Source organism: Paenibacillus sp. SAFN-054 (assembly GCF_051966755.1).
Taxonomy (GTDB): domain Bacteria; phylum Bacillota; class Bacilli; order Paenibacillales; family Paenibacillaceae; genus Paenibacillus_AQ.
The window spans coordinates 230686-288356 of sequence record NZ_JBQCKS010000002.1; the positions used below are offsets into that span (position 1 = coordinate 230686).

A 57671-nucleotide genomic window follows, 5' to 3' on the forward strand; every position below is an offset into this window, starting at 1 on the left:
ACGGCCTGCAGCGGCGTCTTGACTTCCACGTTCTTCGGAACGTAGAGGAAGATGCCTCCGTTCCATAATGCCGCATGCAATGCGGCTACCGAATGCTCATCCGCGGATACAGCAGTGTGCAGGTGCGCTTGCACCAGCTCTGCGTGTTCTTTCACTGCGGTTTGCAAATCGGTGAAAATGACGCCTTGGGCCGCCAGCTCAGGAGCCAGCTTGGTGTACACGACTCCGGAGTTGCGCTGGATAATCAGGCTTCCGGATTCCTGATCTTTAACCAGCTCTTGGATGGAAGCAGGCACTTCGGCCAAGGAAGCGATGCTGCCGCTATCCTTGCTGCTTCCGTAATTTTGGATATCCCAACGCTCGATGCGCATTTTTTCAAGCTTAGGCAGCTCAAGCGTTGCTGCGAGTTCCAATGCTTTGAGGCGATTTTCCGTAAGCCAGGTTGGTTCTTGTCTTTGCTCCGACAATTGACGCAAGCCTTCAGCGTTAACCGGAAGAATGGTTTGTGTTGTCATTTGGGTTTCCTCCTTCCGTTTTTTTACGCTTCTTGACCTACTGTCTCGTCTTCAATTCCCAGCTCTTCCTTCACCCAATCATAACCTTCGGCTTCCAGACGCTCTGCAAGCTCAGGACCGCCGGATTTCACGATGCGGCCTTGCATCATGACATGGACGAAGTCCGGTTTCACATAGTTAAGCAGACGCTGGTAGTGGGTAATGATAAGGAAACCGCGATCTTCGCTGCGCATTGCGTTCACGCCGCTGGCAACGATTTTCAGGGCATCGATGTCTAGACCGGAGTCGATTTCGTCCAATACGACGATGTTTGGTTCAATCATCATCATTTGCAGGATTTCATTACGTTTCTTCTCGCCGCCGGAGAATCCCTCGTTCAAATACCGGTGTGCAAATTCAGGGTTCATGTCGAGTTCTTTCATTTTTCCTTCCAATTGACGGATAAAACGGATCAAGGAGATTTCTTGACCTTCTTCGCGGCGGGCGTTTATGGCACTGCGCAAAAAGTCGGAATTCGTCACGCCCGTAATTTCGCTCGGATACTGCATGGCAAGGAACAGACCTGCGCGTGCACGCTCGTCGACAGCCATGTCGAGCACGTCTTCCCCGTTCAGCGTTACGCTGCCTTCGGTTACTTCATATTTAGGGTGACCCATGAGCGCAGAAGCCAGAGTACTTTTACCGGTACCGTTAGGTCCCATGATGGCGTGGATTTCCCCGCCTTTCATCTCCAGGTTGATCCCTTTGAGAATTTCTTTGCCTTCAATCTCCGCTTTGAGTCCTTCAATGGTAAAGTGAGTAGCCATATACGTTATTCCCTCCGTTATTTGGTTTTACCGAAATCAGAAAGTCTATTTAAACAGGGATGACCTCCCCTGATTTCAAGCAATTATAATTATCAATTTAAAATAAATCTAAATTGATTCTCATTGATTATCACTAATTCTATAATAAAGTCGGAATCATATCAACCGCCTCGGCCCGGAAGAATTGAAATAATGCCAGAAAGCAGGCTCAGCTTACGAAAAGCCGTGCCTGCTTTCATATTTGAGTACTCTTACTCCTGTAACTGTCATGCTTGCTGAAACCTGCACCTTTTTGCGGATATTCACGCATCATCCGGCACCGGCATTCATTTGCTCGTCACCAGATGGCTTATTCCGATCCGCTCGCGTGCCTAAATATTGCCTCTTGCAATGGACCATATAAAGGAAGTGAAATCACCTTATTTTTACACAGCAACCATGAAGCGGATCCTTTCATAACCGGCGGAGGCGCTCGGCATCCGGAATGAACTCTCTAAAGCTCAAGTCCGTTATAGAGGTTGTTGATGAGGAACGGATCCGTGTTCCTGCTTCCCCTAAGCGATGCCGATTCTTGCCCCTTTCTTCATGAACGAAGCGCCGATGGAGGACAGAATGTCAGGCGCCAAAAGGACGCTCCGGCGAAAAAGACCGGCGCGCCCCTCGGCGTTCCTTTTTCAGCTGTCCGGTATGTTAATTAAGAGCGGCTTCTTATCCGAGATAAGAACGCAGCATCCACATATGTTTTTCAAGATCGTTCTTGATTTTGATGAGCAGGTCGCCTGTCGGATGATCCCCGGCTTCCTCGGCCATATGAATGCCTTCATGCATTTCCTCAGAGACCGTAGCGAAATCCTCGATCAGGGTTTGCACCATTTTACGTGCATCTTCTTTGCCGGAAGCCTCTTGAACCGTTGCCAGCTCCAGATATTCCTTCATCGTAGCCGCAGGGCTGCCCTTAATGGTAAGGAGACGTTCTGCAACCTCGTCCATTTTCAAAGTGATATCATTGTAAAGCTCTTCGAATTTTACATGCAGGGTGAAGAAATGCTCCCCTTTCACGTACCAATGGAAATTATGGATTTTGACATACAGAACATTCAGGTTTGCAACTTGTTGATTCAGAATTTGCTCTAATGTTGTTGTTTTGGATTTGGAAGTTGTTTTGGCCATGGTTTGATCCCGTCCTTTTCTGTAATGATTAAAAATTGATAAAAATCGATCTTCTGCAGACCGCTTTTGAAATTATCTGTCCTCGCTTCAATCAGCGGCCTTGACCGCCTCAGTGGCTCTGTTTATATGTTACCCTCCACACCTGGATACGAAACAAAATAACGGCATGATCTTCATGGAAATCCATACATGCGGCGTTACGATGAACACTCGTCAAAAGGAATTCCAGCGGAGGAAAACCGGTGCCGCATGGAATACAAAAAACGGCAGTCTAAATGTAGTATTTCATAGGCCAAGTTCTGGCGGCTGTGATAAAAGTATCATGATCAAACGATGCAGGGCTTATGCAATCAAAAAAAACCAATCCCCGCGGGACTGGTTTTTGGAATCTGTTCTTAAGCGGGTTCAAAAAACGCTTACCGAAACCTGCTACAGCATTTTAAGAAGCGCTTCATGCCCCGGCATGCCAGGGATAATTCCAAGGGCGGCTGCTTCCTTCGTCACGGACTCGAGCGGCGCCTCCAGCAATTGGTTCAGCGTCTTCACGCCAACCGCCCTGCCTGCAATGATTTTGCGGTCGCCCAGACGGTCGTTCAAAAGTCCTACATCCAGCGCCCCGCACATAATGTAGCCGCGCGAAGTGCTGATCGTTAACAGCGTGGTCTTGGGAAGCTTCACCTCCACGCCTACCAACGTGTGCTCCCCAACTGAAATGGGCTCCATCGTAACCATGGGCTCACACCTCCCTCTTGGATAAAGTGTTCAAATTATGTGTATTCCCGGGGGAGGTCCAGTGTGTATGCCACAGAGGATAAAAACACATTTCTTCTAAAATCACATGAAATGATATAGGAATAAAGATATGCCCTACCCCGACATTAGGACTATCCAGGTTTACGTGTTCATGATATGATTTAAACAGTTCAAGACTTATTTTTTTTGCACATGGTATAGGCTGGGGGATTTATGGAAAACAAACAAAACAATGAAGATTCAGGATACTTGTTCAATGTCGACATTCTGTTGAAAAGCCGATCGAATGCACTCGCGCTGCAGGCTTTAATCGAAATGTTAAATAGTAATGAAATGATCGCGGATTTTCGGATTAAATCCGGGATGGAACTCGGCCAGCTGATCGAATCCATGCTGCAGGATAAACGTAAATCATTAATCAACAAATCGGGTTCCGCCGCAACGAAGACGCCTCTGCCGGACAAAAGTCCAAAACCGAAGGCGAAGAACGAACTGCCGGCCAAAAGCCCCGACGCCCCCGCTGATTCAAAGGTTAACGCCACACAATACAGCTCCCAGCTGCACGAATGGATTACCGAATGCATCCACGATAATCGCCTGATCCGGCTGACGGTAACCCGCAGCGGACAGCCATTCAGCATGCCTTGCCGCATCCTTAATTTCGAGGAAGCTGTTGAGCTGCTAAACGTATATCACGTGGACGAAAAACAGGTTTACTCTTTCAAGCTTAATGAAATCATCGAAGTCGTCTAATAACGATCAAAGCCCTTGTCATCCGTTCATGCGGACAGGCAAGGGCTTTTTTAGGCTTGCTACTTCTTGCGGGAAATGGCTTCGGCCATCAGGCAAATCCAGCCGGCGATGAAAGCCACGCCGCCAAACGGGGTGATAATGCCCAGAGGCTTGACTCCCGTGATCGTCAAAGCATACAGACTGCCGGAGAACAGGATGATGCCTGCGAACAGCAGCCAACCAGCCCAAGCCAGTCTGCGCGAGTCTCCCCAAATTCCGGCTATGATCGCAATCAGCAGAATTCCAAGCGCGTGTATCATATGGTATTGTACACCGGTTTCATACACCTTTATCGACGATTCCCCGACGATAGGCTCCAGCAAATGAGCTCCAAAGGCTCCGATCGCCACCGACAGCATGGCCATCAAAGCACCGATCATCATAAATTTGCGCTGCAAGGCTTTACCACTCCTTATCTATTCATCTCGTGAAATGCATTCTGTCCACCATATTACCCTATACAGTATATCATTTTCCACTGTGAACGCTCTGTGAACGCTTGGTGAAGCATCCATCCGGCTTGATTTTTAATTCATAATATGGAAGAGTAATAATCATACATATTTTATATTGTTAAGGAGAGACAAAACCATGGAACCTAAGCAGCCTCCCCAGCATCCGCCGCAATTCATACGGCACTCGGGACCCGGGATTGCTTCATTTATCATCAGTCTCGTTTCGATGCTGGCGTATATCGTCAGTGTCGCCGCAATGGGAGCTATATTTTCATCCAGCCTGAACGGAGACGGCCTTTCCTGGTCTGACAGCTCCACGACAGGCGTCACGGTTATTACCATCCTTCTGATCGGATTGTTCGCGGCCAACATTATCGGCGTAATCCTGGGCATTATCGGTCTGGTTCTCCGCAACCGCAAGAAGATCTTCGCGATTCTGGGTCTGTCCTTGAATACGATCATTATTCTAAGCTTTGGCCTCATGTTTGTCATTTTGATGCTGCGTGTTGGAAGGGGATAACGATGACAAAAGTTAAGATTTTTGCCGACAGCACCTGTGACCTGCCGCAGGAGTGGATGCAGAAATACGATATCGGCCTTGTCCCTCTCTATGTCACGTTCGGAGACCAGACATTCAAGGATGGCGTCGATATCACGACCCCACAGCTTTATGCGAAGGTGAGCGAAACGGGCAATCTTCCCAAAACAGCCGCGCCTTCACCGGCAGACTTCATTGCCGCTTTCTCCCCTGTGATTGAAGACGGCCGGGAGATCGTGTACATCAGCCTTTCATCAGAGCTGTCGTCCACTTACCAGAATGCGCTGATCGCAGCAGGCGAATTTCCGGATGGCAAGGTCACGGTCATCGATTCGCAGAACCTGTCCACTGGAATCGGGCTTCAAGTGATGAAGGCCGTCCAAGCCGCAGAGCAGGGGAAATCCCCTGCCGAAATTGCCGATATGGTGGAGAAGGTCAAGCCGCTAGTCGAGACAGAATTCGTCATCGATTCCCTTGAGTACCTCTACAAAGGCGGACGCTGCTCCGGCATGCAAAACCTCGTCGGCAGCCTCCTCAAAATCCGTCCGGTCATCAAAGTAATCGACGGGAAAATGACGCCTGCCTACAAGGTCCGCGGCAAAAGGGAGAAAGCGCTGGAACAGCTGCTGAATAACGCCCTGGACAAGCGTGAGCAGATGGACAACGATTTGATCTTTGTCACCCATTCCCTTGCAGCAGAGGATGCCCGTGAGCTCAAGCGCCTTCTTGAAGAAAAGACCGGCGCCCGCGAGGTAGCCGTCTCGGATGCCGGATGCGTCATCTCTTCCCACTGCGGGGCAAAAACGATTGGCATCCTGTACGTGAAGAAGGCTTAATAGCACTTAATAAATAACTGATAGTACACAGCAGCCTGCATGGAGACCGCGCACCCCGCTCGGAGTCTTTATGCAGGCTGTTTGCCCCTTCCGCATCTCTTCGGCTTTTCCCGCTTGTCAGAAAACTAAATATCCTATAAAGTAATATCCAATCAGAATTCATCGATTCTGGAAGCATTTTTTAAGGGAGATGTTCATGCCAAATCTTAAAATTTTTACGGACAGCACCAGCGACCTGCCAGGGGCATGGGTCGAACAGTATGACATCGGAATTATACCGCTGTACGTCGTGTTCGGGGACGAGCAGCTGCGGGACGGAGTAGATATCAAGCCAGCCGAGCTGTATGAGCGAGTATCCCGGCACGGCAGCCTCCCGAAGACGGCTGCCCCTTCACCTGCGGATTTCATGGCAGCATTCGAGCCATTTGTCCATCAGGGCGATTCTATTCTGTATATCAGCCTGTCCTCCGAGCTATCCGCGACCTATCAGAACGCGCTTATTGCCGCTGCGGAATTTCCGGATGCTTCGATTCGCGTCGTCGATTCCCGCAATCTGTCGAGCGCCATCGGCCTGCTCGTAATGAAGGCCGTCCGTGCCGCTAGAGCCGGGGAGAGCGTGGATGCGATCGTCAGCCTGCTTGAGGCTGTCAGACCCCAGGTTGAAACGGAATTCGTCATCGATACACTCGAGTACTTGTATAAAGGCGGACGCTGCTCTGGGGTTCAGAATTTGCTCGGCAGCTTGCTTAATATCCGTCCCGTCATCAAGGTGATTGACGGAAAAATGACCCCGGCCTATAAAGTGAGGGGCAAAAAGGAAAAGGCAATGGATCAAATGCTTCAAAATGCGCTGCAGAAGCTCGATCTGATGGATGATGACCTCATCATCGTCGTTCACTCCTTCGCGGAGGACGAAGCGCAATATTTGCAGAAGGTGCTTCAGGAAAAAACCACTGCCCGCGAGGTGGCGATATCGACTGCCGGGTGCGTCATTTCCAGTCACTGCGGACCCAAGACAATCGGGATCATGTACACGAAAAAAGCCTAACGCTCTTCTATTCTTCATATTCTTCATATTCTTCATTTCGTCGGATTCAGCTTCTGTAAGGAGCTCCACATAGAAGCTTCACACAAAAAGGACAGCCTCGCGGCTGTCCTTTTCCTTTACTTCTTCTTGCCCGGATCGATATCCTTCGGATTCAGCCCGGCCCAAATGTTCGGGATGTCGGCATCTTCCGGATGCTCGAACACGAGAAATGCCGTCGGCAGATAGCGTTCGCCGTATTCGGAGGAAGGTTTATTCACGATTTCGTTGTCCTTCACCAGCACCGTCGAAGATCCTCCGTCCAGATTGGCAGCAATCACGGCCCCATGCTTCAGCATGATCTGCTGCACGTCGTACAGATTCGCTCCGATGCTGTACGTCGGCTGGCGGCCGTCAATAATCACGAAGAGGATGGCCCCGTCCGCACGTTGGCCCATCGCCGTCCGCGGAGCGATTCCCCAGCCCTCGCGGGCATTTTTGATCAGCCCTTTGCCATTGACGATAATGCGCGGCTGGAACGTAACAGCTTCCTTGACGCCCATACGGTCCAGTTCCTTCAAGGAATAGTGCCCTGCAATCATTTTACCGTTCGCATCAATGCCGACGACCTGCGTCGACGAGTTATTCCCCAGGCCATTGTAATACAGCTTGCCCTGCGAGATGACGATGCCGATCGGCTTAAAGCCATTTCCTTTCCAATTCGGATCGGCAAAACCGCCGGCATTGACTCCGGCAATAGCCCCGGTCCGCTTCACCATGCTGGAGACCTTCTCTCCCTTGCCGCGGCTCTTCGGGACCCCGAGACGTATCTTCGTCGGATCATTCACCGTCATGACGTATCCATGGTAGCCTTTTCCCGATATCTCTTCTACTTCTACTAGAGGCTTCTTGACGACCTCCGTGTTGTCGGCTGATGTCTGCTGGGGTACCGGAAGCTGAATCTGATGGGTATCCTTTTCCTCCCCCATGGATGCGAACCTTTTGTTGTACTCCGCTACCCTCCGGTCAAGCTCGGCCTGCCCGATAATATACTTTGCCAAATACCGATGCTGCGTCGTAATCAACGTATCCGCTGCAAGGAAACGGTACTGATTGCCGGAAGGCGTCAAGAAAAGCCACCCCGCGCCGAGCATCAGCGCGATGACCATGACCCCGAACAGCCTAGCCATGAATCTGACAAAACCATTCCTGCGCTTCTTGCGTTTCTTGGTTTTAACGGTATGAGACCTTTTTTGATTCCTTACGTTCGAACGCTTTGGCAGTGAAGCTTGCTCCATCGTTTGCTATCCCCCATAATTCGCAAAATCCATTCACGGACTACTCTCGTAAAATAGACGCTTTACAGGAAATAAATGTTTCATATTCTCTCATGAAAAGGAAGAAAATAGTCGATTATCATGCTTACGATTTGCGCCAAATGCGGAATTCCACGCTTTCATACAGATTGATGGCTCCGGCAAGCATCTTTCGCGGCCATTCGAGCTTCGTGAACAGTTGATAGACAACGATGGAAGCCAATATGCCAAGAATCGCGCCGCTCAGCACGTCGGTTGGATAGTGGACTCCGTTCCAGATCCGTGAAAAAGCGATCAGAACAGCGAGCAGCAGCCAAACGATGCCATCCTTTTTGCGGAATAGAAAAATAGAGAACGCAATGACGAACGAACCGATGGAATGGTCACTCGGAAACGAAGCGTTGGCCGCATGCTCAATCATCTGGTGGACATGATGCGCCACAAACGGACGGTCCCGGTAGAACAGATGGCTGAGAATAGTTCCAATCACAAAGGCAAGACAAGCGGAGGCGAGTGCCTGCACGACCATCTTCCGATTCTCCCTCTTCCGGGTAAACCAATACACGATCACGGCCAGATAAAACAAATATTCCGCATCCTCGGACAAAAAACGCATGATGGCGTCCATGGCCGGATGATTGCCCGCTGCGTTATTGATCCAGCTGAACAATGAATAATCCCATGAGATAAAAGAAATAACAACCTTCCCCTTTCCTGCTGAACTTGCTCATACGTTGTATATGTTCATACCAGATGCCCATGGTACGTTGTTCAGTATAATAGATTTGTGGCGGCTCATTCAAATCCAGCCCTGCCACAAAATATAAAAATGCCCGCCCTATAAGGGCGGACAGCTATGCGGAGGCTTCACCAGCCTGCTCGGTTGTTAATCTTTTTCATTTCGGAATCCGTCCACTTGCCATAAACGAAAAATGCGAGATTCGAGATTTCAGGAAAATTCGTCCGGATACCCTGCTGCACGTTGTGATACTGCGAATCGGTCCAATCCGTATCCAGTGCGGCAATGATTTCGGCGCTGCCGATCTTCTGGCGGGTTTGGCTCAGGATGCCGTCATTGTCATAAACCCAGCTTTGCGGAAAATCCCAGTCGTCAAAATATGCCATTGGCGAGACGAAGTCCATGTAAGGCATGAATTTGGCAGCATCCTGACCACATTCTACAAATTCAGGCGGCAGGATGTAGGCTCCGAAGAACAGCCCTGGCGTAATGCCGTTCAGATCGCTTCTTACATCGCGCACATATTCCCCGAGCTTGGTCGTTCTCCATTCATTCCATTGTCTGCGCTTGGCATTGTCCGTATTGAAATCAATTGTGATCGGATCGTATCCGTACGCGTTCTTATACTGCGTCCGGGTGTAATCGCCCATGTCCATGTTGTAGTCATCGAACCGGATCCAGTCGAGGACGACGCCGTCGATGTCATACTTGGAGGCTACCTCTTTGATAATGGAGCGCTCATAGGCCTGTACGCCAGGATGGAGCGGATTCACGAAATACTCGCTGCCGTTTGAACCCGTAAACGGCTTCACCGTCCCGTTAACCAGGGAGCGCATTTGCCAATCGCTGTTCTTGTTAAAGGCTGCCTGGTCATGGAATTGCGGAATCCAGGCACGAACTTGGATGTTCACCTTATGAGCTTCGGCAATGACATCCTTGACTGCATCGAAGCTCGCGTATCCCGAGGCAATCGGCGCGATGCTGCTCTTGTAAAATACGTGCCCTGATGGAACCTCATCATCCTCGTCCTGCTTGACGGCAAGGTTGATGACCGAAATGCTGCGCTTTGAGGCATTGCTCACGAAGCTGACGACATCGTTATGGTTTTTAAAATTGGCAACGGTCCGCACGATGACTTCGGATACGAAGGGCCCGCTCTGGGCCGAGGTTGTTTGGGCCGGCACCGACAGCATGAAGCTCATCAGCAGAGCGGGCAGAGCCATCAAGAGCGCCCGTTTTCTTTTACTTGGAATCATGGAATCATCCACCTTTCAAATCGATATGGAATAGGTTCTGCATGATGCCTGACCAGGATGTTTCGTTATCATCCTCCTTTCACAGCCGCTCGGGAAGCATCTGCCGCCTTCCCTCACCCCTGCACCCGGCTTCCGTCACTTCGATTCGGTATGTTGAAAATAAGGGATGGTTAATTGAACGGTGGTCCCGATGCCAAGCTTGCTGTACAGCATCACCCCGTAAGCCTCGCCGAACTGCAGCTTGATCCTTTGATCGACGTTTCGGATGCCGTAGCCCATTTTCACACCGCTTGGCGAGAAAATTTGCCTTATCGTTTCGGTGTTCATGCCGATGCCGTCATCAATAATTTTGAAGGAGATCCTATCCTCCAGAGCTTCCGCAACAATCCGAATATGAATGTTCTCCCCGTAAAAGGCATGCTCCAGAATGTTCTCCACAAATGGCTGCAGGATCAGCTTCACCGTCTCGTAGCCCAGCACCTTCTCGTCGAGGTCGATGTTGAAGGTCAGGCGCTCTTCATACTTGATTCTCTGAATCTCGATATATGTCTGCACCTGCTGAAGCTCCTTCTCGACCGGAATCATCATACGCCCCTCGTTCAGAGTCAGACGGTAGAACTTCGCGAGACCGCTGACCATGGAACGGATTTTACCGATTTCGCCAAACTGGGCCAGACGATTGATGGAAGAGAAAGAATTATATAAAAAATGCGGATTGATCTGGGCTTGAAGGATTTCCAGCTCAGCCTCTTTTTTCTGCAAATTGGACAAGTACACTTCCTGAATCAGCCGATCCATATTCTCGCCCATGTCATTCAGCGCGAGTGCAATCTGGTTGAATTCATCCTGACCGCGGTAGCGCAGCCTTTTATGCAAATCTCCCTCCTGGAACGAACGGAGAACGGATACGATTTTGACGACTCGCCTTGAAAAGTATCTTGATAGCAGCCAGCCCACGACGGAAAAAAGGCCAACCATAACGATACATACGAGGATCGTGACGCTCTTCACCTTCTGAATATCCTGCTCCATTACCCGGTTCGGAATGTTGGCGGCGAGCGTCCAGTTCAGCCCCTCAATCGGTGTCTTGATCTGCAGATAGTCCCTATTCTCCATACGCGGGATTTGCTCCGGCATCAAGCTCCGGTCCGCCGAGGAAACGTAAATAATGTCGTGCTTGTCGTTTTCTATGTAAAGGGTGCTTCCGTTGCGAAACTTGTCCTCGTTCACGCTTTCCAGCAAATCGGCTATTTTGACGGTAATCCGCACAAAGCCGAAGGGTTTGGGCGCAGTCGGCTCGTAGGTGTCCATCAATCTTCGGAGCAGCGAGATGTTCCCGAATTTACCGTCCTCTTCAATCGCCCTCCACTGCATCGTCATACCGTACTCTTCCTTCGGGAAATCCTTGAACCAGGCTTTATCCGTAATGCGCTTCTGGTGAAACAGCTCGTAAAATCTTCCTTTGTCCAGCGGATCCATACCTTCGTAAGAGTAATAAACCTCCGGAATGGTATCGTTCTGAATGTAAACGGACAGCGCAATATTGCGGTTTGTTGCATGAATCGTATTTTGCAGCGTCGGCATCAGGTAGCTCTGCAGCGTTTCGAAGCTGTACCAGCCGTCATCGTATCGCCGCAGCGAGTCCGCAAGCGTCCGGTCGTAATACAGCAAGTCGGTCAGGCGCTGGATGTCCTCCACCTTATAGTGAATGTTGTCCTGAATCTGCTGCAGCGTTCCGCGTATGTTCGCCTTCGTTTGTTCCCGGATCGAATCCACGGATGTGTTATAAGCGAAAGTGCCCACAAAAGCCACGGGAACGATCAGCAGCGCAATATAAGAGATCATCAGCTTATAGCCGAATGACAGAAACTGTTTCTTCCGCTTCATGGAGACCCTGTAACCCCTTTTTCAGCACTGCTTGCGGTAATCGCCTGGCGTCATGCCGTATTTGTCCTTGAACTGCCTGCTGAAGTACGTAAGATTCTTATAACCTACCTGCCCGGCAACCTCGAATATTTTATAGCGGGGATTTTGAAGCAGCCTGCACGCCTTTTCCATCCGCCTCTCCACCACGTAATCGCTGAAATTAATCCCCGTTCCCTGCTTGAACAAGACGCCCAGATGGTTCGGGGAGAACGAAAAGAGATTGCTCACGTCCCGCAGCGCGATATTCTGGCCGAGATGCTCTTCCACGTAGGCACAGACGGATTCGAGGAGCTTGCCGTTCTTCTTTTGCTTTTTGACATGGAGCATTTCCGAAATTTCAAATACCTGCCGGCGCAGCCAGGACTGGATATCGTCCATCGTTTCGAATTTGAACAGGATGTCCAGGTTCTCCATGCGCATGCCGAGCATTTGGAACAAATTCTCGTTCAATCCCGCCAGGTAGGCGTCCAGCCGCGAAATTACCTGAATGGCAAAGTTATAGACGGTAGATTTGGATTTCATCCGGCGAAGCAGGGCAAATACGTTCTCCAGTTCATCATGGAGCTGAACAAGCCTGTAATTCGACATTTCGGCAAAAAGGGCATCGAGCCGCATATCAAGGCTCTGCACATCCTCCATCCCTCCCGATTCCAGCTCCGTATACCGGATCAGACGGCTTTTGCCGGCCAGCATTTTATACTCCAAGGCCTGCTTAGCCTCCCCGTATGAGCTCCGAATGGCTTGGAGCGAGAATGCTGGATTGCTGAGGCCAATGGTAATCGTGACCGGAAAATGATTTTCGATGCGCTTGATCAAGCAGCCGAGAACCGTCTCGCAGGCTTCCAGCTGCTCTTCCTGCAGCACCATAGCGAATTGCCTGCTCGAAATTCTGCACAGGGACCGGATTCCGTTCTCCTCGCAATGCTCCGCCAAAGATTGATACAGACTGCCCACGATCCGCTTGGCTTCCTCCTCGCTGTATGCGTTCAGCTTCCATGCCACATCATCGATTTCGATAACCGCGGTACGGTGCAGTACGGAGGGATTCGGATTCATGCCGCACTGCAGCAATAAACCTTCATCCAGCTTCCATTCCTCTGGGCTTTGCTGACCTTCGAGCAGACCCATCAGCATATCGTTCTTCAGCACGGGGAGCGTTTTATAGTAATTCGATTTAAGTCGTGACTGCAGAGCCTTCTCATCCAATTGATGCTTTACCTTCCGGAGCACCTCGACCATTTCTTCATCTTGGACCGGCTTCAGCACGTAGCTCTGCACGTTCAGCTCCATCGCCTGTTTCGCATAATGAAAATCCTCATAACCGCTCACGAAAATGATCTTTAACTGCGGCAGCAGCTGCAGCGCCTCCCGGGACAATTCAAGGCCCGACATGATCGGCATCCGGATATCGGTAATCAGGATATCGACCGGCTGCTGTTTGATGAAGTCGAGCGCGGCAAAGCCGCTGCTCACCACAGCCGCAACGTTCATGCCGAGCTCGTTCCACGGAATAAAGCGCTCCATCCCTCTCAAATCCAGCACTTCGTCATCTGCCAGCAATACGTTGTACATGTGTGCGATCCCCCCCGGACCATGGTTCCAAAACCCCTTATTTTTGTTGATCCCATCATATAACATTTCAATTTTGCCGTGTTGAAATCGGCGGAACATCATTGCAGAAGTCTATAAATCGTTGTTCAAGTCAGTTTTTTTGACAAGGTGGGTCCTTTACCATAAATGGCAGCAGCGCAAAAAAGCAAAGGGCGTGTTCACATGAAAAAAAGTATCCCATCCGCTTCGCTTCCGGGGGCTGGCCGTCACTCGTTCTGGTACCGCTTCACCAGGCAGCTCGACCTCCAGCTGATGGTGATTCCCGCAATGATTCTCATTTTAATCTTTTCGTATCTGCCCATGTACGGCGTGCTGATGGCTTTTCAGGATTACGATATTTTCAAAGGCTTCCTTCACAGCCCATGGGTCGGCTTCAAGCATTTTCGCATGTTCTTCGAGGCACCGGAATTTTGGACGGTTATGAGAAACACGTTCGTGATCAGCATGCTTAGGCTTCTGATCGGTTTCCCTGCTCCGATTCTGCTGGCGCTCGTGCTTAACGAAGTTATCCACCTGCGCTTCAAGCGGATCATCCAGACCGTCAGCTACCTGCCCCACTTCCTTTCCTGGGTCATCGTGTCCGGTTTTGTAGGCTCCATGCTCGCTACGGATAACGGCAGCCTGAACATGCTGCTCCAGAAGCTCCACCTGGTTGGCGAGCCGGTCAATTTCTTGTCCATCCCAAGCTACTTCTGGGCGATATTGATCGGGACGGGCGTCTGGAAGGAGATCGGCTTCTCAGCCATCGTCTACCTCGCCGCCATCGCCGGCATTAACCCGGAAATCTATGAGGCGGCATCAATTGACGGCGCAAGCCGGCTCAAGAAAATGTGGTACATTACCCTGCCCGGCATCAGCGGCGTCGTGACGATCTTCATGATACTCGCGGTCGGAGATATCTTGAGCGCAGGCTTTGAGGATATCCTGCTCCTGGCCAAAAATCCCGTGCTGCAGGATGTTTCGGACGTCATCGATACGTACGTCTACCGCGTCGGCATTCGCAACTCCCTGTTCTCGTACGCCGCGGCTGTCGGGCTGTTCAAATCCGCCATCAGTGTCATTCTGCTGACCTGCGCCAACATGCTGGCCCGAAAGATGGGACGCAGCTTATGGTAAATGCACGCGGCCGCAGTCACTACAATACTGAAACGCAGGTGATCACGTTATGAAAATCAGCTTGTCCGACCGTATGTTCCTCAGCCTCATTTATGCTTTGCTCGTACTGATGGCTTTTGTCATGCTGTACCCTTTCTGGAACTCCATCGTCATTTCTTTCAACGTTGGATCGGATACGACCCGCGGAGGCATCACGTTCTGGCCTAGACAATTCACGCTTGAAAATTACAGCGTCGTCTTCCAGGATCAACGCCTGATGAACGGCTTTCTCATCTCCGTATTACGGACGGTGACCGGCACCTTTCTGTCCATCGTCTGCACCGCGGTTTTTGCCTACGGCATGTCCAAAAGGCAGCTTATGGGCAGGAAGGGGTACATGATCCTCTGTATCGTCACGATGTACTTCAGCGGCGGCCTGATCCCTTCCTTCCTGATTAACCGGGAGCTTGGCCTGATGGACAGCTTCTGGGTCATGATCGTGCCGAACATCATCAGCGTCTGGAACATGATCATTTTCCGCACGTTTTTTCTGGAGCTTCCTGAAGGACTTGAGGAATCGGCGAAGATCGACGGCTGCGGCCACTGGGGTACCTTTTTTAAAATCGTCGTCCCGATTTCGGGTCCTGTCATCGCTACGCTTTCCTTATTTTCTGCCGTCTGGCACTGGAACGACTGGTTTACTGCCAGCATTTACATTACCAGTGAGCACCTCCTGCCGATTCAAACGCTGCTCCAGCAAATTCTGAGCTCCAACATCATGTCCGAGCAGATGATGCAGACCAATGCGGCCGCGCGCAGCCATATGTCCCAGCTGCAAAGCGTCACCACCAAATCGCTGACCATGTCGACCATGCTCGTGGCTACGATTCCCATTCTGCTCGTATATCCTTTTCTGCAAAAATATTTTACCAAAGGCGTCATGATCGGTTCCATAAAGGAATGAACAAGGATAAGATCGATGTAAAAGCCTGTCAAAGGCTTGTACATATAAACATCAAATTTGTTCAATCGGGGGTATGAAAAATGTCAGCCAAAAAAACGTCCGTCCTTCTGCTCGCATGCATGCTCTGCATGAGCATGCTGCTCGCGGCCTGCGGAGGCGGCAAGGACACGGCACAACCGGCATCGCAAACCACGGATGAGGGGGATCCATCCAAGCCTTTCGTGCTCGGAGAAACACCGCTCACCTTCTCCTTCTTCGGAAATTATGACTGGTATACGATGAATCCGTGGGGGCAGGATCCGGCAACCCAATGGATACAGGAGAACAAGAAGGTGACCGTGCAGGCGATCCAGTCCGGCGGTGCCGCGCTCCAAAAGTTCAACACGATGATCGCCTCCGGCCAGCTGCCGGACGTCATCTGGGGCGACCGGGGAACCGATATTGAGAAGCTCCGGAAGGCCGGCAAGCTGGTAGCCCTGGACCCCTACCTGGATAAATACCCGAATCTCAAAAAATGGGCGGGCGAAAAAACGCTGAACATGCTCCGCTCGGAAGACGGCAAGCTGTACCAGTTCCCCAACTGGTATACGAAAAACCCGATGGGGAACGGCGGATATGCCGTGAACAATAAAATCTACAAGGAGCTCGGTTCGCCGAAGCTCGAAACCTTCGATGATCTGTATGCCTACCTCAAGCTTGTCAAAGAGAAGTATCCAGATATTGTGCCTTTTGAGGTCGGACTTCAAGGACAGGGCATCGACTTTCTCTATGCCGGCATGGCCGAAGACCGGAATGTCGGTCAAGTCTCCCTGCGTGTGGTTCCGCAAGGCAATGAGCTGAAATCCCTCTTCAGCGACCCCGTGTACCGGGAATCCATGGTATTTGCCAACAAGCTTTTCCGGGAGAAACTGATTACCCAGGATGCCATCACCCAAACCCGCGACCAGGTCAAGGAAAAGGTCAACAACGGCCGCGTCGCGATATATGGCGATTTCGACACGACCGTCTTGGGCACCGAAGCGAACAGCATACTGCGGGCCAAGGATCCTGAAGGCGGCTATACCATGATTTGGCCGCTTCATAAAGAAGGCGTCGATCCAAAAAAGGTGTGGGTGAACGAATTCGATTCTCTCGGCTGGAACGTCAGTGCGATTACGACCTCCGCCAAAAACCCCGAAGGCATTTTCGCCTACCTGGACTGGCTGACGGGAGAAGAAGGGGAACGCATTATTTTCTGGGGTCCCGAAGGCATGTACTGGCAGGGTACCAATGATAAGGGGGCTCCGATCTACACGGACAAATACAAAAACGAGGTTGAAGAACGGACGAAGCTGATGGCGGTCTGGGATACGTTCCAATGGGCGGGCAACACCGCCTTCATCGACGGCTCGAAAGCCGAGAACGAGATGAGTCTGCCTGAGGACAAACGCGACTGGGCGACCGTCTCCCAAACGACTATTGCCTGGAAAACGTCGTTTGACGCGACGGAATTCGGGAATATCCAGCCGCTGCCGGATACGGATGAAGGCATGATACTGCAGCGCGTCTCCGATATCGCCGACAAGGTGCGGGCAAAAGCCTTGTTCGCCAAGGATGAGCAGGAAGTCATTGCCCTGCTCGACAAAGCCGAGCAGGATGCCCAGAAAGCCGGATACGACAAGCTGCTGAAATTCGAAACCGCCAAATGGCAGGAAAACCTCAAGAAAATCAAAGGAAACTGACATCATCTCTCTAATCAGAAAGAGGCCTCCCCTATGCGGGAAGGCCTCTTTTATCTGCATTGCTTCGGCTGAATCAATAGTTTTTAACCTTGAGTTGATCCAGGCTCTTGAATTCATACCCCTGCTGCTTGGCACCGTCAATGATGCGTCCGAGCGCCTCGGTATTGTCCCTTGAGATGGAGTGCAGCAGGATCACGGCTCCCGGGTGTAGCTGAGACATCACGTTACGATAGGCATAGTCTGCGCCCCGCTGGTCGTTGACGTCCCAATCCTTGTATGCCACCGACCAGAACACGCTGACGTAACCTTCGGAACGGCTCAAGGCGAGAGAGCGGTCATTGAATATGCCGCGCGGCGGGCGCACGAAGGTCATCGTCTGCTGCCGCGTTGAACCGGTAACCGCCTGTTTCACCTTGGCCAGCTCTTCCTTTAGCTGCTCGCCTGAAATCTGCGTCATGTCGGGATGTGACCAGGAGTGGTTGCCGATCAGGTGCCCCTCCGCGACCATCCGCGTAACAAGCTCGGGCTTGTCCTTGACGTAATGTCCGGTGAGAAAGAACATGGCCGGTACCTTCTTCTCTTTCAGCACATCCAGAATTTTGGGAGTGAATCCGTTCTCGTAGCCGTTATCGAAGGTCAGATACAGCTCCTTGCGTGTTGTATCACCTAAAAATATAGCCTCGTTTTTTTGCAGGATGCCTTTAAAGCCCTCCTCGTTGATCGAGGGAAGCTGTCCGTTTTTGCTCTTTTTAAAGCCGAAATGGTAAGGCCCGTCCGCCGACACGGTTGGCTGGAAACCGCAGAAAAGCAGCAGTACGGCAGCCATAACGATGGCATAGCGTTTCATGTGGATATCACCCCTCCAGGTCAGAATTCACAAACTAGAGGTAATATGCCACATCACCCGGAAACTTATGTGTACTTTTTGCGGATAGACCGCTCAATTTCTGCGCATATGCTTGTACACCCGGAATGTCAGATATATGCACAAACCAGCGGTAAACAGGCTCATCGCGTAAAACACGCCGTTCGTAATCCAGGCGCCGCCGCCGCTGAGCGGAGGAAAGGCCGTTTGGGAATGCGACACTTTCTTGTAGATGCCGATCCCTGCCAGCACGGCCCAGATGATGCCGAATACCAGCAGATCCTTATGAGAGGACAGCTTGTTCTTTTGCTCGAACATCGCTTTGCACTCCGCTGACATCACGTCGCGCTTCTCGGGTTTGACCAAGCTCACGCCGACATACAGCACCAGCGCAAGCGCGATGCTCCAGAAAATGACCGGAATGCCGAAGTAGCCCGCTCCTCCGCTTGCCGCGTATGGACCACCCACGTTGATCATCATGAACAGCGTCGCAGCCGAGGTGATGATGCAGCCCCAGAATGCTGCCGCCTCGGTCGTCTTTCTCCAGTAGAGGGCCAGCAGCACGAGTGGCGTAAGCGCGGAAATCATAATAATCTGCATTGCGACAGCAGCCATAACGATACCGTTATTGGAGATGAACGGCGTGAAGCCGAGTGCCAGGAGGCCGATGGCAACCGTAATGATACGGGTCAGGCGAAGCTCCATCTTCGTGCCGATATTCGGTTTGACGCGCAAAATAATATTTTTGACGATAATGCCGCTGCCCGCGTTCAGGTAAACGGAGATGGTCGACATTGCCGCCGAAACGACAGCCGTAACGACCAATGCAGCACCAACCAGAGGCAGAATTTCACGTGCCAGACGGATGACGACCTCGTCCGTATTGATCAGGCCCGGAAGCAGGATTGCACCAAAGCCCCCCAGAAGAACGAGAATCCATGCATTGAACCAGTCGACCATGGCATAGAAGTATACGCTCTTACGACCATCCTTCAGCGTCTTGGCCGCAAGGGAACGCTGGATGAAGCCCAGATCGATAGGAATCCAGAAGGATGTCGCCATGATAAAAGCAATCAACCCCATGATGGTCTGACCCGGCGGAAGCGTAAACAGGTCGGTAAAACCCGGGAACAGTGTCAGCCCCTTGCTGGCATCCGTCAGATTGAATCCGGTATCTCCGACATATTTGGAAAGGAAATCCGTGAACAAGCCGTATTTGGCCGTAATCATGAAGAACAGTGTGCCTACGCCCAGCACGATGATGAGCATTTGCGCCGCATCGGTAATCACGACCGCGCGCAGCCCCCCGGACATGGTGTAAAGGATCGTAACGATTGCAATCGGCGCAATCGTATACTGCCAAGGCACGCCGATGATGACCTCAAGCACCAGGGATACGCCGAACAGCGACATGCCCACGATGAAAATCCCCCATACGACCTGCCACAGCGAGAGCACAATTTCGAGCCTGCGGCTGTTGCCGAAGCGCGCATTCGCAAGATCGCTGATCGTGGTCAGGTTCATCGAGCGCAGCCGCACCCCGATCCGTGACAGAAGCAGCACGGAGATCGTCTCCGACGACAAGCTGGACCAGAATACGTACGTAAAGCCGATGGAATAAGCAAAGCCCGGCTGGCCCATGACGGTCGCCGTATTGGCCACGGCAGCCGCAAAAGTCAGCGACAGCACGAACCAGGGCAAATTACGCCCGGCCAGGATGTAATCATCCAGTGTCTTGATCTGCTTGGACATCCGAAAGCCGATGAGCAGCAGACCTGCGATATAGATGATCATAACGAGCAATATTACAAGCGTTTCGCTGTTCAATAAACCTCGCCCTCACTTGTCAGAAATTGTGCGGTAGCTTGGATAAAGTCATCCTGCTCCTCAATGAAAGGCATGTGTCCGCTGTGCTCAAAAATGCGAAGCTTGCTGTTCGGCAGCAGACGGTGCATTTCCTCGGCCTGGGACAGCGGCGTTACCCAATCATAGCGGGCACCGATAATCAGCGTCGGAACGGTACAGGACGGAAGAAGAGGCCGAACATCGTATTCCGGTATGAAGTGCTTGAAGGTATAATTAGCAACGTCCAGCGCGCCGATCGGGCGGTTTCCCGTCTCCCGCATGATTTGTTCATCCTTGTGATGGAAATAGAGAGGGAAGCAAAGATCCCACCATTCGATCAGCTGTTGTTCATCGCGGATGCGTCCTTCAAAAAGCTCCGGAATGACCTCAAGCTGCTCCTTGGTCGCGGTTTTGGAAGCGAATTCCAGAGCCGCCGGATAAAATTCCTTGCTTGGCGCCGTGCAGAGTAAGACGAGCTTATCCAGCGAATCGGGATATCTGGCAGCATACACCTGTGCCACCATGCCTCCGAACGAGTGGCCCATCAGATGGATCGGCCCCAGGCCCAAATATTGGCGGAGTGCTTCAATATCGTCAGCGAGCTGCTCCAGCGTGCATGTGGCCGGATCTACACGCTCGGACTGCCCATTCGCACGCTGATCCAGGTAAACGAGCTGTATGGATTCCGAAAGCGGCGTAAGCCACGGCTTAAAATCCGAGTGATCGCTTCCCGGTCCCCCATGAACGACAAAGCATACGGGCTTCGGAACCATCCGTTCACCATCCGGCACGTAACCCGATCCTTCCACATCGAAGTAAATTTTCACTCCGTTAATTTGTGCAAACATGTCTTCACTTCACTTTCATCAAAATTCTTGTTGTAACGACATAATTCTACAGTATTCACATCAGAATAAAATAAATGTTATTCGCCTACCGGGTGATTGTCAACAAGATATATTTGAAAAAGGGCATATCTCCACGTTCAGCGGAAGATATGCCCTTGATTGTGTATTCTATTTGTATTGTTATATGAATATCCCCATTTTATTCTTCAACGCTCACAGCCGTTTCCCGGATCAGATCGTGGACTTTGCCGAGAAACGCTTTCAAATCAATCGGCTTTGTCATGTACTCCGCAAATTTGGCTTTGCGCCCCCGGGCAATATCCGATTCCATCGCGTACGAGCTGACGGCCATGACGGGTATATGAGAGGTTTCCTTATTGCTTTTGAAATAATCCAATGCCTCATATCCATCCATGCCAGGCAGCTGTATATCCATAATAATCAAATCCGGTAATTCCTGTCCCACGAGTTCAATCGCTTGTTCGGCTGATTCTGCTTTGAGTAGTTGAATTTGGGGGTATTTTTTGAAAATATGATGCATAAGAGCCATATTGATCGGATTGTCCTCGACGACTAATATGATGTATTGATCTCTTTTCATCATTCTCCTCCTCCCCATTAGAAAAACACGTTACTGCTTGCCACTACAATCAAGCGCCGGTATCAAATCCCGCAAAAAAGGCCAAAGAAAGAGCATATCTGCTCTTCCTTTGGCCTATGTTCAGCTCATGCAGCCGCATGTCTGACTCATTCCTGCCAATTCAAAACCTAGTCCTGAAAAAGACATACGATCACGCTTTTATCCCGTTCGAAGTTCCAGTCCACATATAGGTCTGTCAATTCTCGTCCAATAGCGGCACTGATCATGGCTTCTTCCTCAAAGTATCTCTTCTCCAGCTTCCTTTTGGTGGTACGAAGTATCTCGTCATAACCTAGATAGATCATTTCCTTCTCCAAAAGGATAAGCAGTCCTTCCCGGACCACAACCAAGGTCTTCGGATTCACCCACCAGGAGAAGACAACCTCCGGCTGTTTCTGCACGATACTGGTGACCCGTTTGATCTGGTTATGTATTTCTTCTCTACCTTTATATGCTTCCGATGAATGCCGATGGTCATCAAAAAGTCCTACGATGATACCGGACGCATTATGCAATCCCCAATCATAATAAAGATCATCCAGTTTAATATCCATCTCTCGCTCCAGATATTCCGTCAGCTCGGGGAGCAAGGACTGCATCATCAACTCCCGCGTGTAGCGAAAAACCTGTTCTTCCTTCTGATTCAGCAGAAACTGCTCCACAGGCCCGATAAAATTTCTCAGATGCAGCGTGATACACTGCTTGTTAACGGAAACATAGATGGACTCCGGTCCTTTTCCAAATCGGTCGCGAAGGAGCTTGGCTGTATAAGAAGCAATCTGGTTGGTTTGATCTGTTGTATACATATTTCATCTCTCCTTATCATAATAGTCCAATAAAGTTGCTAAAGCAATTAATTTTCTGAAAGATTATATGCTAATAGCATGCTCCCTCTTTAGACGTATATACCCAAAAAATAACCGCACACAATCAGATTGTGTGCGGTTATTGATATACTCCGTGCATCCTGGAGTTAACCAGGTCACGGCTCATCTTTGGGAGCATTACTACGTTCTTCACCATTTGGCTGTACCTTTGAACCAGCATTCATCTCTCGGCGCTTCCTGGCCGCCTCTTCCCGGCTCTGCCCCCGCGATTTTCTGAACAGCCATACGATGAGCAGAATGATCGCCGCAATGACCAGGACCGGCAGGGAGCCCGAGAGAATGACAACGACCCACTGAACCATCAGCGTAATGACGTCGATGCTGCCTTGGAACGCGCCGGATGCCCGTTTGCCGAGGGGCGTTTCTTCGGCTTTTGCTTTATGGGGTTCTTTGGGTTTGACCTCTTCGTAGAGCCGGATTTCAACGGTCGAATAGGAGACGTTCTGATTGATATAACGCATGCGGCCCTTCATTTGTTCAATTTCCGATTGAATGCGCTCCAGCTCGCCTGCAAACGTGACCAGATCGGTCGTCTTGGACGCTTTTTTCATGAAGGCAATATACTGCTCCTCCATAATTTGCTTGGCCTTCAGCCTGGATTCCAGATCTACATACTCCTCCGTCACATCCTGTCCCTCGATGCTCCGCTGAAGGTCTTCATGCGCTATTTGCTCCAGACTGTTCAAGAAGGAAGAAAATCCGGTTGCAGGCACCTTGACGACGAATGTCCCTCCTCTTTCGCTGTCCGATTGGGTTTCATTGAAATTTACGATATACCCGCCGGACAACGTCACCTTATTGCGGATTTCGGTCTGCGCCTTGCCGTAATCCGGAATCTGCATCACGATGTTCCCTTTGTACATCAATTTCTTGTTCAATCCGCTGGATAGATCCTGCGAATTAAAGCCTGCAGCGGTCTCCGTGGTTTGGGAGGATGAATTCGGCAGGCTTGCATTCGCGCTGGCAGGCCTCTCTGCTTCTACTTTGCTCTCGCTTTTGGCAGCATCCTTTTTGTCGCTGCTGCTCCCTCTGGCCGCTCCTCCATCCGTCGTACTTGCTTGATCGTGAATGGATGTCTCGGTATTCTGGGCCTCTGACGCTCCGCTGCTTGTGTCCCGTGCTCCTGATGAGCATCCGCTCAGAACCATGACCATTAACAAGACAACGGCAATCCATGACCCCCATCTTTTCATATACAGCCCCCCATGAACTTATAATGAATTTGTCTTATATTCACTAACGAATCCACCATTTGGAAGGTTGCATGCATACAAAAAAAGCCCCTCAGGAACATTCCTGAAGGGCCTTTCGAAATCTAAGCCAAGAAATTATCTTGCAGACACGCCGCCGTCGATGGCAAGCTCCGCACCGTTGATGAAGGAAGATTCATCGGAAGCGAGGAACAACACGCCTTTGGCAATGTCTTCCGCTTTACCCAAGCGTGGAAGCGGCGTATTGGACAAGAACCATTTCGTCATATTGTCGTCGGAAAGCAGATCTTTGGTCATCGGAGTTTCGATGTATCCAGGGTGGATCGAGTTGCAGCGGATGTTGTCTTTGCCGTAATCGATCGCTACAGCTTTAGTCAGCATGCGTACTGCGCCTTTACTTGCCGTGTATGGACCGGCACCGTTGCTGCCTGTCAGGCCTGCAATGGAAGAAATATTGACGATGGATCCGCCGCCGTTCTTCTGCATAACAGGAATGACATGCTTCAGTCCGAAGAAACCGCCTGTCAGGTTGATCGCCATGACTTTGTCCCAATCCTGAAGCGTCGTCTCAACGAGCTTCTTGGCAAGGGAGATCCCCGCATTATTCACGAGAACGTCGATTTTGCCCCATTTTTTCACAGTTTCGTCTACGATGTGCTGCCACTCGTCTTCGCTTGTTACGTTATGGCGGAAACCGATGGCTTCTCCACCGTTATTGTTGATTTCGGCAACCACTTCGTTGACTTTGTCTTCCTGAATATCGGTTACGACCACTTTAGCTCCTTCTTGAGCCAAAAGCAAAGCGTCAGCTTTACCCATGCCGCCTGCCGCGCCTGTTACGATTGCAACCTTGCCTGATACTCTACCCATTATCAAAAACTCCCTTCATCAATACAGAAATGGTTTGTTATATAAAATGAAATAAAGCTTGTCTGCCCTCAATCTCTTTATTTCAATTTATATAGGGTGACCTGTTTATTCGGAAATATTTGTACAAATTTTAAGGATCCGGGTACAATATTCCTGAGTCATGATATAATGACTATCACTACAATAGTGATTATATCACCACTTTGATTCAATGACAATGACATACCTCACGATGAAACAGGGTAAATTTTACAATTTATTGACTTTCCGGTTGTCGTTTGATAGCATTCTACAAATCGAGCTGCGCGCCGAACACTGTATTATAATAAGTAAGAATTCTTTGCAAAAGGTGTGAACGTACTATGGATCCAAAAAGCCGGTGGAAGCAGGAGCGCCAGGATGCCAAGCAGCAGCGGGAGCTCAGCATTATCGAGGCGGCCGAGCGTGTTTTCATCAAAAAAGGACTGGACAAAGCCACTATGCGCGATATTGCCTCTGAAGACAATGTCGGCATCGCCACGGTGTTCAGATATTTCCCGAAAAAAGACCGGATCGTCGTTGCCGTCGCATCCCGAATCATTGAAATGGAAGTCGAGGCTTTCAAGGCTATTTCGGAGCAGCCCGTGACAGGTATCCGAAAGATCGAGCTGCTCTTCGACCACTTTATCGAAGACACCTCCTCAACATATATTAACCGCAACAAGCTGACTGAAGCCTTTGAGAGCTATGCCGCACAGCAGGCTGAACCGCTCGATGGGATCGAGGAGTATCATCTGGTGACGCGGAAAGTATTCGGCATCTTTAAGAATATTATTCAGGATTGCATCAATGACGGGTCCGTCCGCACGGATATCCCTGTCCAGGACACGCTTGCCACGCTGGTCAACACGCTGGGCATGTTCTCCAAGAAGCTGTCGCTGCAGAGCAATATCGTCATGTTCGAGGCTGACCCGGATATGCTGGTGCAGCTGACGATCGTCAAGAATATCTTTTTGGATTATCTGAAGCCGCAGTAGTCATTCTCTCGCGCCCAAAAAAGCCTGCCTCTCCCCGATTTGCAAACGGGTATGAGACAGGCTTTTTGATTCGTTTCGAAATGTTCTGCTTGCGCGGATTACCGGAAGTCGCTTGCGCGTCCGGCACAACCGCATAGCTGCATTTTTTCCATAGCAGCCTTTTTGAGCGCTTGCTTCGCAGGCACCATGTATTTGCGCGGATCGTTCTCTTCCGGATTGTCGGCAAACACGGCTTTGATCGCGTCGGAGAAAATGATGCGCAGCTCGGTGGCCACGTTCATCTTCGCCATACCGAGCGATACGGCGCGCTTCACCTGCTCCTCCGGAATGCCGGAGCCGCCGTGCAGGACCAGCGGCACGCTGACGACGTCGGCGATGCGCTTGATCCGGTCAAAATCGATATTCGGGTCTCCTTTATAAATGCCGTGAGCCGTTCCGATCGCCGGCGCCAAGGTGTGCACGCCGGTACGCTCCACGAACTCGGCACATTCGGCCGGATCGGCAAGCAGCGCGTCTCTTTCGTCCACGACGATGTCATCCTCGACGCCGCCTACTTTGCCAAGCTCCGCTTCGACGTTGATGCCGATCGCATTGGCCGCTTCGACAACTTTCTGCGTCGCTGCCACATTTTCCTCGAAAGGCGAGTGGGAAGCATCAATCATAACGGAAGTGTAGCCCGCGCGAATACAGCTCATGATCACGTTAAAATCGGAGCAGTGATCCAGATGCAGCGCGATCGGGACGCTCGAGCGGTTAGCCGCAACCGTTGCTGCAGCCGCGATATAATCCGGCCCCAAATGCTTGACCGTTCCGACAGTGGATTGGATGATCAGCGGAGATTGGGCCTCCTCGGCTGCCTCCACCACGGCCTGCAGCATTTCAAGCGTATGCACGTTAAATGCGCCGATGGCGTATTTGTTCTGTCTTGCGGTTTGCAATAAAGAAGTAGAAGAAACGAGTGCCATGTTGATTTCCCCTTCATGTTTGGATTCTATATTAGATAAGAATGATTGGACTTCATACCGATGCGGCAGCGATATGTTTCTGTTTGGCATACATTGCGCTGCCCGTCACGCCGGCATCGTCGTTATTCAGGGCCGGCACGACCTTCAGATGCTCCCGGTAGTCGGGAAGAATCCGGCTGTACAGTTCCCGTTTCAGCGGGGCCAGTAGCCGGTCTCCGGCCAAAGCGCCGCCTCCGCCGACGATGATCAGCTCGGGGCTGACCAGCGGGACGGCATAGGACAATGCCCGGCCAAGCAGCGTTCCTGCCTTTTCCATAATCAAGACGGCTAGTGCATCGCCAAGATCGTAAGCGCGCGAAAGATCCGCTGCCGTCAGCTCCTCGCGCTTGTCTCCGGGAAACCAGTCCTGAAGGATCGACGGCTCGCCGCCCAGAAGCGCCTTCTTCGCCTGCCTTACCATGCCGGAGGCCGAAGCGAAGGTTTCCAGGCAACCCTGCAGGCCGCAGGGGCACGGGTCGGTCAGGCCTTCCATTACGATGTGCCCAAGCTCGCCGGACATATTGCGATAACCGTAGAATAGCTCGCCGTCATTGACCATGGCGGATGCGATCCCGGTACCCACGGTCAGTCCGAGCACGTCTTTATACCCTTTGCCTGCTCCATACAGGGCTTCACCGAATACGTAAGTGCGTACATCGTTATCGATGTACACCGGCAGATTCAGCCTGGCCTGCAGCCGCTGAACGGCCGGCAGGTTCCGCCAGCCCAGGTTGCCTGCGAAGCGTGCAATGCCTTCATCGGGATCGACGAACCCCGGTAGTCCGATCCCCGCAGCGGCAACGGAGACATGCTCCCCGGATTGCTCGGCATACCCGAGCGCCGCTTCCTCAATCATGGCCGCGATTTTCTCCAGCACCGCGTCCGGTCCCTTTGGAACTTCCGTTGCGCGTTTGATTTGATACATGACTTCCCCGGATACGGTGACCAAACCGCATACGATGTTGGTTCCCCCAACATCCACGCCAGCATATACTTCCATCTTCACACCCGCCCTTGGTTCGTCCAAATTTTAATTCGTCCTATGATTATGATTGTGCCGTCACGAATACCTGCACCTGCTCCGCTGCAAGCCGCTCGCGCAAATCCGCTCCCGGCTCTTCATCGGTAATGATCCCGTACAGGGATGTCACGGGCGCGACCTGGAACAGGGAATTGCGTTCCGCCTTCGTATGGTCGAATACGGCGATTGTCCGTTCCGTACGTTTCATCATCATTTTGGCCGTATTCGCCTCGAGCTCCGAGTACGTGCTGACTCCCTGCTCCACGGAAAAGCCGTCGATGCCCATAAACATCGTATGGATATTCAGCGCTTCCAAGGTCCGTTCCGCCAGCGGCCCGCACAGCTCGAAGTTCTTGCTGCGAAGCATGCCGCCGGTCAGCACCACCTGCACATCCTCGTTCTCGGACAGCTCCATCGCGATATTCACCGCGTTGGTCACCACCGTGATGTTCCGGCGGTTTTTCAGCGCTCTGGCGATCAGGTAGGTTGTCGTACCTCCCGTCAAACCGACGACATCCCCTTCTTCCACCAAGGCTGCCGCCCGCTGGGCAATACTTTCTTTCTCCCGGTAGAGCTTGTTCTGCTTCTCGTGAAATGGAATCTCCCTTCCGGAGACAAGTCCCGCCGGCTTCGCTCCGCCGCCCATCGTCCGGATGACCTTTCCCGCCTTTTCCAAAGCCTCCAGGTCCCGTCTGGCCGTCGCTTCCGAGCATTCAAAATGCTGTACGACCTCCTGAAGGGAGATAGAACCGTTCTGCAGGATGTATTCGTGGATTCGTTCCTGACGTTCTTCTTTCGATCCATTTCGTTCACGCAAAGCTGTTTCGCTCCTTTTGAGATTAGATTTTGACCACCTGGGTCAAATTCCGCGGACTGTCGGGATTTCTGCCTTCCCGCAGCGCGGTGTAGTAACCGATATATTGAACCAGCGGCATGTTGAGCGCCGCTCTGGCTTCATCGCTGAGGCTTTCGCCGCCCGTCGCAAAGACCAAATCGGCAAAGGAGGTGTCATCTCCCGCTTTTGCCGTCACGATCACGACGAATGCGCCGTATTCCTTCATTTCCTGCGCTACTTTCACTTCATAAGCTCTGGCATTCTCGGACAGGAACAGGCATACCATCGTGCCAGGCTCCACGACCGATTTAGGGCCATGCCGGAATTCCATTGTACCAAAGCTTTCCGTCCAGACACAGGACATTTCCTTCAATTTAAGGCAGGCTTCCTGAGCCAAGCCGTTGTAGGCGCCCATGCCGAGGTAGATGAATTTGTTCAGCTCAGGATGGCCGTCGATCACCGCTTTGGCCGCTTCGTCGCCTTTAGGAACGATCGCTGTACTAAGGGCCATCACTTCCTTCAGTTCCGCCAGAAGGGCTTCGCTTCCCGCTGCCTTTGCCATGGCTGCCTGCAGCATGAACGTCATGCTGCTGAAGGATTTGGTCATCACGGTGCTTTTCTCTTTGCCGAGCGGCGATACGAGGCAAGGCACGTTCTTCGCCATCGTGCTCTCCTCGTCGCAGGTCATGCCGCATGTCGTCCAGCCGGCAAGATCCTTGACCGAATCGAGTGCAAGAATCACCTCGGAGGATTCCCCGGAACGGGAAATGCCGACGAGCAGCACTTCTTTTTTCGCGGCTACGGCTTGTTCCCTGAACAGATAGATTTCGGAGGAAGGATGCGCGCTCGCGCTTTTCCCCGTCCATTTGCGGAAGGTGCTCGCCGCGGTCAGCGCCAGATAGTAAGATGTGCCTGATCCGATAAAGATGACCTCGTCATATTTATCGCTCTTGAAATACTGGTCAACCCAATCCTGCTGCTGCTCCAGCTGCTTCCACGCGGCTGCGAGCGCCTCGCTTTGTCCTCCGATTTCCGGATACGTCAATACGCCATATTGTTCTGACACTCAATATCCACCCCAGTCGTTGATAATGTAATGATGAGTCGTTATGATGATAGTATATTTCAATTATATGAAATATACAATCATATTTATGATATATTTTTGCAAAAGTTGAAACCGCCTGTCCGACCTCTATTCACTCCGCGACATTCCAAAAAGGCCATCTCTCGAAGCAGAGTTGCCTACTTTGAGCGACAGCCTTATGACTTTGATCCATCCCGTTAACCCGCTTGATGCATAAAAAGGAAGCTGCAAGTCGCGATAGCGATCCTTTGCAGCTTCCTTTTTGTTAACCAAACGATATGATTACATTTCCGGATTACGGATGCTCGACGAACAGCGCCGCGGCACCGATAATGCCTACGTCATCCTTCAGTTCCGCCGGTTTTATGGCGAATGTCCCCCGGTAGGGTTCCATGACCAGCTCCTCGGTTTTCTTCAGGAGAGGTTCGAAGAAGGCCGCCCCGGCTCTGCTGACGCCGCCGCCGATCACGATGCAATCCGGATTAAAGCTGTGAATGATGTTCATGAGGCCGAGACCGGTATAATGAATAACCTGCTCCAGCGCGCCGCTTGCGAGCGCATCTCCCATACCCGCCGCCAGAAACACGTGCTTGGCACTTACAGGCACGCCTTCCGCATCTGCCAGCAAGGTCATCTGCGAGGCGGCAGCAGACTCCGCGATCGCTTCATTGGCAATTCGGGCAATCGCGGTTCCTGATGCATAGGTTTCCCAGCATCCCCGCTGTCCGCAGCCGCATAACGCGCCATGCGGATCTACTACCGTATGCCCGAGTTCACCCGCGAAGGAGCTTGACCCGATAAATAACCTGCCGTCCAGCACCAGCCCTGAACCAATTCCCGTGCTCAGTGTGACGTATACCATGCTTTGCGATCCGCGGCCGGCGCCGTATATGTACTCGCCCCATGCGGCAGCATTGGCATCGTTAATCAATTTGACCGAAATGCCAAGCCGCCCTTCCAGCTCGGCTCGCAGGGAAATGCCATCCCAGTCCGGCAAGTTGACTCCATTCAGTATGACGCCGTTTTTGCTGTCCACCATGCCAGGCGAGGCCACGCCAATACCGGCGATATCACGCTGACCGCGGACTTCATTAATCGTATCCACGATCGTTGCGATAACTTCTTCGGAGCTTCGGAGTCCTGCCGTCGCCTTCTGGCTGCGTGCCAGCAGGGTGCCCGTCGGATCCAGCATGCCCGTTGCGATCTTGGTTCCTCCCAAGTCTACACCAATCACTGCTCTGTTTTCTTTTTCCAATGTTGTATTCACCACGATAGTCATCATTTTTTTAATCCTGTCGTTCCTTTAGGTAAGTCGTTCAAGATCTTCTTCGCGGCTTGGACCCGCCCGGGATCCACGGCCTGCAGGTTGTCACCGCCGTGCCGCAGGGCAGAACCGAAATGGACTTCCCCCACGCCCGTCGCAAGCTTGAATTCCTGAAGTACCGGAACGGAAAGTCCGTATCCGGCCAGGATGCCGATGCCGGTACCGCTGGCCGCCTCAACCAGCTTCTTGATTTGCGGCGCGGATTGCGGCGCAGGCGCAGGACCGCCGGAAGTCAGAATCCGGTTGATCTGCGGATAAGCGGAAAGCACCTTCAATGCTGACAATTGATCCTCGATTTCGTCAAAAGCCCGGTGAAAGGTGACATTCAGTCCGGACGTGCCGCTCAGAAGCAAATCCAGTGCTGCCGTGTCGACCTCACCTGACGGCGTCAAGGCGCCTAGCACGACTCCTGCCGCTCCACTCTCCTTGATAAACGCAATATCCTCTTGCATGGTCCGCAAGTCATGCTCGTCATATACGAAAGATTGACTGTGCGGTCGAACCATGACATGCACAGGAATCTTCAATTGACTGACCGCTTCCCGGATCAGACCGGGGCCCGGTGTGAGCCCGCCCTCCAAAATGCCGGTCACGAGCTCGATCCGGTCCGCTCCGCCTTGCTCGGCCAGAATCGCGTCCGTCAGGTTCGTGGCGATGACCTCCAGCTTCATGAAATCCCTCCTTTGTCCTTGTTTGCAGTAAGTTCGCTCACAAAATCGGCAAGCAGCCTCACGCCATAGCCCGTTGCTCCCGTCACTTTATAGCCCCGGGTGGAAGGGACCTGTACGGTGTTGGCCATGTCGATATGACACCAGCGCGCTTTCGAATCCACGAAGCGCCGCAGGAACAGCGCGGCCATATTCGCGCCTCCGTAAGGATTCGAGGCCATATTCGCCAGGTCGGCATAGGGACTTCCGAGCAGTTCCTCATCCTCGTCTACCAGCGGCAGGCGCCAGATCCGGTCGCCGTTCCGGTCGCCGATCTTCATGAATTGCTCCGAAAACTCCGCATCGCCCCAGATGCCGGCAACCTTCAGGCCAAGCGCATGACCCACGGCCCCGGTCAGTGTAGCCACGTCGATAATCTGGGTGGCGCCGCTTCGGATGGCATGGAGAATGGCGTCGGCAAGAATCAGGCGCCCTTCGGCATCCGTGTTCACCACCTGGACGCTAAGCCCGTTCGGATACCGGACCACGTCCGAAGGCAGGAACGCCCCGCCGTCCGGCACGTTGTCCGCGATCGGAACGATGGCGCTGATCCGTGCCTTGACCCCGAGTCTTGCCAGCATGTCCATCGCGCCCACGACGGCAGCCGCACCGCCCATATCAAAGCGGGCATCGCTTAAATCGCGGGCGTTCTTCAGGTTCATCCCGCCCATATCGAAGGTGATGCCTTTGCCGATCAGCGCCAGATGCTCTGCTTCCGGGTCGCCTTCATAGATGATTTCGACCATGGCCGGCGGATGCTTGCTGCCTGCCCCCACGGCCAGCAGACCGTTCATCTGACGCTGCTTCAGCTCTTCGCCTTCATAGACATGAATCTTCACGTTCCGGCCCGCAAAAATGTGCCGGATCCGGGCCACGAAAGCGGCCGGATGCAGATCGCCTGCAGCCTCGTTGCATAAATCCCTTGCCAAGGCAGTGGATGCGGCGCGGATCTGGCCCAGCTCCACCGCAGCAGCGTACGACTCTTGAAAATGCGGGCTCAACTGAATCCACTCTGCCGGCTGCTGCGGTTCGGCCGCTTTATATTTATTGAAGGCATACGTCCCAAGCTCCCAGCCTTCCACCCATGCGGTAACGGCTTTCCTAGGCCATTCCGTCGCACCGAACAGCTCACCTAAGCATGCCGGATTCACCGCGGCCGTCGTCTTCCCGATATCCTGGAGGGCTCGCCCGGCGCTCCCCGCAGCTTCGCGTAAAATTTCCATGCTGAACTTGGAGCGGGCGCCGAGCCCGATGATCAATATATCCTGTTCACCGGAATGCCGGCCGTAAAACCAGGCCTGCGCTCCACGCTCTTTCATTTTTGCCGAGACCGGAAGTTCGGGTGCGTATCCTCCATCACTGAATACCAGTTCAATCAGCACGCTTGCATGCTGTTCTGTTCCCGTTTTGAGTTCCATCGTTCCATGCCTCCCTTTGCAAAAGGATTGTTCGTTCCCGTATTTAGAGCACCAGATTTCCCAGCTCATGGATCGCCCTTGCATAAATCGCAGCAGATTGCAGGAGCAGCTCAACTTCCATGTATTCATTCGGCTGATGCGCCGTCGATTCCATTCCCGGCATCAGCGGCCCAAAAGCCACACCCATTGGAAAATGGGCAGCGTACGTGCCCCCTCCCGTGGACAAAAGCTCCGGCTTTTGCCCGGTTTCGGCCGCGTACGTGTCCTGTAATGCCCGGATCATCGGATGATCCTCCGGCACGTGATGCGGCTTTTTCAAGCTTGGAGGTTCAATCTCGAGCGAATAAGCGGCAATGCTTGCCCGGATAGCGTCCAGAATATCGTCATAGTTGCCGCAGATCGGAAATCTCAGATTGATATGAAAGAAGGTTTCCCCCTGCGGCTCATATTGGAGTAGTCCGCTGTTGACCGTCAGCGGTCCGCTGATGTCGTCCTCCATCGCGATTCCGAGCTTGTTGCCGTATACATCGTCGTACAGCAGCGTATCGACCGTGTTCAGATAATGGCCGGCTTCGCCGTTCCAAGCATAATCCTTCAGAAAATGAATCAGCTTGAGGCCCGCATTGACTCCCAGCTGAGGTTCCATGCCATGGGCTGCTTTTCCTGCCATATGCAGCGTTAGAAGCTGATTATTTTGCTCCACACTCCCGCGGAGTGCATTCTCTCTGCAGTAAGCTTCATAGGCGTGCTTCAGCGCCGTTAAACGATCCATATCTCCCGTCACGACGGCTTCGGCCGCTTCCGGCACCATATTGGCGACCACACCGGCACGAAATGAGACCAGATCATAGGCTTCGGTTGCTCGAGACCGTTCAAGGCCGGACGGAAACATGATCCGCGTGTTGATCTGCCCCTTCTCGGCGCAGACGATCGGAAACTCCGCATCTGGCGTAAACCCGCATGCAGGCATCGGCTCGAGCTTCTTGTAATGCTCCATGCACTGGTGGGTCCTTTCTTCATCGGTTCCGAAGATCAGACGGATGCGGTGCTTCAGTGGCAGCCCGAGGTCCTTCACGATTTTCAGCGCGTAAAAGGAAGCCATGGCCGGTCCTTTGTCGTCAATGGCTCCGCGGGCGTAGATTTTACCGTCACGGATCGCCGGCGCAAACGGAGGCGTCACCCACTCGCCGGATACCGGCACCACGTCAAGATGGCTGAGAACGGCAATGTAATGCTCCGCATCCTCCGGGCCGTACTCGGCATAGCCGACGAACCCGTCATGATTGCGGATTCGGAAGCCTTCAGCGCTGCAAAGGTCCAGCATATAGCGGAGCGCCTCCGCAATGCCCGCCCCCATCGGCTGGCCCGGTCCGGCCGTTGCCGGATCGTGAACGCTGTTAATCGCCAGCAATCCTTTCAAATCATGCAGCATCGCATCTTTCCGGCAGGCTGCCTGCTCAACCCAATTCATGAACTTCAGCTCCTCGCGTGTCTGTCGTAGACGCCTTGGCATGCTGCTCGCCTTCGTACAGATGGCAGGCTACATAATGCCCCTTGGCCGCTTCCTGCCATCTCGGCACTTCCTTTGCACATACGTCCATGGCGAAAGGGCACCGCGTACGGAAACGGCAGCCACTCGGCGGGTCGATCGGGCTTGGGAGATCTCCCTGCAGCACCATGCGTTCCCGGCTGCGTTCCAGCTTCGGATCCGGCAGCGGAATCGCCGACAGCAGCGTTTTCGTATACGGATGGAGCGGATGATCGAACATCTCGTCGCTTTCGCATAGCTCGACCATGCCGCCCAAGTACATGACGCCAATGCGGTCGCTGATATGCTTGACCATCGACAAGTCATGCGCGATGAACAGATAGGTCAGACCGCGTTCGCGCTGCAGCTTCTTCATCAGATTGACGACTTGCGCCTGGATCGACACGTCCAGTGCGGAGATCGGCTCGTCGGCGATGATAAAGCTCGGATTCACGGCAAGTGCCCGGGCAATGCCGATCCGCTGCCGCTGCCCGCCGGAGAATTCATGGGGAAACCGTTCCGCGTGACTGCGGTTCAGACCCACCGTATCCAGGAGCGCATGCACCATTTCCTGTCTCTCCTTGCGGTTCTTCGCAAGTCCGTGGGCATCAATGCCCTCTGCAATAATATCGGTCACTGTCATGCGCTGGTTCAGCGATGCATACGGATCCTGAAAAATCATCTGGATTTCCCGTCTCAGCTGCTTCATCTCGGACTTCGATTTGTTCCCGTGGATAGAGCTTCCTCTAAAGGTAGCGCTGCCCGAGGTCGCATCATAAAGCCGGATCAGCGTACGGCCCAGCGTGGATTTGCCGCAGCCCGATTCGCCGACGAGACCGAAGGTTTCTCCCGGGTAGATCTCGAAGCTGACATCATCGACGGCTTTCAGAATTTGTCCTCTTCCGACATCGAAATAACGTTTCAGGTGGCTAACTTCCACCAGCGGCTTCTTCTCCGTCTGCATTACCGTTCACCTCCTGCTAGCGGACGCTCCACCTTTGGCGCGCGGCTGTCCTGCAGCCAGCACGCAGCCCGGTGGGTTCCTGTATGTTCTGTGTATGCGGGCATTTGTTCATAGCAGATTTCCATCGTATAAGGGCAGCGGGCCGCGAACGGACAGCCCTTCGGCGGATCACTCAAATCCGGCGGCGTGCCGGGTATAGCCAGAAGCTCATCGGTTTTCTCATGCAGCTTCGGCATGGAGGCAAGCAGCCCCCACGTATACGGATGCTTGGATTCATAAAAGATTTCGTCCACGGTGCCGGTTTCGACGATTTTGCCCGCATACATGACCGCGACGCGGGAAGCCATGTTTGCTACGACGCCCAAATCGTGGGTGATCAGGATGATGGACGTGCTCAGCTCCTGCTGCAGCTTGTTCATCAGCTCCAAAATTTGCGCCTGAATGGTAACGTCCAGCGCGGTAGTCGGCTCATCCGCAATGATGACTTTGGGATTGCATGCCAGCGCAATCGCGATCACGACGCGCTGCCGCATGCCGCCGGATAGCTGATGGGGGTACTGCTTCAGCCGTTTTTCCGGATTCGGTATTCCCACCTGGTTCAGGAGCTCGACCGCTCTATTCGCGGCTTCCACCCTTCCCATGTTCCGGTGCTTGCGCAGCACCTCCGTGATTTGTTTACCGACGGTCATGGTCGGGTTCAGCGAAGTCATGGGGTCTTGAAAAATCATGGAAATGTCTTTCCCACGAATATTCTGCATTTGCTTCTCGGGCAGGGACGCAAGCTCCCGGTCCTCGAACCGGATCGAGCCGTTTTTGATTTTTGCCGATTTGGCCAGCAGGCGCATGATGCTTTTCGAGGTGACCGATTTACCGGATCCCGATTCGCCTACGATGGCCAGCGTTTCTCCAATGCCGAGGGAAAAGCTGACGTCACGCACCGCCTGCACCTCGCCGGCATACGTGTAAAAGCTCACCTGCAAATCCTTCACTTCCAGCAAGCTGTTCATGGTGTTTCCCTCCTATTTCCGCATTCTCGGATCGAGCGCATCCCGCAAACCGTCACCCAATATATTAAATGTCACCATAATCAGGACAATGACGATGGATGGATACAGCAGCAAGTATGGCTGGGTATTGAGCGATGCGAAGCCGTCGTTGATCAGCACGCCGAGCGACGACATCGGAGACTGGAGCCCGAGGCCGATAAAGCTCAGGAATGCCTCCGTGAATATCGCCGACGGAATGGTGAACATCGTGTTAATGACAATGATGCCGATCGTGTTCGGAATCAAATGCTTCCATATAATGCGGGAATTCGGCGTTCCGAGCGTACGCGCGGCCAGCACGAACTCCTGGGACTTCAGCTTCATGATATGGGCCCGCACGAGGCGTGCCATGTTGACCCAGCCCGTAATGGACATGGCGATCATGATCGTAACGATTCCGGGCTTCATAACCATCATGAGCAGAATGATAATGATCAAGCTCGGAATGCCGGTCAGAATTTCGATGATGCGCTGCATCACGTTGTCCGTCCGTCCTCCAAGCAGCGCGGATACCGCGCCATAGGCTACGCCAATGACCAAATCCAGCGCGGCGGCAAGCACGGCGATGAGAAGGGATATCCGTGTCCCCTGCCAGATTCTTGCCCACTGGTCACGTCCGAATTTATCGGTGCCGAACCAGTGCTCTGCGCTTGGCTTCTGGTAGACCGCTTCATAATCCGTCGCGTAATAATTGTGATGGCCGATCCAGGGTCCGGCGATGGCGAGCAGCAGCATGATGATGAGAACGACGAGACTGATGATGGCAGCCTTGTTTTGTTTAAGACGTCTCCAGCTGTCCTGGAATGCCGTAAGGGACTTCTTGGAGATTCTCTCCTGATCCCCCGGCCGGGCTGCAGCCGGTTTGAATAGCGCATCGATGTTATGTGTGTCCTGCGGCATATGCTTACCCCTTTCCTGAAGCCAGACGGATCCGCGGATCGACAAGGCCGTATAGCAAATCGACGACGAGCATGACAAGTACGTAGAAGGCGCTGTAGAACAGCGTGATCCCCATGATCGTCGAGTAATCGTTCATTTTAATGGAATCGACGAACAGGCTGCCGATGCCGGGGATGCCGAAAATATTCTCGATGACGAGCGAGCCCGTCAGCAAATTGACGACGATCGGCCCCAGTATGGTGATTACGGAGATCAGGGAGTTGCGGATGACGTGCTGAAACATGATACGCATGGTTCCCAGGCCTTTGGCCTTGGCCGTCGTGACATAATCCTGATCCAGCACTTCGAGCATTTCCGTCCGGACAAAGCGCGCAATCAAGGCAACTACGCCAACGCACAAGGCAATGGAAGGGAGAATCGAGCTCGGGTAGCTTTCCCAGAAGGCGACAGGCAGCAGCCCCCATTTTAAGCCCACGTAATACTGCAGCAGCGCGGCCAGCACGAAGTTCGGAATCGAGACGCCGAGTACCGCGATGATCATCGTCGCATAATCCCAGCCGGTATTATGCCTATAAGCGGCGACAATGCCCAGGATCAGGCCGATGGCAAGTCCAAGCAGCACGGCTTGAAGACCGATCAGCGCCGAAGGGAACAGCCTGCCCGAGATAATGTCGGTCACCTTTTGCCCCGTATAGAAGAAGGAGGTTCCCAAATCGCCCTGCGCGACATTCTTGATATAGTTGACGTACTGCGTGAACACCGGCTTATCGAGGCCGTAGCTCGCATATATCATCTGCCTTTGCTCCGGCGCAAGCTGGGCCAGCTTTTCTTCGTCGAAAGGCGTGCCGGGCAGTGCCTTCATCAGGAAAAAGGTTACGGTTGAAATAATAAACAGTGTGATGATCAAATAAATGATTCGGATGCCGATATAACGTTTCAATGTTGCACCTCCCGGAAGCATGGGGATCTATCAACCAATTTGTCAGGGCGGGAAAGGAAAGAGAGAAGCAGCGCTTCTCTCCTCTCCCGGAACACCTGAAACCTGCGTTATTTTACATCCGCGTATTTGAAATCGACAGGGTTGCCGTACGGATGGTATTCCAGATTTTGCACTTTATCGTTCAACAGGAAGGAGTAACCTCCGAAATAGATCGGAACAACGACCACATCATCGGTAAGGAGCGTCTTCTCAGCAGCGAGCATCATGTCCAAACGCTTCTTCTCGTCGGTTTCCTTTTTCGCATCGGTAATCAGCTTGTCATAGTTGGCATTCTCATAGTTTCCGCGGTAAGGCGTATGATTGGCCCACAGATCAAGGTACGTCATGGCGTCGTCGTAATCGGCTCCCCAAGCGGTAATCGCCATCTGATAATTGCTGTTGTCCATCAATTGGCCGCGCGCCTTGCTTGTTTTGGTGTCGATCACGACGTCAATCCCGAGGTTTTTCTTGTATTCGCTTTGCATGAACGTGGAAACGTCTTTCACTTCGGACGTATCGGCGACCAGCATCGTAATTTTCGGAGCCTTGCCCAGCTCTTTCACGCCCTGCTCCCAATATTCCTTGGCTTTGGCCGCGTCCACGCCGACCAGATCCCCTTGCGTTTCACGGAAGGATTTGCCGTCAATTCCGCTCATTTCGTCAGGAATCAAGCCGGTAGCAGCTTTGGAGCCATTGTTCAGCACTTGATCGGCAAGCAGCTTGGAGTCGAATCCATAAGCGAGCGCTTTACGGATATTCACATTGCTCACGCCGTCCGCTTTCAGGTTGAACTGCAGGTACGTCGTTCTGAAATTGATGCCTGTTCCAAAGCCCGGATCCGATTTGGAGGCATTCACATCGGAGGAAGCCAGCAGCACGCGGTCCAGCTGGCCGGCCTTGTATGCATTCAATGCCGTGCTTTTCTCTTTGATGACCTTCAGGTCGACTTTATCCACCTTGACGTTAGCCGCGTCCCAGTAGCCTTCGTTCTTGACGAGAACCGCGCCGCTGGCCGCGTCCACCGAACTCAGGGTATAAGGGCCGTTATACAGCATGCTGTCTGCGCCAATCGCGTAACCTTCGCCCTTGGACTTCACGAACTCTTCTTTCATCGGGAAATACGGGGCAAGCGAAGTCAGGCGCAGGAAGTAAGGCGTAGGCTGCTTCAGCTTGACGACAAGCGTTTTGTCATCCTTTGCCTCGATGCCCACCTGATCCGCCGAACCTCCGGCTGCATACTCGGCAGCACCGACGATGTAATCGGTCATAATGAAGGAGTAGCCGTTGGTTCCGGTTTTCGGATCGATTTCGCGAAGCCAGGCGTATTTGAAATCTTGAGCCGTGACGGGTGTTCCGTCACTCCATTTGGCATTGCCCCGAAGCGTGAACGTGTACGTCAGCTTATCCTCGGTCACATCCGTTTTTTCAGCCATGGCAGGCTGCGGTTCATTTTTCAGATCAAGTCGGTACAAGCCTTCATTAACGTTGTTCAGAACGGTGAACGATACGTCGTCCGATGCCTTCCATTGATCCAGATCCTTAATCTCGTTCTCTACGTACAGCTTCAATTCTTTGGCAGATCCCGCCGAGGTAGATCCCGACTGGCCGGAAGTGCCGCTGGATGCCGTGCCGCTGCCGCTCCCCGAAAACGAACATCCCGTAAACATGGCGGATACGACGAGCAGCGATGCTAGTAAGCCCACCTTTTTCTTTTTCATTACATGTCCCACTCCTTTTGTTCCCCTTTGATGTATGATTGCACCGTCACTTCCCTATGGAAACAACGAACGAACCCATGTACAAGAACAGCAGATCAGAATTCATTTCATGTTAAAAAGTAAAAGCAGCCTTCCGCTCGCCGACGATGATGTGATTGTCATTCTTGATTTCCTTCGGCACGACGGAATACAGTCTTTCAATCGTTTCCTTGTTGCTGTACCCGATCTGTTCCAGTATCGAAGCTACGATAATCGGCCAAGGCGTTTCCGAGCCGTCGATCACCTTGAGCGCAAAGGCAACGCGTTCCCGGATTAAAGAGAAACAATACACGCCTTTGGCTCCGCCTTTAGCGACGATGTTGTCGTCACGCAGCAGCTCGGAACAAATGAAATTGTGGCTTGCGATGCTGTCGGGTCCGGCGTGCATGTACGCCGTCATTCTTTTTACGGCTTCGCGGGTTTCCTCGTCCCCGATCAAATCCGGGCAGGCCAGCTTCAGGTAAGCCTTGGCAATGTTGTGCAGCGGAAGCGCGAAGATCGGAAATCCGCAGCCGTCTACGCCGATTTGGATCTTTTCTGCCGGAATTTCGGCCATGTCGGCCAGCGTATGCAGAATATCCTGCTGGATCGGATGGGACAGCTGCCAGTAAGTTTCCGTATCATAACCCATCTCTCTCGCCGTGGCGATGATGCCGAGATGCTTGCCAGAGCAGTTATGGTACAGCTTTCTCGGCGGCTTGCCATCCCGCATGCAGGCGAACTTGGGCTCGTCGTTCAGCGGATAAGTGGGACAGCAGAGCAGCTGATCCTCCGTCAAGCCGATTTTGTCCATGATCGATTCCAGTGCTTCGATATGATACGTCTCCCCGCGATGCGATGCGGCAAACATGGCCGCTTCCGTGTCGGTCAATCCATATTTTCCGGCAATATTCTGCTTCATGACCGGAATGGCCTGAAACGGCTTGGCTGCGGAACGCAGGAACGTTACATGCTCCGCGCTTCCCACCTCATGAATCAGTTCGCCTTTGTCATTCACGCCGCACAGTACGCCCAGATGAACGTTCTCCAGCACGCCTGCGCGAAATTCTTCCACTAATGGTTTGTAATACATCTCTATCCCCCGCTTTACTTGTTGTTCAAGATGCTTCGCAGTGTCTGTCTTACACTTGTTCCACCTGTTCCATTTGGCTCCCGATATCCAGGAACCGGCTTTGCGCGAGCAGCCCCGATCCAATCACGACGCCGTCGTTCTCAAAAGCCGAATATACGATTTGAAACGTGCCGCGAAGCGGCTCCCAAACGAACTGCTGCATGCATTTCTCTGCGATAAATTCCCTGACTTCAGGAAATCTCTCAACCAGCTTGCCGGTCAGAATCACGGTATCCGGGTTGTACATGCAGGCAATATTGCTGATCGTGACCGCCACGAAGGTCATGGCTCTGTCGAGAATGCTTGATGCCCAGAATTCGCCGTCGCGTCTGGCCTGGAACAATTCGCCCAAGCTGGCGATCGGTTTGATTTTCTGGGATTGTTCGATCAAAGAGGCTTCCGCGATGTAGGTTTGCAAGCAGCCCACTTTGCCGCATTCGCATAAAATGCCGTTCGGATCGACGACGGTATGTCCGATCTCCCCCGCGCTGTTCGACTCGCCCCGGTAAATCTCCCCGTCAATAATGAGTGAGGAACCGACGCCGCTGCCGAAGCCGATCAGAACCGAGCGGCTCGATCCTTTGGCGGAGCCGTACATATGCTCAGCCAGGGACTTCACCTTCAGCTCGTTATCGACCGCCACCTCAAGGCCGGTAAGCTCCTTCAGCATGCCTGCGATGTCCGTCTGTTTCCAGCCAAGCTGAGCCGATAAAACCGCCGTGCCGCTGGCATAATCGATAATACCCGGAAGCCCGACGCCGATGCCGACGATTCTGCGGCGGTCCAAGCCTTCCTCGTCAATGAGGCCGTTGATTCCGCTTGCAATATGTTCAAGCGTTGCTTCTGATGCTTCATTAGCCTGCCGTTCCAAAGCTCTGCTGCCGGTTACGCTGCCATCCAGGTCAATGACGCCGATCCGGATGCTCGTTTTATCGATTTCTACGCCGATGGACAAGACGGATTTCGGATTCACCTGGAGAAGTACCGCTTTCCGTCCTACGCTGGTCGTTTCCTGCTCAATTTCATGCATGTAATCCAGATGGTAGAGCTCGGAGACGATCCGGCTTACCGTGGTAGGGCTCATTCCGGTTAATCTGGCAATCTCGGCACGTGACAGGGGTGAATTGTTTTTGATGATTTCAAAAACCGTCGTTCTATTTTTTCTTTTGATAAAATCCTGGTCGTGCTTTTGCATTTCGCGGATTGCTCCTCCACTATACTTAGTTATTTTCACCTATGGAGAAATACACCTTACATATGATGATATATTTATAGTTTATTGCTTTTAACAGGCTCGTTATGTCGAATTTACATCTATTATCTATTTAATTTCTCCAGTGATGTTATTAAAGAACTTTAATTGTTTTTAATTGGCCTGTCAATAACTTTGGAGAAATATTGGTTCTTGTAAATTTTCATGAAAAATTTAATAATTACAGAAAGAAAAGCTGTTCGTTCAGAGAAAGGTTGAAAACACATCATGAGTCAACAATCCCAAGCTTTACGGGCATCTTCGTCCGCCAAGGATCCTTTCCCTGTCTCGATCCTCTCGCTGACGGTCGGCGCCTTCGCGATCGGGATGACGGAGTTTGTCATCATGGGCATTTTGCCTAACGTCGCCGAAGACCTTCATGTCAGCATCTCTACGGCCGGACAGCTGATTACCAGCTACGCCCTGGGCGTTGCCATTGGCGCGCCAATCATGACGATTCTGACCCACCGGCTGCCGCAAAAGCTGCTCCTTTGCCTGCTTATGGGTCTGTTCATTATCGGAAACGGCATTGCGGTGATCGCGCCGAATTACAACATTCTGATGGCGGCCCGGCTACTTACGGCCCTCTGTCACGGTACGTTCTTCGGTGTCGGAGCGGTGATCGCCGCAAACCTTGTCCAGGCTCATCGCAGGGCCGGAGCCGTGTCCATCATGATGGCGGGTCTGACGATCGCCAACATCATCGGGGTTCCGATCGGAACCTTCGTCGGGCAGCATCTTGGCTGGAGGGCTTCCTTCGCGGCCATCATGATGATGGGCGTCGTCGCCCTGATCGGCATCATGATCTTTATCCCTCGGATCCGGCAGGATGAGCATGCCAGCCTGATGCAGCAGTTCAGAGCCCTTGCGCAGCCGAAGCTGCTCGTTATTCTGCTGGCCAGCGCCATCGGGAACTCCAGCCTCTTCGCGGTGTTCACGTACATTGCCCCCCTGCTCGAGCAGGTCACGGGCTTTCAGGAACACAGCGTCACCTGGATTCTCGTCCTGTTCGGCATCGGTGTCACGCTTGGCAACATCGCAGGCGGCAAGCTGGCCGACTGGAAGCTTATGCCGGCGGTGCTTGGCATCTTCGCTTCCATCTGCATCCTGCTGACAATCTTCACCTTCACGGTCCAAAGCCCTGTGGCCGCGGTCATCACCATTTTCCTATGGGGAGCCGCATCGTTTGCGGTGATGCCGGGCATTCAGGTCAAAATCATGAATATGGCGCAGGAAGCCCCGGCTCTGGCCTCCACCTCCAACCATTCCGCAGGCAATCTCGGAAATGCCTTCGGCGCCTTTTTCGGCGGGTGGGTCATCAACAATATGGGACTTACCTCACTGCCCTGGGTTGGAGCAGTTCTGGTCGGCATTGCCTTTCTGGTCGCCCTGTCCATCTACATGCTGGAGCGTAAGAGTACATCGTCCATCCCCATGCATACTCCGGGTAAGCAGATGTAAAGCTGGTGCATGGAAACGACTCAAACAGGCTTTCCCAAAAACAGCCCGGCGCCAGTCCAAGGATCCCTTAGACTGTCGCCGGGCTTATTTTTTTGCAAGAAGCCGTCATTCGGCTATAAGTTGACCTCCCTTTTCAGAAGGCCCCCCGCCATTTGATCTCGCTCACAAATCCGCAATTCGGCTGAAGGCAGGTTTCGGTTGATGCTGCTCATCGAAAAGGAACGGCCAATTTTTGCGGCCTTGCACCGGAAAGTTATCCAGCCAAGTGTAATCGTCAGCCGCTCCCCAGAACGTGACCGAATCGATCACGCCGCTGTACTCCTTCAGCAGCCGGAACACGGCTTCATACCGTTCTGCCTGCTGCTCCAGCATGGCCGGTGACGGCGCCTGCAGGCCGGAGTTTCTATCCTCGAAATGGAACATCGATAGATCGAGTTCCGTAAGCTGAAGCTGCAAGCCTAAAGAGGCATACTTCTCGATGGCTGCCCGGATATCATCCAGAGCTGGATCGTACAGATTCCAGTGCGCCTGTAAACCGATGCCATGAATCGGAGTCCCTTGCTCGATCAGCGACTTGGCCAGACGGTAAATCTTTTCGCTTTTCTCCGGGGAAGACTCGTTGTAATCATTGTAGAACAGCCGGGCAGCAGGGTCCGCCTCATGGGCGTACTCAAACGCCTTGGCTATGAATTCAGGACCGGCGATATCGAGCCATTTCGAAGGCCGAAGAAGCTCGGGGCCTTCATCCGCAATGACTTCATTGACGGCATCCCATGCATAAATGTCATTTTTATATCGGCCTACGACCGTATGGATATGCTCACGCAATCGTTCGAACAATACCGCTTTGCCTACCGGCTGCCCTTGGCGATCCACGAACAGCCACTCCGTTGTCTGATTATGCCAGACCAGCGTATGGCCGCGCATGGCCATATTATGCTTGCGAGCGAAGGCAGCCAGGCGGTCGGCATCATCGAAGCAATACACGTCCTCCTCCGGATGCACGAGGGCGAATTTCATTTCATTCTCAGCTGTGATGCTGTTGAAATGATGGGCGAGCAGCTGCTCCTGCAGACGGATTGTCCGCGGATTCACTGCAGCTCCAATCCTGAAGTCATTCGAAAACAGATTTTTTAAGGCCGGCTCCATGCGTGTTGGTATCTTATTCAAGACCGTTTCCTCCTTATCGAACAATCGAATGCATAACCTGCCGGGACCAAGGCCTTACTCCTTCACGCTCCCTACGTTCAATCCGACCACGAAATACTTCTGCATGAACGGATAGACCAGAAGAATCGGCACGGACGCCACGACCGTCACAGCAGCCCGAATCGAAAGCGGCGTCACGAGCGATATTGCGCTGTCCTGCGTCATGCCTGCACCTGCGGCGACATTCGGGTTATTGTTCGAATTCATGCTGGACGAGAGCAGCTTCATCAATTCGTACTGCAGCGTGCTGAGCTCCTGCTTCGAGGAGGTATACAGAAATGAGTCGAACCATGAATTCCATGCACCGACGGCCACAAAAAGCGCAATCGTTGCCAGCACAGGGGTACATAGCGGAAAAATGATCCGCATGAAGATTTTAAATTCGCCGGCCCCGTCGATTTTGGCTGATTCGACGAGACTCTCGGGAATGGTCCCGATATAAGTGCGGATGACGATCATGTTGAACGCGCTGATCATGGTCGGGATAATATATACCCAAAAGCTGTTCAGCAGGTGCAGGTCCTTGATCAGGAAGTAACCTGGGATCAGACCGGCATTAAAGTACATCGTCAGCACGAAAATGATCGTGATCGGCTTGCGGAACACGTATTCACGGCGGCTCAGCGTGTACGACAGCATCGTGGTCAGGAAGATGTTCAGCACCGTCGACAAAACCGTTCGCGCCACCGAAATCCAAAAGGCGTTATAGATCGTGCCGGAGGCGAAAACCGCCTTATAATTCTGCAGCGTCCACTGTCGCGGCCATAAGTAAATTCCGCCGCGGATCGTATCGTTACCCGAATTAAGCGAAACGGCGATCGTATTCAGGAAAGGATAGAGCGTCACGATGACAAGGACAATCATGAATACCGTGTTGCATGCATGAAATAACATCGGCTCGATTCGTCCCGAACCGGCGCTTCTCTGCAGTGTTAAGCCTGCTCGTTTACGCGAAGGCTGGAGTGGATGATTTTCCATGGTCATAGCAGCCTCTCTTCCCCGAGTCGTTTCGCGGTCCAATTGGCTAGCAGCAGCATGGTCACGCTGACGACCGTTTTAAAAATGCCTCCGGCAGTAGCAAGCGAATAATTTCCTTGAGCAATGCCGTATTTCAGAACAAATATATCAACCGTCTCCGCCCAATCCACGACAAGTCCGTTCCCGAGTAAATACTGCACTTCGAACCCGGCATCCAAAATATGGCCGATGGACATGATGAGCAGAATTACAATGGTCGCTTTAATGCCTGGAATCGTCACATAAAGCATTTTCTTGTACCGGCTGGCCCCGTCCATTTCCGCGGCTTCATACAGCGCGGGGTCAATGGATGCCATGGCAGCCAAATAAATGATCGTGTTCCAGCCGACTTCCTTCCAGACATGCGAGGCGCCGACGACGCCCCAGAAGTACTTTCCTTCGCTGAGCCACAGGATCGGCTCTTTAATGATATGCAGCTTCATCAATATATCGTTGATGACTCCATCCGAAGCCAGAGTTGTCGCGACGATCCCGGTGACGATAACCCAAGACAGAAAATGCGGCAAATAGGAGATCGTCTGTACCGTTCTTTTCCAAAAAATCTTCTTGATCTCGTTGAGCAGCAAAGCTAAAATAATCGCCGTAACGAAACCCAAGACGAGATTAATCAAGCTCATTCCAAGCGTATTGCGCAGCACTCTTAAAAAATTGTCGTCCGTGAACAGGAATTTAAAATGCTTGAAACCAACCCATGATTGTTCGCCAAAGCTGCGGGCAGGCTTGTAGTTCTGAAAAGCCATTGTCCAACCCCAGACGGGTACGTAAGCAAAAAGAATGATATACAGCGTCAATGGAACCGACATCCAGATCAGCTGCTTCTGGTTTTTGATCAGGGACCAGGTCATCGGTTGTTTTTTTTGCTTTTTGTCGTTGCGGACGGCTCTTTTTTTCCCTAAGGTCTCCTCCATATCAAGCGCTCTCCCCACAAGGCCGTATTTCAGGATACAATGAACATCCTAAACCATATCCTGATTCCAGAAAGCGGAAGGCGTAAAGCAGCCCTCCACTTTCCGCATGCAAGAACCCTTATTTACTCCAGTTGTCGATTCTCCACTTAATCTGCTCGTTGATCCGATCCTCGTACGCCTTGACATTCACCTTGCCGATTTGCGACGTATAGTCGCTCCATACGGACTCAAAGTCAGCCGGCTTGGCCAGAATGGCCTTCGGCAGGAGCTTCGTGGACAGGTCGTTCAGCTTCGTGTTGACCACCTTCGCTTCTGAGCCCTCGTTCAAATCAATCGTCCAGGCAGGGTAATATACAGGGTTTTCAGGCGGTTCGCTAAAAAAGTCGACATAGCTGTTGTAACCATATTGTTCAAGGAACTTCTTGTCATACTCTTTCAAGCCAGCTTGATACTCCTCCGGCTGGGCAGCAGCATCCGTCGCATTCCCGTCACTGAAGCTGCCTTCCATCTTCGGTGCAAAACCGAAGAACGTTTCGGCTTTATTCGCCAGCTTCCAGGTACCATCGGTGAATTTATCCCGCTGTTCCTGCGTTTTCATGAATCTTCCCTTTTCGTTCACAATATAGTCTTCGCCCTCGATTCCCCAGGTCAAGACCTTCTGCCAATCTTCCGTAATGAGCTGATCAAGCAGCTTGATGATTCTCTCGGGATCCTTGGCGTTTACGCTGATGCCGAAGCCATTGTTAAGGTTCAGCGGCGAGCGGTCGCGGTAATAATCCTTCGTATTGGTGTCATAGACGAGTGGAAGTCCCACATACGTTCTGTTATCTTTTTTCTGGGTGATCAGGGAGTTTTCGGCGTTCTGGAAATTCCAATGCTGATCGAACATGCCGAGTACCGCGCCGCTTGACAACTTAGCCAGATACTGGTCGTAGTTCTGCACAAAGGTCTCTTTATCGATTAATCCCTTGTCATTCATCTCGTTCAGCTTTTGATAATATTGTTTGGCATAATCCTTGTCGGCGAATATTTCGGCGACGCCGTCTTTGACAACCACTCCACCATCATTCGGATGACCGATCAAATGCTGCGGCGCATTGAAGAGGCCCCAGTTCCGCCAGTCATAGTTCAGAATTTCGAATCCGATCGTCGGACTGCCGTCAATCTTTGGATATTTCTCTTTGTATTTGGCGATTAAGTCAAAGTACTCGTCGAGCGTTTTCACTTTCGGATATCCGGCATCCGCAAGCACGTCTTTCTGAATCCAGAAGGCCGGTCCCGAGTAGTACGTGCTGTTCAGCTTTCCGTTAAACACCCCGTAGTTCGGCAAGATGTAAATATGCCCGTCATTCGGGTCCTTCATCATGTTCCAATAGTCAGCGTAATGCTTTTTCAAATTGGGTGCGTATTTCTCAATCAGATCTTCCAGCGGTATATAAGCTCCTGCTGCTGTCAGCTTGGTGTTGCCTGTCATCAGATCCGGATAATCGGAGCCGGCGATCATGACGCCCAGCTTTTGATTAATATCCCCTGCCAGAAATTCGAAGTTAAAGGTTGCGCCCAGTTCGTCCTTGATCTTTTTGTAGATCTTGTTGTCCGGCGTTGGCTGCTGACCCGCTTCCCCGATGAAAACGCTGATATTAAACGGCTCCACCTTGCCTTCTTTCTCTCCTCCAGCCTGCTCAGTAGAGCTTTTGCTGCTGTCGCTGCCTGAGCCTGACCCCGTGTCCTTGCTTCCGCTGCATCCGGAAAGAACGACGCTGAACCCCAGCACCATCAGCAGGCCGAGCCGGAGCAGAGCATTGGACTTACCCCCCATGTAAAGCACCTCCATCATATTTAGTTGCACTTTGTAAGCCTTTTCATTTTGCCTACCCCCATTGTAAAAGCTCTACCAGTGGCTAAACTATATCGCGATTAAAGGAATAACCCTAAAAACTTTAGAACCTGCTTTTCCGGTATTCGCTCGGGGTAACCTTCATCCTTGCCTCAAAGTGCTTGAGGAATGACCCGTACTGGCAGTACCCGACCGACTCGGCGATCTCGCTGTTTTTGAGTTTGCCTTCTTCCAGCAGCCGGACGGCTGCTTCAATGCGCAGGTCATGCAGCATTTGATGAAACCCGATCCCGTTCTTCTTCATAAGCAGCTGCCCGAGATACGCGGGATGCATGTAGAACACCTCGGACAGCTGCTTAATGGTGAGGCATTCGTTGTAATGCTCCTGAATATAGGCGTTAATCTCCTGGACGATCCCTTGGGCATGCTTCGTACGCTCGCTTCGCATCAAGCCAATGCTATCCAATCCGTAAGACAGCAGCCGCCCGGCGGCATCTTCAAGGGTCGGGCAGGCGCTGCTCTTGAGGACGGCATATTTCTCGATCAAAGCCTCAGCATGGTTGCCTGCGGCTTTCCTGACCAGATCCAGGATTTGAAACATCGTATGGACTGCCAGCTGGATCACGATTTCCGGTGCAACCAGCCTGGCCCGAAAACTGCTTGCAGCCGCCTCCACTAGATGGCGATAAGCAGCTGGATCCAGCAGCGTGACCACAGCGATTATATCTTTAATCACTTGTGCAGCATCCGGAAGCGTGCCAAACGGATGGTTCCGTATACTGTGGTACGATATCAAGCCTGCGGTATCCATGCCGTAAAAACCGTATCGCATCGCTTCGGTGGCAGCGGCGTAGCAATCGGAGATCTCGACCAGATGATTCCGTTCAAGTCCGGTGGCGAGGGTGAATTGTGAAGCGAACTTTGGCAGCAGCTGCGCCTGCAGTTCCCGCGGCAGCCCATCCTCGCAAGCCGCCCGGGCATCGTCGCTGCCGTATACCACCACAAAGCTGTTCGGCGCCACATCCACTACATATGCCAAATTCCGCTCCTTCAGCAGCTCATCGATGGTTTCCTTGATTCCGGCAAAAAAGGGCTCCTCCGCCCGGATCAAACAAAGATTCCAAAGACAAGCCTCAGAGGAAAAACGGTCCAGCGCCGCCTGATCAGACGGTTCGGCGGGCTGGCCGAGGAGCAGCCTCCGCAAGCACTGGGCGGCCTCTTCTTGCATGGCGATGCCTTCAATAGTGCGCTTGGCGGACGTTTCGACCAATTCTTCGTACAGCTCCTTTAACGCCTGCTCCGCCTCTTCCGGAATGACCGGCTTCAGCAGATAATGGTTCACGCCGTGGCGGATCGACGTCCTGGCGTATTCGAAATCGCTGTATCCGCTTAGTACCGCAAACTTGACAGGCTTGATGCCCTCACGCTGCCATGCGCCGATCATGTCCAGCCCGTTCATCAGCGGCATGCTCACGTCGGTCACGACCAAGTCCGGCTGCAGTCTCTTCATGAGCGCAAGGCCCTCCACGCCGTTGCTGCCCGTTCCGCAGACCTCAAACCCGAGCTCCCGCCAGTCCAACCACATCTGCAGCCCTTCAAGCGCTCCCGGCTCATCATCTATCAGCAGCACTTTAAACTTCATCCTGTCACCTCCCGTCACACAACCTGATCCAGAAACCGGATCGGAATTTCGAAGAATACCGTCGTCCCTTGGTTCGGCGAGCTAACGATGTCGAATCGCACTTGATCGTTGTAATACAGCTCCAGTCTCCGGTATACGTTATGCATGCCAATGCTGGACCCGGAGGAATGCTCTTCGGTGCGAACGGCCTGCAATATTTCCTTCAATCGGCCGGAATCCATCCCTTTTCCATTATCCGAAATGTTCAGACGCAGACGTCCGTCGATGACAAAAGCGCTGATCTTGACCATCCCTACGCCTTCAATAGCCTGAATGCCGTGCTTGCACGCATTTTCCACGAGCGGCTGGATGCTCATTTTCGGAATTTTATACTGCAGCGCCTCCTCGTCAATGTCGAATTGGTATTCGAACTTATCCCGAAAGCGGAACTTTTCGATTTTGAGATACATCTCGACGAACATGATTTCCTCCTCCAGCGAGACGATGTCTTCTTTCCAGCTAAGGAGCCGTCGAAGCAGCTTGGAAAGGCTTTTGATGATGTCCGTGACGTCCGTGTAATGATTTTTCGTGCAGACCACGAGGATGGCGTTCAGTGTGTTGAATAAAAAATGGGGGTTCATCTGGCTCTGCAGAAAGTTAATCTCGGCGCGTACCCTCTCCATTTCGAGATCCTTCTTCTGAATTTCCAGCTTGTAGACGTTATTGATCAAAAATTTGATCCGGGCGGTCATCCCGTTAAAATTCTGGATCAGCCCGCCGATTTCATCGCGGCCTTCGTCGATCCGGATCAGGTCGAATTTCTCGTTCGTCACCTTCTGCATATGCCGGGACAGCCGCTTCACCCGGTAATTGTAGGACCTGAGCATGATGAAAATGAAACTCGTCGCAAACACGGCCACGATCGCCGCCAGAGCCCCTATGTACAGCCTCATTTCGGTCATGGCTTTCGATATGCGGACGCCTTGGGTCATACCGATCAGCTTCCACCCTTTCACATACTTCGCCGTACCGATCGCTACGGTGTGCGCGTCCTGCTGACGCTCGTTCTCGCTCAGCCGAAATATCGGATAGCCTCCCGCTTTGCCGCGCTGGTAGCCGCTGTCCGCCGACATGATGATCTGGTTGTTTTCATTGACCAAATACAGATTCAGGTAATCCTTCTCGCGCACGATGACGTCATAAATTTTGTTAAGGTCGATATCGATGCGAAGCAGCTTTTCATGGTTATCGAAAGAGTCATAATAGTCCATGTTCTCAATCACGCTCAGATAAGGAGCCGTCGATGCCGTATCGCTTGCGTCTGTCGCTTGGTATGCAGCTACGGACACCGGGTTTCCGGATCCTTTCCACAGCTGGTACCAATCGCTTTTTTGCACGTCTTCATTGATGACGTGATAGTTGCCTCCATTGACGATCGTCGCGTTGTCGGTGTATATACCGATCCGCTGGATCTGGTTGTTGACCGGGATGTAGCTCGTCACCCGGTTTCGGAGCTGCTCGTCGAACATCTCATAAAAATCCAACTGGTTGGCGTATTCCCGGTCCAGCATCTCATACAGCGTCTTATCGGTACTTAAGGCATGGCTTACGGCCACGCCGCCATCGATGAAATCGTGGATATCCTTGCGGGCCCTTTCCATCGATATTTCCAGGTTCTGTTCCTCCCTCGCCTTGATCAATCCGGCCATTCGGTCCATGACCAGTAGATTAATGACGACGATGGGAAGAAGGACGCCCACGAAGAAGATCAGGAAGAACTTGTAATTCAGCGGGATATCGTTGACGAAGGACCTGAGCTTGAGCTTTCTTTTCAGCATAGGGTCTCCTCCCCGTTCGTCCCTGCCCGGCTGCCGTCTTTTTGGTATACGGATGGCAGGATGCCCGTCTGCTTCTTGAACCTGGTAATGAAATAGTCCGTGTTCGGAAATCCGACTCGAACGGCAACCTCGGCAATTCTCAGGGAAGACTGCTTCAACAGCCGCTTCGCTTCCTCGATTCGTCTATGGTTGAGATACTCGTTAAAGGATTTGCCCGTATTTTTCTTGAACAGCTGTCCCAGGTACGCCGAGTTCAGGTGAAAATGCTTCGCCAAATCCTGCAGCTGCAGCTTGCTCCGGAATTCACGGTCCACGTATTGAATGACATGAAAGATGGTGTTGTCTTCATTCCGCAGCTCCAGCTCGCGCAGATTCCTGGCAGCCTGTAGGCACAAATTCTCCACGTAATGCTCCAGCTGCGAGTAATCATGTATGCCGTCCATGGCGCCGAACGATTCGCCGAGTTCCTTCGCGAAAATTCCTGTCTGCCCGTTGATCTCCAGGATGGAACGATAAAGGGTCATTTCCATGTCCGCCGCCTGCGCCTTCACGATTTCGATATCCTGCCGCTCGGAGATGAAGGATGCGAATATATGTTTAACGCATGCTTGGATTTCTTCCGCTACTCCGGCGCGTACCTTTTCAAGCAGCTGCTTGAACTGATCCGGGTGCAGGCTGCGTCGTTTTTCCGATGGGGAGTGGCCGCAGTCAAAAAACACGCCGCTTTTCCCCTGCGCCCGCTTACTCTCGGCCAGTTCCGCCGCCTGCAGATACAGCTCCCTGACGAACCTGATTCCCGCAGCTTCGCGGCTGACGCATACGATCACAGGCCGCTCCGCAATCCCGCATAAATCCCGGTATATGGCATGGATCGTTTCCTGGAGCTGCTCGCCATGCGCCTCGTGATCTGCCCCCATGAACAGGATGGCGTTTCTTCCGCTTCCGTCCCGGAAACAAGCCCCTTCCCTTTTCGTGCAATAACGTCTGCAAATCTGCTGGAATTGCGCTGGCTCAAAAACGCTTTCGGTGATCAGGCAGCGCATACGCTCACAGCCCTCCAGCTGGAGCAGGCTCCGAGCCCGCGCCGCAAGCTTGTCGGTGTATTCTCCCTGGATCAAACGGTTTATCGTATGGTTCACGGCAGCATGCTGCTGCTTCTCATAACGCAGCCCGGCTTGGTCCTCGTTCCGGATTTGGCGGAAAATACCAGCCAGCAGCGCTCCCATTTCCTCCTCATCGACCGGCTTAAGCAAATACCCCGCCGCCCGCTGCCTCATGGCCGTTCGGGCATACTCGAAATCATCGTAACCGCTAAGAATGACGAATTTGGGCGGCTTCTCCAGCAGCCGGTTCGCCTGCTCCATCAATTCGAGCCCGCTTAGCACCGGCATGCGGATATCCGTGACCACCAGCTCCGGCTGGTGATGCCTCACCAATTGGAGCGCCTCGTGACCGCTCAAAGCCTCTCCGCAGATCCGAAAACCGTGTTCCTCCCATCCGATCATCGTTCTTAAGCCTTCCAACACCCACGGCTCGTCGTCCACCAGCAGCACATGATACATATCGTTCACTCCTTCGATCCGTTTGTACGTACAACTGAAAGCGTATACAATTATGAATGTCACATTCACATCCCTATGAAATTAAGCCTGATTTTAACAAAATAAGGGCAAAAAGGGAACCTGATTTTCCATGGAGAACTCGGCTGCTGCTCCTGCCAAGTCAAAAAAAGAGTGGACAGAAACGCAAAAATCAGGACAATGACAGATAAACAGAACTTTGGAAAAAACTTCAAGACGCGCAAATCATGTATCGTCTGGGAAAGGTTGGATCGGCATGCTCATTAAACTGAACAAATACAATACCCTGCGGAATCAGATGCTCCTCGGCTTCCTATTCGTCATGCTGATTATTCTGTTCGTTGTAGGCATCGTCAACTTCGACTCTGTATCCAAACTGCTAAGGACCAACGCCGAAAAGCATATCCAGCAGACCGCCGTACAGGCTAACGGCAGACTGGAGGCGGTACTGAACCAAATCGATTCACTCACCACCCAGGTGGCGACGAATACCTATGTTCAGCAGCTGCTGCTGAACGAGCAGAACGGCAAGCTCGCCACATTCTCCGAGCGGCAGGCTCTTCTGTCGAGTATTAAGATCGTACAGACGTATGCTGACGGCATCCAATCCGTCGAAATGTACAGTGGAAGCAACCGCAGGCTGTTTCCGCTGGATGGAGGCGACCTGGACAACAAAATCAGCCAGCAGTGGATCGATACTGCCAGAGCTCAAAAAGGGCGGATTGTCTGGGTAGGCATCGATCCGATGGATCCCGATTCCGTCCTGGCCATCCGCAGCATCAGCCTTATGGACCAGTGGTTCAGACCGGGGGGATATCTGCTCGTCCGCATGAGCCGTGAGGTTTTCAAAATTACGGAATCGCTTACAACGGACGGAGGACAAGAGACCATGCTATTGGTCGACCGTAACGACAGCCTCATTGCCGCCAATGACGACCCGTTTACCGCACAGGAAATCAAACCGCTCATCGATGAAGAGCGGCCGATCGTTACGATCGGCAAACAAAAATACATGCTGGTAACGCAGCAATCCGAGGTCACGGGATGGACGCTGCTGATTCTGACGCCGATGGAAGCCATCACGAGCGGGATATCGGTGCTGCGGACGGCCATCCTGGTTTCTGCAGGCATCGGTACGCTGCTCTTTATTCTGCTCTCATTCCTGCTGTCCACCATGATCACAAGGCCGGTGTTCAAGCTGATCAAGACGATGCGCAGTGCCAGACTGGGCGGGCTGAGGCCCATCACCCATATCTCGTCGACCATTGAAATCAATGAACTGAACCACTCGTACAACCAGATGGTCGAGCATATGAACGAGCTGATTAAGCTCGTCTACGAAAAAGAAATCATTCAAAGCCGGACCGAGCTGAAGGCGCTGCAGGCGCAGATCCATCCCCATTTCCTTTTCAACACACTGGAGGCGCTGTATTGGTCGCTGCTCGAGAAGCAGGAAGACATGCTTGCGGAATATGTCGTGGCGATGTCCGACTTGTTCCGGTATACGATTACCGGCCCGAACAAGGACGAATGGGTAACGCTTGGCGACGAGCTGGAGCATATCGAGCGCTATCTTCTGATCATGAAAATGCGCTTCGGGGATCGCATCACTTGGTCCATCACCTCCTCTCCGGACTACGCTTCCATCCCCATGCCCAAGCTGCTGATCCAGCCGCTTGTCGAGAACGCGGTGCTCCATGGCGTCGAAAGCAGGATCGGACCCGGAACCGTAACTGTCGATGTTAGGCTGTCAGGGGATCTTCGCCATTTGGCCGTGACGGTGTCCGATAATGGAAAAGGCATGGAGGAAGACATGCTGCAGCGCATCGTATCTGCTCTGGAAACCGGACAAATGCCATCCTCCAAGGGCTCCGGCGTCGGAATTCTGAACGTCCAGCAGCGGATCAAGCTCTATTACGGCGGAGACGGCCGGGAGCAGCCCGGCCTTACCATCCGCAGCGTGTACAACGAAGGAACGCAGATTAGTCTCACGATTCCAATTCAGATGGGAGAGATCGAATCTTGTTGAAATCCAAAACGATATTGATCGTCGATGACGAGCCCCGTACCAGACAAGGATTAAAGAACATGCTGGACGTTTGGAGCGGCGGAAGCTGTGAAGTCAAAACGGCCAGCAATGGCAAGGATGCGCTGCTGGTTCTGGAACAGGCCCCCGTTCAATTGTTGATTACGGATATCCGGATGCCGGAAATGACCGGGCTAAGCCTGGTTCAGCTGTTGGAGTCGGCATCCTTGACATGCCATCCTGCCGTGATCCTGATTTCCGGCTATGCTGAATTCGATTATGCACACCAGGCCATCCAGCTCGGCGTCGTGAATTATTTGCTGAAGCCGATCCGAAGGGAGAAGCTGATCGATGCCGTAGAGCAGGCGCTCGGACTGCATGAGAAACGAGCCAGAGTGTCCAAAATGGAGCTGATCGTCGACAGCAAGCTGATGGATGCCACCGAGGATCTGGCAGTGCGCAGCGAGGCTGTCCAGGATGCCATCCGCTACGTCGAGGAACACATGGAGCATAACTTCGGACTGCGCGAAATTGCCGATTACGTGCACCTGAATCCAAGCTATTTCAGCGTGCTCTTCAAAGAGCAAATGCAGATGACGTTTATCGAATACGTAACCCGTACGAGGATTCAGAAGTCCAAGGAACTCCTGCTCCATACACGGATGTCCGTGGCAGAAATCGCGGAGCGCGTCGGCTACCAGTCGACCAAATATTTTAATAAGGTATTCAAGGAGCATGAAGGCTATAGCCCTGGTACCTATCGTAAAAACAGCCTTGCGGCACCTAAATAAAGTGGAATAATACCTAAACGCTGTGCCCTTATGCGCCAGAGGTGACGGGTGATACACTTGCTTCAGCGGGAGAAAGCGCATACATATCTCGCAATGATGAGAAGGGGGAACGAGCCCATATGAAAAGAAAAACGTTATCGCTATCCATGCTTTTACTCTCGTTCATGCTGGTGCTGGCAGCGTGCGGCGGAGGAAGCAAAGACAAGGCGGACGGACCGGAAAGCCCCGCTGCCGGCAATGACGGCAGCAAAGCGTCATCCGGTGACAAAGTGACGATCAAAATGATGCATCTATGGCCGGATGGCAGCAACTCTGCCCAGAACAAGCTGGTCAAGCAAATTATCGGCGAATACGAAAAGTCCAATCCGAACGTAAAAGTCGAAACTGAAGTGCTTGAGAATGAACAGTACAAGAATAAAATCAAAGTACTTTCCGCCTCCAACAGCCTCCCGGATGTCGGGTTCACCTGGGCTGCCGGCTTCCTGGAGCCGTACGTGAAAGGCAACATGTTCGCCCCGCTTGATGATCTGCTCCAGGGCGAGCTGAAGGACAAATTCGTAGCGGGCACGACCGAAGCCTACGCCGTGGATGGCAAAACGTATGCGCTTCCCGTGGAACTTAACATCGTTCCGGTCTATTACAACAAGGAAATATTCTCGAAATACAACCTGCAGCCGCCTCAAACCTACGAAGAATTCAAGAACATTATCAAAACGCTGAATGACAATAA

General features: G+C 52.4%; 51 protein-coding genes (2 of these 51 only partly in view). 12 read left to right on the forward strand and 39 right to left on the reverse strand.

Features of this window, described 5'->3' with window-relative positions:
* From sufD to ACTHPM_RS12525, 4 genes are all read right to left on the reverse strand, one after another.
* Window positions 1–515: the 5' portion of a Fe-S cluster assembly protein SufD gene (gene sufD, locus ACTHPM_RS12510; protein ID WP_440396039.1), read on the reverse strand. 790 nt of this gene lie to the left of the window's left edge; the window shows 515 of its 1305 coding nt (coding positions 1–515); the start codon lies at window positions 513–515; the stop codon falls past the left edge of the window.
* Window positions 516–538: 23 nt separating this feature from the next.
* Complete coding sequence (sufC, locus tag ACTHPM_RS12515; protein ID WP_440396038.1) at window positions 539–1321, reverse strand: Fe-S cluster assembly ATPase SufC; 783 nt, start codon at window positions 1319–1321, stop codon at window positions 539–541.
* A 708-nt stretch (window positions 1322–2029) separates the two neighbouring features.
* A complete protein-coding gene (locus ACTHPM_RS12520; protein ID WP_440396037.1) occupies window positions 2030–2491 on the reverse strand; it encodes a Dps family protein in 462 nt (153 codons plus the stop codon).
* 429 nt (window positions 2492–2920) lie between these two features.
* Window positions 2921–3223 (reverse strand): YunC family protein, encoded by a 303-nt coding sequence (locus ACTHPM_RS12525; RefSeq protein WP_440396036.1) that lies wholly within the window; start codon window positions 3221–3223, stop codon window positions 2921–2923.
* A gap of 234 nt (window positions 3224–3457) precedes the next feature.
* Between ACTHPM_RS12525 and ACTHPM_RS12530 the strand changes: the two genes are divergently transcribed.
* Window positions 3458–3997 (forward strand): hypothetical protein, encoded by a 540-nt coding sequence (locus ACTHPM_RS12530; protein WP_440396035.1) that lies wholly within the window; start codon window positions 3458–3460, stop codon window positions 3995–3997.
* Window positions 3998–4056: 59 nt separating this feature from the next.
* On the opposite strand, the gene ACTHPM_RS12535 is transcribed toward ACTHPM_RS12530, so the two are convergent.
* Window positions 4057–4434 carry a DUF423 domain-containing protein gene (locus ACTHPM_RS12535; protein WP_440396034.1) on the reverse strand — a complete coding sequence of 126 codons (378 nt, stop codon included), beginning with the start codon at window positions 4432–4434 and terminating at the stop codon, window positions 4057–4059.
* Window positions 4435–4627: 193 nt separating this feature from the next.
* Here ACTHPM_RS12535 and ACTHPM_RS12540 point away from each other — a divergent pair, with 193 nt between their 5' ends.
* The 3 genes from ACTHPM_RS12540 to ACTHPM_RS12550 all read left to right on the forward strand — a co-directional run bounded on the left by ACTHPM_RS12540 (window position 4628) and on the right by ACTHPM_RS12550 (window position 6913).
* Window positions 4628–5011, forward strand: a complete 384-nt coding sequence (locus ACTHPM_RS12540; protein ID WP_440396033.1) for a hypothetical protein — start codon at window positions 4628–4630, stop codon at window positions 5009–5011.
* 2 nt (window positions 5012–5013) lie between these two features.
* On the forward strand, window positions 5014–5865 hold the full coding sequence (locus ACTHPM_RS12545) for a DegV family protein (protein ID WP_440396032.1): 852 nt from the start codon (window positions 5014–5016) through the stop codon (window positions 5863–5865).
* Window positions 5866–6061: 196 nt separating this feature from the next.
* Entirely contained in the window at window positions 6062–6913 is an 852-nt protein-coding gene (locus tag ACTHPM_RS12550; RefSeq protein ID WP_440396031.1) for a DegV family protein, read from the forward strand.
* A 116-nt stretch (window positions 6914–7029) separates the two neighbouring features.
* On the opposite strand, the gene ACTHPM_RS12555 is transcribed toward ACTHPM_RS12550, so the two are convergent.
* The 5 genes from ACTHPM_RS12555 to ACTHPM_RS12575 form a co-directional block, all read right to left on the reverse strand.
* A complete protein-coding gene (locus ACTHPM_RS12555) occupies window positions 7030–8187 on the reverse strand; it encodes a phosphodiester glycosidase family protein (protein ID WP_440396030.1) in 1158 nt (385 codons plus the stop codon).
* 124 nt (window positions 8188–8311) lie between these two features.
* Window positions 8312–8875, reverse strand: coding sequence for an undecaprenyl-diphosphatase (locus ACTHPM_RS12560; RefSeq protein ID WP_440396028.1), 564 nt, complete (start codon window positions 8873–8875; stop codon window positions 8312–8314).
* A gap of 197 nt (window positions 8876–9072) precedes the next feature.
* Complete coding sequence (locus ACTHPM_RS12565; RefSeq protein ID WP_440396027.1) at window positions 9073–10200, reverse strand: family 10 glycosylhydrolase; 1128 nt, start codon at window positions 10198–10200, stop codon at window positions 9073–9075.
* A gap of 135 nt (window positions 10201–10335) precedes the next feature.
* A complete protein-coding gene (locus tag ACTHPM_RS12570; protein ID WP_440396026.1) occupies window positions 10336–12087 on the reverse strand; it encodes a histidine kinase in 1752 nt (583 codons plus the stop codon).
* A 21-nt stretch (window positions 12088–12108) separates the two neighbouring features.
* Entirely contained in the window at window positions 12109–13698 is a 1590-nt protein-coding gene (locus ACTHPM_RS12575) for a response regulator (protein WP_440396025.1), read from the reverse strand.
* A 201-nt stretch (window positions 13699–13899) separates the two neighbouring features.
* On the opposite strand from ACTHPM_RS12575, the gene ACTHPM_RS12580 reads away from it, so the two are divergent.
* The 3 genes from ACTHPM_RS12580 (at window position 13900) to ACTHPM_RS12590 (ending at window position 17517) form a co-directional block, all read left to right on the forward strand.
* Window positions 13900–14853, forward strand: coding sequence for an ABC transporter permease (locus ACTHPM_RS12580; protein ID WP_440396024.1), 954 nt, complete (start codon window positions 13900–13902; stop codon window positions 14851–14853).
* 49 nt (window positions 14854–14902) lie between these two features.
* On the forward strand, window positions 14903–15796 hold the full coding sequence (locus tag ACTHPM_RS12585) for a carbohydrate ABC transporter permease (RefSeq protein WP_440396023.1): 894 nt from the start codon (window positions 14903–14905) through the stop codon (window positions 15794–15796).
* An 80-nt stretch (window positions 15797–15876) separates the two neighbouring features.
* Window positions 15877–17517, forward strand: coding sequence for an extracellular solute-binding protein (locus tag ACTHPM_RS12590; RefSeq protein WP_440396022.1), 1641 nt, complete (start codon window positions 15877–15879; stop codon window positions 17515–17517).
* A gap of 73 nt (window positions 17518–17590) precedes the next feature.
* Here ACTHPM_RS12590 and pdaA read toward each other — a convergent pair whose 3' ends face one another.
* The 7 genes from pdaA to ACTHPM_RS12625 all read right to left on the reverse strand — a co-directional run bounded on the left by pdaA (window position 17591) and on the right by ACTHPM_RS12625 (window position 24683).
* Complete coding sequence (gene pdaA, locus ACTHPM_RS12595) at window positions 17591–18364, reverse strand: delta-lactam-biosynthetic de-N-acetylase (RefSeq protein WP_440396021.1); 774 nt, start codon at window positions 18362–18364, stop codon at window positions 17591–17593.
* Between the two features lie 93 nt (window positions 18365–18457).
* Window positions 18458–20176: a sodium:solute symporter family protein gene (locus tag ACTHPM_RS12600; protein WP_440421564.1), complete on the reverse strand. Its 1719-nt coding sequence runs from the start codon at window positions 20174–20176 to the stop codon at window positions 18458–18460.
* Window positions 20177–20205: 29 nt separating this feature from the next.
* On the reverse strand, window positions 20206–21075 hold the full coding sequence (locus ACTHPM_RS12605; RefSeq protein WP_440396019.1) for an alpha/beta fold hydrolase: 870 nt from the start codon (window positions 21073–21075) through the stop codon (window positions 20206–20208).
* A 199-nt stretch (window positions 21076–21274) separates the two neighbouring features.
* Entirely contained in the window at window positions 21275–21676 is a 402-nt protein-coding gene (locus ACTHPM_RS12610) for a response regulator (protein ID WP_440396018.1), read from the reverse strand.
* A gap of 167 nt (window positions 21677–21843) precedes the next feature.
* Entirely contained in the window at window positions 21844–22521 is a 678-nt protein-coding gene (locus ACTHPM_RS12615; RefSeq protein ID WP_440396017.1) for a DUF2294 domain-containing protein, read from the reverse strand.
* A 176-nt stretch (window positions 22522–22697) separates the two neighbouring features.
* Window positions 22698–23795, reverse strand: coding sequence for a DUF4349 domain-containing protein (locus tag ACTHPM_RS12620; protein WP_440396016.1), 1098 nt, complete (start codon window positions 23793–23795; stop codon window positions 22698–22700).
* A gap of 135 nt (window positions 23796–23930) precedes the next feature.
* Window positions 23931–24683: an SDR family NAD(P)-dependent oxidoreductase gene (locus tag ACTHPM_RS12625; protein ID WP_440396015.1), complete on the reverse strand. Its 753-nt coding sequence runs from the start codon at window positions 24681–24683 to the stop codon at window positions 23931–23933.
* Between the two features lie 362 nt (window positions 24684–25045).
* On the opposite strand from ACTHPM_RS12625, the gene ACTHPM_RS12630 reads away from it, so the two are divergent.
* The gene (locus ACTHPM_RS12630; protein WP_440396014.1) at window positions 25046–25699 is read left to right on the forward strand and encodes a TetR/AcrR family transcriptional regulator; all 654 of its coding nucleotides are present in this window, start codon (window positions 25046–25048) and stop codon (window positions 25697–25699) included.
* Between the two features lie 98 nt (window positions 25700–25797).
* Here the strand turns inward: ACTHPM_RS12630 and fba are convergent, their stop codons facing one another.
* The 15 genes from fba to ACTHPM_RS12705 all read right to left on the reverse strand — a co-directional run bounded on the left by fba (window position 25798) and on the right by ACTHPM_RS12705 (window position 42575).
* On the reverse strand, window positions 25798–26664 hold the full coding sequence (gene fba, locus ACTHPM_RS12635) for a class II fructose-1,6-bisphosphate aldolase (protein ID WP_440396013.1): 867 nt from the start codon (window positions 26662–26664) through the stop codon (window positions 25798–25800).
* A gap of 52 nt (window positions 26665–26716) precedes the next feature.
* A complete protein-coding gene (locus ACTHPM_RS12640; protein ID WP_440396012.1) occupies window positions 26717–27730 on the reverse strand; it encodes an ROK family protein in 1014 nt (337 codons plus the stop codon).
* 19 nt (window positions 27731–27749) lie between these two features.
* Window positions 27750–28541, reverse strand: coding sequence for a DeoR/GlpR family DNA-binding transcription regulator (locus tag ACTHPM_RS12645; protein ID WP_440396011.1), 792 nt, complete (start codon window positions 28539–28541; stop codon window positions 27750–27752).
* A gap of 22 nt (window positions 28542–28563) precedes the next feature.
* Window positions 28564–29625, reverse strand: a complete 1062-nt coding sequence (locus ACTHPM_RS12650; protein WP_440396010.1) for an SIS domain-containing protein — start codon at window positions 29623–29625, stop codon at window positions 28564–28566.
* A gap of 316 nt (window positions 29626–29941) precedes the next feature.
* Complete coding sequence (locus tag ACTHPM_RS12655) at window positions 29942–30913, reverse strand: ROK family protein (protein ID WP_440421566.1); 972 nt, start codon at window positions 30911–30913, stop codon at window positions 29942–29944.
* 11 nt (window positions 30914–30924) lie between these two features.
* Complete coding sequence (locus tag ACTHPM_RS12660) at window positions 30925–31641, reverse strand: copper homeostasis protein CutC (RefSeq protein ID WP_440396008.1); 717 nt, start codon at window positions 31639–31641, stop codon at window positions 30925–30927.
* Window positions 31638–33095: a M17 family metallopeptidase gene (locus ACTHPM_RS12665; protein WP_440396007.1), complete on the reverse strand. Its 1458-nt coding sequence runs from the start codon at window positions 33093–33095 to the stop codon at window positions 31638–31640. Before ACTHPM_RS12665 ends, ACTHPM_RS12660 begins: the two co-directional genes overlap by 4 nt.
* Before the next feature lie 43 nt (window positions 33096–33138).
* Entirely contained in the window at window positions 33139–34566 is a 1428-nt protein-coding gene (pepV, locus tag ACTHPM_RS12670) for a dipeptidase PepV (RefSeq protein ID WP_440396006.1), read from the reverse strand.
* Window positions 34553–35587: an ABC transporter ATP-binding protein gene (locus ACTHPM_RS12675; RefSeq protein ID WP_440396005.1), complete on the reverse strand. Its 1035-nt coding sequence runs from the start codon at window positions 35585–35587 to the stop codon at window positions 34553–34555. The genes pepV and ACTHPM_RS12675 overlap by 14 nt, the downstream gene beginning before the upstream one ends.
* On the reverse strand, window positions 35587–36594 hold the full coding sequence (locus tag ACTHPM_RS12680; protein ID WP_440396004.1) for an ABC transporter ATP-binding protein: 1008 nt from the start codon (window positions 36592–36594) through the stop codon (window positions 35587–35589). Before ACTHPM_RS12680 ends, ACTHPM_RS12675 begins: the two co-directional genes overlap by 1 nt.
* A 12-nt stretch (window positions 36595–36606) precedes the next feature.
* A complete protein-coding gene (locus ACTHPM_RS12685; protein WP_440396003.1) occupies window positions 36607–37533 on the reverse strand; it encodes an ABC transporter permease in 927 nt (308 codons plus the stop codon).
* A 4-nt stretch (window positions 37534–37537) separates the two neighbouring features.
* Entirely contained in the window at window positions 37538–38473 is a 936-nt protein-coding gene (locus ACTHPM_RS12690; RefSeq protein WP_440396002.1) for an ABC transporter permease, read from the reverse strand.
* A 107-nt stretch (window positions 38474–38580) separates the two neighbouring features.
* Complete coding sequence (locus tag ACTHPM_RS12695; RefSeq protein ID WP_440396000.1) at window positions 38581–40230, reverse strand: peptide ABC transporter substrate-binding protein; 1650 nt, start codon at window positions 40228–40230, stop codon at window positions 38581–38583.
* A gap of 112 nt (window positions 40231–40342) precedes the next feature.
* Window positions 40343–41341: an asparaginase gene (locus tag ACTHPM_RS12700; protein ID WP_440395999.1), complete on the reverse strand. Its 999-nt coding sequence runs from the start codon at window positions 41339–41341 to the stop codon at window positions 40343–40345.
* Window positions 41342–41390: 49 nt separating this feature from the next.
* Window positions 41391–42575, reverse strand: a complete 1185-nt coding sequence (locus ACTHPM_RS12705) for an ROK family transcriptional regulator (protein ID WP_440395998.1) — start codon at window positions 42573–42575, stop codon at window positions 41391–41393.
* Between the two features lie 285 nt (window positions 42576–42860).
* Between ACTHPM_RS12705 and ACTHPM_RS12710 the strand changes: the two genes are divergently transcribed.
* A complete protein-coding gene (locus ACTHPM_RS12710; protein WP_440395997.1) occupies window positions 42861–44093 on the forward strand; it encodes an MFS transporter in 1233 nt (410 codons plus the stop codon).
* Between the two features lie 162 nt (window positions 44094–44255).
* Here the strand turns inward: ACTHPM_RS12710 and ACTHPM_RS12715 are convergent, their stop codons facing one another.
* The 7 genes from ACTHPM_RS12715 to ACTHPM_RS12745 all read right to left on the reverse strand — a co-directional run bounded on the left by ACTHPM_RS12715 (window position 44256) and on the right by ACTHPM_RS12745 (window position 54106).
* The gene (locus ACTHPM_RS12715) at window positions 44256–45242 is read right to left on the reverse strand and encodes an endo-1,4-beta-xylanase (RefSeq protein WP_440396255.1); all 987 of its coding nucleotides are present in this window, start codon (window positions 45240–45242) and stop codon (window positions 44256–44258) included.
* A 75-nt stretch (window positions 45243–45317) separates the two neighbouring features.
* On the reverse strand, window positions 45318–46196 hold the full coding sequence (locus tag ACTHPM_RS12720; RefSeq protein WP_440396253.1) for a carbohydrate ABC transporter permease: 879 nt from the start codon (window positions 46194–46196) through the stop codon (window positions 45318–45320).
* 86 nt (window positions 46197–46282) lie between these two features.
* Window positions 46283–47248 carry an ABC transporter permease gene (locus tag ACTHPM_RS12725; RefSeq protein WP_440395996.1) on the reverse strand — a complete coding sequence of 322 codons (966 nt, stop codon included), beginning with the start codon at window positions 47246–47248 and terminating at the stop codon, window positions 46283–46285.
* A gap of 118 nt (window positions 47249–47366) precedes the next feature.
* Entirely contained in the window at window positions 47367–49067 is a 1701-nt protein-coding gene (locus ACTHPM_RS12730; protein ID WP_440396252.1) for a sugar ABC transporter substrate-binding protein, read from the reverse strand.
* A gap of 121 nt (window positions 49068–49188) precedes the next feature.
* A complete protein-coding gene (locus tag ACTHPM_RS12735; protein WP_440395995.1) occupies window positions 49189–50727 on the reverse strand; it encodes a response regulator transcription factor in 1539 nt (512 codons plus the stop codon).
* A 14-nt stretch (window positions 50728–50741) separates the two neighbouring features.
* Entirely contained in the window at window positions 50742–52544 is a 1803-nt protein-coding gene (locus ACTHPM_RS12740; RefSeq protein ID WP_440395994.1) for a cache domain-containing sensor histidine kinase, read from the reverse strand.
* Window positions 52538–54106 (reverse strand): response regulator transcription factor, encoded by a 1569-nt coding sequence (locus ACTHPM_RS12745; protein WP_440395993.1) that lies wholly within the window; start codon window positions 54104–54106, stop codon window positions 52538–52540. The genes ACTHPM_RS12740 and ACTHPM_RS12745 overlap by 7 nt, the downstream gene beginning before the upstream one ends.
* 274 nt (window positions 54107–54380) lie before the next feature.
* On the opposite strand from ACTHPM_RS12745, the gene ACTHPM_RS12750 reads away from it, so the two are divergent.
* From ACTHPM_RS12750 to ACTHPM_RS12760, 3 genes are all read left to right on the forward strand, one after another.
* Complete coding sequence (locus tag ACTHPM_RS12750; RefSeq protein WP_440395992.1) at window positions 54381–56153, forward strand: sensor histidine kinase; 1773 nt, start codon at window positions 54381–54383, stop codon at window positions 56151–56153.
* Complete coding sequence (locus ACTHPM_RS12755) at window positions 56147–56941, forward strand: response regulator transcription factor (RefSeq protein WP_440395991.1); 795 nt, start codon at window positions 56147–56149, stop codon at window positions 56939–56941. Before ACTHPM_RS12750 ends, ACTHPM_RS12755 begins: the two co-directional genes overlap by 7 nt.
* 119 nt (window positions 56942–57060) lie before the next feature.
* Window positions 57061–57671 carry the 5' portion of an extracellular solute-binding protein gene (locus ACTHPM_RS12760; RefSeq protein WP_440395990.1) on the forward strand. Its footprint extends 733 nt past the window's final position, so 611 of the gene's 1344 nt are visible here — the first part of the coding sequence; it begins with the start codon at window positions 57061–57063; its stop codon lies beyond the right edge, outside the window.

Bases quoted from the DNA above. Each gene is read 5' to 3' on its own strand.
- sufC (WP_440396038.1), bottom strand. From the start codon at position 1,321: ATGGCTACTCACTTTACCATTGAAGGACTCAAAGCGGAGATTGAAGGC.
- ACTHPM_RS12520 (WP_440396037.1), bottom strand. From the start codon at position 2,491: ATGGCCAAAACAACTTCCAAATCCAAAACAACAACATTAGAGCAAATT.
- ACTHPM_RS12525 (WP_440396036.1), bottom strand. From the start codon at position 3,223: ATGGTTACGATGGAGCCCATTTCAGTTGGGGAGCACACGTTGGTAGGC.
- ACTHPM_RS12530 (WP_440396035.1), top strand. From the start codon at position 3,458: ATGGAAAACAAACAAAACAATGAAGATTCAGGATACTTGTTCAATGTC.
- ACTHPM_RS12540 (WP_440396033.1), top strand. From the start codon at position 4,628: ATGGAACCTAAGCAGCCTCCCCAGCATCCGCCGCAATTCATACGGCAC.
- ACTHPM_RS12545 (WP_440396032.1), top strand. From the start codon at position 5,014: ATGACAAAAGTTAAGATTTTTGCCGACAGCACCTGTGACCTGCCGCAG.
- ACTHPM_RS12550 (WP_440396031.1), top strand. From the start codon at position 6,062: ATGCCAAATCTTAAAATTTTTACGGACAGCACCAGCGACCTGCCAGGG.
- ACTHPM_RS12555 (WP_440396030.1), bottom strand. From the start codon at position 8,187: ATGGAGCAAGCTTCACTGCCAAAGCGTTCGAACGTAAGGAATCAAAAA.
- ACTHPM_RS12565 (WP_440396027.1), bottom strand. From the start codon at position 10,200: ATGATTCCAAGTAAAAGAAAACGGGCGCTCTTGATGGCTCTGCCCGCT.
- ACTHPM_RS12570 (WP_440396026.1), bottom strand. From the start codon at position 12,087: ATGAAGCGGAAGAAACAGTTTCTGTCATTCGGCTATAAGCTGATGATC.
- ACTHPM_RS12575 (WP_440396025.1), bottom strand. From the start codon at position 13,698: ATGTACAACGTATTGCTGGCAGATGACGAAGTGCTGGATTTGAGAGGG.
- ACTHPM_RS12580 (WP_440396024.1), top strand. From the start codon at position 13,900: ATGAAAAAAAGTATCCCATCCGCTTCGCTTCCGGGGGCTGGCCGTCAC.
- ACTHPM_RS12585 (WP_440396023.1), top strand. From the start codon at position 14,903: ATGAAAATCAGCTTGTCCGACCGTATGTTCCTCAGCCTCATTTATGCT.
- ACTHPM_RS12590 (WP_440396022.1), top strand. From the start codon at position 15,877: ATGTCAGCCAAAAAAACGTCCGTCCTTCTGCTCGCATGCATGCTCTGC.
- pdaA (WP_440396021.1), bottom strand. From the start codon at position 18,364: ATGAAACGCTATGCCATCGTTATGGCTGCCGTACTGCTGCTTTTCTGC.
- ACTHPM_RS12600 (WP_440421564.1), bottom strand. From the start codon at position 20,176: ATGATCATCTATATCGCAGGTCTGCTGCTCATCGGCTTTCGGATGTCC.
- ACTHPM_RS12605 (WP_440396019.1), bottom strand. From the start codon at position 21,075: ATGTTTGCACAAATTAACGGAGTGAAAATTTACTTCGATGTGGAAGGA.
- ACTHPM_RS12610 (WP_440396018.1), bottom strand. From the start codon at position 21,676: ATGAAAAGAGATCAATACATCATATTAGTCGTCGAGGACAATCCGATC.
- ACTHPM_RS12615 (WP_440396017.1), bottom strand. From the start codon at position 22,521: ATGTATACAACAGATCAAACCAACCAGATTGCTTCTTATACAGCCAAG.
- ACTHPM_RS12620 (WP_440396016.1), bottom strand. From the start codon at position 23,795: ATGAAAAGATGGGGGTCATGGATTGCCGTTGTCTTGTTAATGGTCATG.
- ACTHPM_RS12625 (WP_440396015.1), bottom strand. From the start codon at position 24,683: ATGGGTAGAGTATCAGGCAAGGTTGCAATCGTAACAGGCGCGGCAGGC.
- ACTHPM_RS12630 (WP_440396014.1), top strand. From the start codon at position 25,046: ATGGATCCAAAAAGCCGGTGGAAGCAGGAGCGCCAGGATGCCAAGCAG.
- fba (WP_440396013.1), bottom strand. From the start codon at position 26,664: ATGGCACTCGTTTCTTCTACTTCTTTATTGCAAACCGCAAGACAGAAC.
- ACTHPM_RS12660 (WP_440396008.1), bottom strand. From the start codon at position 31,641: ATGAAGCTGGAGGTCATCGCCACGAACCTGACGGACGCGATTCTGGCC.
- ACTHPM_RS12665 (WP_440396007.1), bottom strand. From the start codon at position 33,095: ATGGAACTCAAAACGGGAACAGAACAGCATGCAAGCGTGCTGATTGAA.
- pepV (WP_440396006.1), bottom strand. From the start codon at position 34,566: ATGAATTGGGTTGAGCAGGCAGCCTGCCGGAAAGATGCGATGCTGCAT.
- ACTHPM_RS12675 (WP_440396005.1), bottom strand. From the start codon at position 35,587: ATGCAGACGGAGAAGAAGCCGCTGGTGGAAGTTAGCCACCTGAAACGT.
- ACTHPM_RS12680 (WP_440396004.1), bottom strand. From the start codon at position 36,594: ATGAACAGCTTGCTGGAAGTGAAGGATTTGCAGGTGAGCTTTTACACG.
- ACTHPM_RS12685 (WP_440396003.1), bottom strand. From the start codon at position 37,533: ATGCCGCAGGACACACATAACATCGATGCGCTATTCAAACCGGCTGCA.
- ACTHPM_RS12695 (WP_440396000.1), bottom strand. From the start codon at position 40,230: ATGAAAAAGAAAAAGGTGGGCTTACTAGCATCGCTGCTCGTCGTATCC.
- ACTHPM_RS12700 (WP_440395999.1), bottom strand. From the start codon at position 41,341: ATGTATTACAAACCATTAGTGGAAGAATTTCGCGCAGGCGTGCTGGAG.
- ACTHPM_RS12705 (WP_440395998.1), bottom strand. From the start codon at position 42,575: ATGCAAAAGCACGACCAGGATTTTATCAAAAGAAAAAATAGAACGACG.
- ACTHPM_RS12710 (WP_440395997.1), top strand. From the start codon at position 42,861: ATGAGTCAACAATCCCAAGCTTTACGGGCATCTTCGTCCGCCAAGGAT.
- ACTHPM_RS12715 (WP_440396255.1), bottom strand. From the start codon at position 45,242: ATGGAGCCGGCCTTAAAAAATCTGTTTTCGAATGACTTCAGGATTGGA.
- ACTHPM_RS12720 (WP_440396253.1), bottom strand. From the start codon at position 46,196: ATGTTATTTCATGCATGCAACACGGTATTCATGATTGTCCTTGTCATC.
- ACTHPM_RS12725 (WP_440395996.1), bottom strand. From the start codon at position 47,248: ATGGAGGAGACCTTAGGGAAAAAAAGAGCCGTCCGCAACGACAAAAAG.
- ACTHPM_RS12730 (WP_440396252.1), bottom strand. From the start codon at position 49,067: ATGGGGGGTAAGTCCAATGCTCTGCTCCGGCTCGGCCTGCTGATGGTG.
- ACTHPM_RS12735 (WP_440395995.1), bottom strand. From the start codon at position 50,727: ATGAAGTTTAAAGTGCTGCTGATAGATGATGAGCCGGGAGCGCTTGAA.
- ACTHPM_RS12740 (WP_440395994.1), bottom strand. From the start codon at position 52,544: ATGCTGAAAAGAAAGCTCAAGCTCAGGTCCTTCGTCAACGATATCCCG.
- ACTHPM_RS12745 (WP_440395993.1), bottom strand. From the start codon at position 54,106: ATGTATCATGTGCTGCTGGTGGACGACGAGCCGTGGGTGTTGGAAGGC.
- ACTHPM_RS12750 (WP_440395992.1), top strand. From the start codon at position 54,381: ATGCTCATTAAACTGAACAAATACAATACCCTGCGGAATCAGATGCTC.